Raw genomic sequence first — 54148 nt, forward strand, 5'->3', positions numbered from 1 at the left:
AACACCTTGTGGAGAGGGCAGGCGAAGACCACGGGCAGACGCCAGAGGATCTGCCAGGGACCGCCGTGAGCGTTCTGGATGTCGGAGCCGTCGCCGGCGAGGCAGCGGGGGCAGTAGCGGGCGGTGGTGGCGAACAGCCATCCGTCCGTGTGCATGGAGTAGACCCTCCCGGCCCGGATGTCGTCGAGGCTGCGGGCGGCCGGCGGATAGCGGGAGGCGAGGGGCTGCAGCGTCATCGCGCGCACTTCCCGGGGGTCCAGCCGGGTTGTGCGGGCGCAACGGCTGATCTCGGCTGGGGTCAGCAAGGTCGAAAGTGATGCCCGGGCCCGCCCGAGCCGGTCGTGGTTGGTCAGGCCGGTCAGCCGGGCGAGCTCGTGGGGCGAGACGTGCAGACGGTGGGCCAGGCGCAGGACGAACCCGGCCAGGGACTCGCCCTCCAGCGGGTCGAGGCTGCGGCCGAAGGGCCGCAGCCCAGCGCCTGTGGTCGCGTCAGTCACCCGCGGCCGGCCTGTTCCCGCGGTCGTCGAGGACCGTGTTGCGTCCGCGCCGGCGGCGGGGCTTGGACTTTGTGGGCGGGGCGGTGTTCTGCGGGATGTCGGGGACCTCACCGGCGCCGGGGTCGAGGCCGCCCAGGTTGCCGAGGTGGATCGTGGTCTTTCCGAGCAGCTCGGGGGTGAGGCGTTCTTCGCCGGTGAGGATCGCTTCGGTGCAGCCGTCCTCGATCAGCCGCCGCAGCAGGCCGACGACGCCGCGGGTGCGGCCGAAGAGGTACTCGGGCATCTCGCCGGTGGTCAGCATGCCCTCGAAGGGCCGCAGGAGCCGCAGCTGGTCCTCGATGCCGGCCAGGTGGTCGAGGAAGGCGGTGATGCCAGCCGGGGTGGAGTAGTCGAACGGATCGAGCTCGACCATGTCGAACCGGCGGCCCGTCTGCGTGGCCGCCGCGGCGTTGTGCCGCCCGCCCCGCTCGTTGTCGGGGAAGACCCACTGTCCGGTGCGCTGGTCGACGTAGGCGCCGCGCAGGAGTCCGGAGCCGGGGATGTCCACGCCGATCAGGATGAGGGTGACGTTGAGGTCCATCAGTTCGCGGATCAGGTCGAGGGTGTCCTGGTCGTCCTCGCGGTGGAGCCGGAGCCGGGTGATGTCGTCGATCAGCAGGGCAGTGGTGTGATGGTCCCGGATCGCGTCCCGCACCGCTCTGACCAGGTCGTCCAGCGTTCCGGGGTGCGGGTTGCCGTAGACGTTCAAGATCGCCTTGCAGAGGCCCTTGGGGGTCGCGCGGACCGGCAGGCGGCAGTAGGCCACGGGCACGAACACGTCCCGGGTGCCGGGGGTGGGGCCGGGCAGCAGCTGGTGGTGGACCTCACGCCAGACGTCCTCGAAGGACGCGGCCGCGTCGCAGGCGGTCTCGGTCTTGCCCTGGAACCCGCCGCCGTTGATCATCAGGCCGTCGCGGGTGCCGGGCATGAACTTCACCGCGTTGTTCTGCAGCCGGCCGCGCATCAGGTTCGCGACCCGCGCGCTCATCGGCGTCTCCTGCAGCCGCATGTTCACGTGCGTCGCGGTGCGATGCAGGTCGTGCAGGGCCCGCCGCCGGGGGCTCAGGCTCTGGTATTCGGCCAGGCTCAGACGCAATGCGGGCGCGAACGCGCCGCGGATCTTCCGCCACTGCTGCCAGCCCTCCCAACGGGTGCGGTCGGGCGGCGGGCCGGCCCGCAGGAACGGGACGACCGCGTGCTCATCGGGCGACGTCTGGTCCACCACGGTCCTCCTCCAGGTCGTCCTCGGGCAGGACGAACACGCTTCGGGCCCGGAAGCTGTGGCCCAGCTCGGGCGGCGGGACGGGCGCGGGTCGTGCCGCCTCCCGCCGCCGGCGTCGTTCACCGGCGACCGTGTCCTGCGTCTGGCGGGCCCGGCCCGGCCAGCTCAGCACAGCCGCCGTCTCCTCCCCAGCAGGAGCGGAGGCGGGCTGTGGGATCGGTGCGGGCGGGCTCGGCGACCGGTCGGCCTGCGCGGCCCTGGCCTGGTACGTCTCGCGGGCGTGCTCGGTGCGCTGGGACTTCGTCATCTGGGTCGGCCACTTGCTGACCGGGATGTTCGAGCCGATTAGCTCCAGCAGCACGGGCAGCAGTTCGGCGTCCGACTTCGGCTTCAGCCCGGCCGCGTCGGCCTTCGTGAGCAGGGTGCTGGCCCGCGCGTCTCCGAAGGCCGGCATCTGCCCGGCCCGCGGCATGCCCGTCCAGGGCAGCGGGTGCCAGGCATGGCTGATCGGGTCCTGGAAGAACACCTGGCGCCGGTCACGCGGGTCGCGGCGGATGAGCCACTTGCCCTTGTGCTTGCCGCCCCGTGTCGACAGTTCTCCGCGGTAGTCCCGCAGGACGTCGGCGTCGTCGTACCAAAGTCCGCGGATCTTCACCCCGCGGCGCTTGTCGATGCGGACGTAGTGGGCGGGCAGCAGCTCGTAGAACAGCTCCGGGGAGGGGATGTCCATCGCGAAGCCGGTCTGTGCGAACGACGCCGCGAACAGTGAGTTCGGGCTGTGCGAGCCGTCCGGATCCCAGGCCGGGGCGTACTCGCCCAGCTTGCGCTTTTGCCAGACGGCGACGATCCAGGTGGCGATCAGGTGCTCGAGCTGGTCGGCCGTCAGCACTGTGTCCGCGGCCGGGTCGGCCCCGCGGTCGGCGACGTCGACGCCGGTGTAGCCGACCAGGTGCTCGAACAGCAGCTGCCGGATCACGCCGAAAGCCCGCTCGACGGCGGCCTTGTCGGTCGGCCGCAGCACCCGCGCGGGCAGGACCTGGCAGCCGAGCACCCGCTCGACCTCGACCAGGTGGTGGTTGCGATAGACCGATCCGTGGTCGGTGGTCACCGTCTCCGGGGTGAAGAACGGCAGGCCCGCCACCGCGTGCCCGGCGAACTCGGCAACCACTGCGGCCGGCAGCCCGGGGTAGGGCCATTCCAGGTCCTCGCCCCAGTCCGCCCGCATCGGCAGCGGCATCGTCACGTCCCGCAGCACCATCGCGACGTCGACCGAGGTGTCGGAGACCAGCGTCAGCCGGAAGGCGACCAGCGAGTGCGTGCAGACGTCCAGGGCCAGGGTGAGGTGCATCTTCACCGGGTCGCCGAAGACGTGCTCGCGGACCATGACCGGCAGCACCGTGGTGTCCAGCGCGACGACCTGGCCCGGCCGGTGCACCAGGACGTGCCCCTCCGACTCCGGCAGATCGGCCGATCGCGCGTAGCGCTGCCGGGCGCCGCCGGGGCCGAACCACTCCTGCCAGAGCCGGCGCAGGGTGTCGTAGCTGGGCACCTTCGTCTCGGGCCCGAACTCCTCGCGGACGTACTGGCGGATCATGCGGTCCTTGGTCCGCATCGACACCTTCGCCATCCGCTTCGTCTCCTCGCGGACCGCCAGGACGCCCTCCCTCACGGGCTCGGAAACCGTCCGTGTCCCGCCGCTGCGGCGCAGCCAGCGGTCGTCCGCGCAGCCGACCAGCCCGAACCGGCGTCGGGCGTTCTCCCACCGGATCAGCGTGCGGTAGCCGACCGAGCCCAGCCCCAGCAGCTTCGCGTGCTGCGGATCCAGGGCCGCGAGCTCTGCCACCTTCGCGTGCCGGCGCTCGGTGAGCGTCGTCGTCGCCGGGTCGTACTCCGGTCTCGGCTCACCCGGGCCCGGGTGGAACGGGTCACCGGAGCGGAACCCGGTCGCCACTTCCAGCAGGTGAGCCATCCGCAGCTCGGTCAGCTCCAGCCGGCCCGCTCTCAGGTCCTCGGACGCCTTGCGCTGGCGGCCCCGATCGGCCCCCGCCGCCGACGTCCGCGACGAGGACCGGCACTGCGGATGGTTGGCCAGGAACCGGAAGGTCACCCGCTCGCGGGTGCCGTCGTCCTTCACCAACTGCACCCGGCCCAGGTGCGGTTCGCGCCGCTCGACCGTCCACTCCGTCCCGTCCAGCACCAGCCCGGCGCCGGGGGAAAGGTCCAGCACCGCCGCCGCGGTCACCGGCCCGCCTCCCGAGCGGGCATCACGAGCGAGCGGTCCTGGAGCGGGCCGGCCAGGTCGATGCCCAGTTGCCGGGACCACAGCAGGTGCAGCAGCTGGGCCCGGGCGACCGGTTCGCAGCCCGTCGCCGCCGCGAGCTCGCCGAACCTCCGTCTGCCCCCGGCCTCGGCGAGCAGCACCGGCCGTAGCCCCAGCGGATCGGACTTCAGCCGGCGCCGCGACGCCATCGCGTCCAGGCCGGCGAAGGCGTGCTCGCGCCAGCGGGCGGCCACCGCGTAGTGCCAGCCGCAGGCGACGGCGACCTCGGCGGCCGCGGCGAACGACTCCCGGTCCGACTCCTTGATCAAAGGCTCGGGGCGTACGTCGATTAGCCAGACGCCGTGGCGGGTCACCGCGAGGTAGTCAGGGGTGTGGGAGCGGCGTTTCCCGCAGGTTGTGAAGGAGATCTTCAGCGGCTGTGAGACGACGTCGACCACGTCGCCGGCGAAGTCCAGGGCCAGCAGCACCCGGCTCTCCTCCAGGCTCTCCGCGCCGTGGTGACGGCCGGTGCTGGTCAGGAACTGCAGGCCAGGACGGTGCCGCTGGTCCCGGCGCCAGGTGAAGTGCCGCATCGGGTCGCTCGTGAGCACCGGCTCCTGTACGAGATCGTGCACCGAGCACGACGCGTCGTCACCATCCGCCCGCCACGAGACCGCCCACCGCCTCGTCCAGCCGTCACCCAGATCCAGGCCAGGCCTGCCCGCATCGACGTCCGTCGACACGAAAGGTCCTCCCAGCTGCACCGATGCGACCAGACGGACCCGGCGTCAGCGGTTTCTACGAACCTTCCCGACCCAGCACGTGTAGCCGCCATGAGCTCATGGAAGCGTCACGGAGAACCTCAGGCTCCCGATCTTCGTTTCTGGTGACAGAAAGACTGCTGAATGAGCGTCTGTGACAAGTCGGATGCCTCGTTTGTGACAACCAGGCTGCCTCGACCGTCCCCATTCACCAGCTCAGCCGGTCCCGCTGGTGACAACTCCTGAGCTTCGGCTCAGGGCCCTGGCGTGATGGTGGGTGGGGCTGTTCGGGCTGGTGGTGGGGCAGTGTCCAGCATGTAGATCATCTGGCAGGGCGGTTCGCCTGTTCCGGTCCGCTGCCTCGCCCTCTTCCCTACGATCCGGCGCATGGTGGATCCCGAGGTGACCGAGCGGATCTCAGTACGCCGCGCGGAGTTGGACGATCTGGAAGAACATCTGGTCAAGCAATTGGCGGAGGTGCGGGCCGAGCGCGATGACCTCGCCGCGGCCGAGCGGGTGCTGACCCGGATGGGCGAGCAGATCGCCGCCGAACGAGCCGTAACGGCGCCGACTGTCGCGCAGGTGGGTGGGAAAGGGGTGCTGCTGATCCCGCACCGCGCGCCGGAGGTCACCGAGACCGTGCTCCCACCGGAGTACCAGCGCATTCTCGCCGCAGTGCGTGACGCGGGCGGGCCCGTCACGGTCCGCCAGGTCGGTGAGGCGATCGGGCTGGATACCGGGGTGCGGGGCAAACTGGAGCCGCTGCGCGGGAAGCTGACCAAGTTGGCCGATCGCGGCTGGCTGCACAAGCGTCCCGACGGGCGGTTCGCCGTCCGCCCGTGAGGCGCGAGCCAGCAAAGAGGGCCGTAACTACGGTGTCCCCGGGGCTCGTTGGGAATGTGTGACCAAAACCGAAGAGCGCGCCGGGGACACCGTGTCCCTTGTCTACCAGTGCCGTCTGCCGCTGTCCACGCACACCGTCAACCACCTCGCCCGCCTGCTGCGGCGCCACCTGAAATCGATAGGCTCGCGCTGGCGGTCGCTGCCGCCGGGGAAGATCGCGGTGATTGTCCTGGCCGTGCTCCGCCACGACCAGCGCCTGGCCGACATGGCCGGCGGCAACAACGTCGCCGAGTCCACCGTCCGCCGCTGGCGCGACGAGATGATCCACCTGCTCGCCGCCCGCGCTCCGCGCCTGAACCGGGCCCTGAAGAAGATCGCGAAGCGGGGCGGGAAAGTCGTCCTGGTCGACGGCACCCTCATCCCCACCCAGCGCCGCACCGGGCGCGACAACCGGAAGAACTTCTCCGGCAAGCACCACCGCCACGGCCTGCACTTCCTCGCCCTGACCGACGAGAAGGGACGGTTGATCTGGACCTCCGCCGCCCGGCCCGGCCGAACCCACGACGCCACCGCCGCCCGCCACGACCAACTCGTCAACCACCTGAAAGCAGCCGGCCTCGGCGCCCTCGCCGACCTGGGCTTCCTCGGCGTGGACAAACCCGACGACCCCGACGACCTGGTCATCGTCACCGGCTTCAAGGCCACCCGCTACCGCAAACTCACCCCCGGACAGCAGACGGCGAACCACGTGCTGGCCGCCGGACGCGCCCCAGTCGAGCACGGTTTCGCTCACCTCAAGAACTGGCGCGTGTTGACCAAACTCCGCACCGATCCCGCCCGCGCCACCCAACTCCTGCGCGCCCTGCTCGTCCTGACGAACCTCGAAGTCAGCCGCTGAGACAACGCCGCATGCAATGCCCGACGTTCGTCCGGAGCATTCCCCCTCTGGCCAAAGACCCCGGGCACGGCATTGACTTGCCAGAACACGGCACCGGTCAAGCGAAAAGGGGCAAGGGCGTGCGCGCACGGGGCATCAACTACGACACCGGATTCCTTCCTGGGGAAGAACTCTCCCGCAAGAGCTTCACCCCTGAAACGGTCCAGCACGACATGGCGGTGATCTCCAGGGAGCTCCACTGCGACGTCGTTCGTATCTCCGGGCGAGAGCCCGAACGGCTGAGCATCGCTGCCCGGCATGCTGCAGACACGGGCCTTGAGGTCTGGTTCGCTCCCTTTCCCGTGGACCTCCCTCACGGCCAGTTACTCCCGTTCTTCGCCGACTGCGCCCAACGCGCCGAAGCTGTGCGGGAGGCCGGCGCCGACGTGGTGTTCGTCGCCGGCTGCGAGATCAGCGCGTTCTGCGGGGGCTTCATCCCGGGCGACACCTACGGCGACCGCCTGCGGGCCATGGCCAGCGCCGACATGGAGTGGTGGTCCTCCCTCGGACCGGTGCAAGAACGCCTCAATGAGTTCCTCTCCGAAGCCGCCGCGACCGCCCGCACGCACTTCGGCGGGCGGATCACCTACGCCTCGGCGCCCTGGGAGTTCGTCGACTGGCATCCGTTCGACTTCGTCGGCATCGATGCCTACCGGGCTGCCTACAACGCCGACAGCTTCCGGGACGAACTGCGCGGCCACCTCGCCCACGGAAAGCCCGTCGCGGTAACCGAGTACGGAACCTGCGCCTACCAGGGCGCGGGCGAACGTGGCGGCATGGCCTGGCAAGTGCCGCACGGCGCGGTGCCGGACGAGGACGAACAGGCACGCTACTTCACCGAGCTACTGGACATCTTCGAAGAGGAAGGCGTGGACACCGCGCTCTGGTTCACCTTCGCCGGCTACAGCAGGCCCAGGCAGCACGACCTTGGCTCGTACGGCGTCGTCCGGGTGCTCGACGAGGCCCGCTGGGAACCGAAGAAGATATTCCACACGATGGCCGTCAGGCACCAACACGGCTGAAGCGTCACGGCCTCCGTTCAGAAAGGGCTGTCGGCGTCGGCCGTAACTGGACGCCGAGCGTCACAGAACGATGGTTCTGCCGCAGCCCGGCAGACGATCTTCTCAGCAGACTGCCGCCCGCGACCAGCACGAGCATCCCGAGAGACCGCCACACCAGCCCTTTTACCTGCGACTTCGAGTTGGCGGAGGCTCACTGAATCCAGACCCTTTAGGCGAGCACCAATTGCCTGTGACTGAGCATGCCAGTTGGTTCTGACCGCCCTTCCGTGATGGCTACGCCGAGTAGCGGATCCGGCCGGAGTCACCTTGCTGAGGTAGCCATGCGGCTCAGCCTCCATAGCCATACCCGGAACCCTCCACGGCGGCGCTGGCGATCTGGTGCGCATGCTGGACGTGCGCCACGCTAGTCACCAGGAGAAGGCAAGCCGTGAATGAAACATCGCTTCCTCACGGCACTGAGCCTGCGGTCGTCTTCGACTTCGTGGTCTCTGACGGGGGCCTCGGGTGGAGGGAGGGAGCTTGACTGCGACTGTGAGGAATTCGGGCGGGTCTCCGCGCGGTGTCATGCGCTGGCCATTGGGCCTGCACATCGCCGTAGTGTTGGTGCTGGCCGCGGTTGCAGCGATTACAGTCCTAGGACTGCTATGGCTGGGGCTGGGGGCACCTCGAGTGCAGGTACCCGGACCGCTCAGGCCCAGCGACACATACGATGCCATCAAGATTGCGTTGGCGATCGTGGCCGGAGGCGGCGGCGTGGTAGCACTCGTGGTCGCTTACCGACGCCAGCACCTCAATGAAACCACCGACGCCCGGGAGCACGACAAGGCGCTGATCGAACGATTCGGCGCCGCTGCCGAGCAACTCGGAGCGGAACAGCCAGCCGTACGCATGGCGGGCGCCTACGCGATGGCGCGACTCGCCGATGAATGGCCACAGGAACGGCAGATGTGCATCGACGTGCTGTGCGGCTACCTGCGAATGCCTCACGCTCTCGATCCACCCAGCGACAACCAGGCGCTGACGACCTGGCAGCGAGAGCGGAAGGTCCGCGAGACCGTCCTGCAACTCATTGGCGCCCACTTACGCGACGGTGCACCTGAATCCTGGCAGGGATACGACCTGAACTTCGCCGGCGCCGTCATCGATGCGGCCGACTTCCGCGGTGCGCGCTTCACCGGCGGCGACATCGTCTTCGTCGAGACAGTCTTCGTCGCTCACGGCCGGGACCAGATCATCTTCGACGATGTCGACTTCGCCAAAGGCAGCCACGTGTACTTCCGGCTCGCCGAATTCCGCAGCGGCTCCGTTCGCTTCAACCGTGCCACATTCAGCGGCGGCTGGGTTACGTTCGACTCTGCCAGCTTCACGGGCGCGCAAGTAAACTTCCGGGAAGCCAACTTCACGGCGGGCGAGATCCTCTTCGAGGACGCTGAGTTCTCCGACGGCTGCATCGACTTCAGCGGCGCTTCCTTCACCGGCAGCACGGTGAACTTCGGTGAGCACCATCTCCCTTCCATCTACCGCACAGTGCCGCCCGCCCACTTCAGCGGCGGAACCGTCGACTTCTCTCAAGCAGCCGACTTCACCCAGCCTCCGCACTTCGGCCTGCAGACGCTTCCTCCCGGGCTCCGGCTTCCGTCGGGCACCAACATCTCCGACCTCCCTTGAGGAGGCCAGGTCGGAGACGGCCCATGACGGCCGGGCGGAGCTGCCCGCCTGACCCCGCCGCCCCTCTCGTCCAGCAGCCCGTACACCGATCAACCATCGATGAGTGTGACTTGACGGAAAGTCACTGGCTCGGGCGACTGTCGATAGCGCATCGGTCGTAGCCGTCACGGAAGCGCGGTCACAACCTGCCAGTTGGCCGCTGAGAGCTTCAGTTGGCCACGTGGGCGCTCACCGACGAGTCCGCCTCTACCGCCACGTCGGAATCACGAGTTCATCTGTCGATCGGTGAGCCATCGCGCCTGGGCTACATTGCCGCTGCCCACGGTCAAGCTGGCCCTGGCAGCGGCGTAGAAGCGGTCCCGGCCTTCGTCCGTGCGTCGTACGGCAGTTACCCAGTCGAAGCCGTCGGCGGCAACACCACGTGCCGCCCGCTCCAGCTGCAGCACGGCCCAGCGCCACTCGCGCGCGGCGGCCACCGTGTCGGCATCGCCCAGCAGGAGCACCGCCTCCCACGCTTTGGTCCGCTGGGCGTCAGCTTGGGCGATCAGTTCAAGTCCTGTGTCCCGATCGATCGGATGTGCCCGCGATGAGGGTCGTGACGACGCTGTGAGGCGATGCGCAAGTAGGTGGACCTCCTTGAGCGCCCGACCGAACTCGGAGTAAGCGTCCAATCGCCGTTCATCCCACCGCACCGAGAGGGCGCGCTCCCACTGAGCCCTGTCGTTGAGCCGGGCTGTGAGCAGCGTCCCCAGGACACCGACGATGACACCTATGAGGGCAGGCAGCTGGTTCAGAAAGGCAGTCACCTTCAAAGCGTGCCCGTCGCAGCGTCCGGCCAAGTGGCACGCTCAGTGTGGCCAACTGGCGTGCTCGTTCCCGAAACCGGAAAACGAGGCCGGACACGCAGCGAACCGGCAGGTCCGGCGACGGAGTCTTCGACTACGGCGCCGACTGCCACCCATGAGCACGGGAAGGGATCACCGCATGTCAGTCCCCACCGCCATGCACCGCGCGTACGGTGGCGATACGACCCGCTTGGAGGTGCCGATGAGCGCGCAGCCCGAGGAAGCTCCCGCCCCGCCAGCCCCGGCTGCTGCCGCCCAGCTGCGCGACGACCGCGCGCCGACACTTGGGTACCGGCCTTCGAGCGGGACTGGGCCAGGGCCCTGGAGGACTCCCGCGATGCACCCCACCGACCGAGCCGGTGCCGTCGTCGAGACGGGCGCCAACCTCGCCAAGGCTGTCGGCATGTCCCCGACTGAGCTCTCCCGCACCCGGCGCCGGGTCGTAGAGGCCGGTTGGCTCGAGGAATCCGAGCGGCTCGCTCACATCAGTTACTGCCGGCTCAGTGCGAAGAGCACCAGGGAGGACATCGTCGTCCCTCTGCGCCGCGCAACCTGAACGGCTCCGCCGCGTGCACTGATCACGGCCCCTACGAGGTACTGGTCACTCCCGCCCGGCCCGAGCCGTACTCGACCTGGCCACCCTCTACCGCAACCTGGTCAAGGAGCGCCTGCCCTCACCGCCGCGCACTCTCAACGTCATGGTCAAGGGCGGCGACTGGGCCTACGGCTGCCAGCTGGTCGAAGAGGCTTTCGCCGCCCTGCCCGGCCCGGGCGCCCCGCCGCGAAACCTCACCCCGATGGTGCTCACCGACACCGGTGCCAAGCTGTCGAAATCGCTGATCCGCGAGGGCACCGTGTCACCCCCGCCGGGCGCCAGGCCGTGGCTGGGACCGCTTTGCGATCCCCGTCAGCAGAAGCCCTGCGCCGCTTGCCACGATCGTCGTGATTAATCCGAGCCTGCCCAGGTCATGATCTCCCCAGCGGTGCGCCGGATCAGGATTGGTTCCTCTGATCCGGTCCGGACTCGGCCGATGTCGCGCCATGCGGTTTCTCGACTGCCGGTTCTGATCACGCCGCACGAACCCTCCCCCCGGGGCCCTGCATGACAGGACGACGCTAGCGTCCTGCGCCAGCTTCGTGAGTCATGGCGGGTGGGCCCGTAACGTGATCGCAGTCGTGCCTGTACCTCGTTCGCGTTGAATGCCGACGCATGGAAGGCCAAGCGGCCGCGCCGGGAACAGCCGGTCCGGCCGGCAGGGTTACATCGACCGAGGGACCGGCGCCGCACGGGCGGGGAGCACGGAGACCACAAAGTCGTCCGCCCCACCAGGATCCGGGCCCCAGGATCGCGGTACGCCCGCCGCGCGCTTGGATCAAGACGTATGTCTGCAGGAGGACTCTTTCATGGCTGACCGGCCTTTGACGCTCATGGCAGTACACGCCCACCCCGACGACGAGGCCACCGGCACCGGGGGTGTCCTCGCGCGGTACGCGGCGGAAGGCATCCGCACGGTTCTCGTGACGTGTACCGACGGCGGTTGCGGTGACGGACCGGGGGGTGTCAAGCCGGGCGATCCCGGGCACGATCCGGCGGCGGTCGCGTTGATGCGCCGTCAAGAACTTGAGGCGAGCTGTGAGGTTCTGAAGGTCAGCGACCTGGAGATGCTGGACTATGCCGACTCCGGGATGGCGGGCTGGCCGAGCAATGACGCCCCCGGATCCTTCTGGCAGACCCCCGTGCAGGAAGGTGCGGCCCGACTCGCGGAACTCATGCGGCACTACCGACCTGATGTGGTCGTCACCTACGACGAGAACGGCTTCTACGGCCACCCCGACCACATCCAGGCCCACCGCATCACGATGGCGGCGCTGGAGATGACCGAGCTGTCCCCGAAGGTGTACTGGACCACGATGCCCCGCTCGATGATGCAGCGGTTCGGCGAGATCATGCGCGAGTTTCACGAGGACATGCCGGAGCCGGACCCCGCCGAGGCCGCCGCGATGGCCGAGATCGGCCTCCCCGACTATGAGATCACCACGTGGGTGGACACCACCGCGTTCAGCGGCCAGAAGTTCGACGCGCTGGCCGCGCACGCCAGTCAGGGCGAGAACATCTTCTTCCTCAGGATGGGCAAGGAGAGGTTCGGCGAGTTGATGGGCATGGAGACCTTCCTACGTGTCCAGGACCCCACCGGAGCGGCCGTACCCGAGAACGATCTCTTCGCCGGACTGCGCTGATCCGCCCGCCCGACCATCCAGGAACATCCACCGCACGGCGCGTTCGAGCGGGTCTCACGCCCGGAGGTTTGTCCACGTGAGTTCCGCTCCGGCAGCCCCCGTCCAAGGCCCTCGCCGGCGGCGTCGACGCGTGCGTGCCGCGCTTCCGACCCGCCACCGCGCTTGTCCTCAGTCCACCTGGCAACCGCACAGGTGGGAGACCTGCGGGCTGCTGGCTCACAAGGTGCGCGACAGCCCAGGTCAGCCCCGCGGTCTGCTCCGATCAAGACAGACCGTCGAGGAAGCGACACGAAGCTGAGGATCCGATGTCCGACACGCCGTGAGGCCACAGAAGATGAAGCAGGTCACGGGGTGGGATTCGACACGAACCGCGAGGCCCCACACGGTGCCAGGGGGACCGCACGATTCGCGTGCCGACCTGCGCGGTCGCTGACCTGAGGTGTCTCTTTCGGGGACACCCCAGGTCAGCGGCCCGCACCTTGTGTTCGCGGTCCGTCCTGGAGCACCGGGCGTGGGCTAGGAGTTGAGGTTCTGGCGCACGTCCAAGTAGCAGCGCAGCCGTAGGCCGGGCTCGCCGGGGCCCGGGTGCCGGTTCGCCAAAGCCGTTGCCCACCCTCGGCGGCGACCAAGCATGCCGTCTGCCGACGCCACAGGCTGGCACGCGGAGCGTGATCACGCGTGCGCAGCATGGTGTGGCGTACTGCCGGAATAGGTGCCTGGCCGGCTGTGTTGGGAGGAGTGTGGTCGTGAAGGGGACAGTGTCCCCGGGCCTCACCTATTGCCTGCAGGGAAGATCGTTCGGCTGAAGCCCTGCAGTGCCTTTCGCCGCGTAGGCGACCGCCCTTCACGACCGCGCATGCTGATCAGCCCCGCCCGGCGCTGCTTACCGGGCGGGGCTGACTGCTGTGCACCAGCCGGGTGCTTGGCTCGGTGGGTGGGGGAGGGGCAGCCGCAGTCGTTGCGGTGATTTTCCGGGAGCGGGTCTGGTCGTTGAGGTCGTAGCCGCACAGATCGTGGATGGAGCCGCCGCTGCGGGTGAAACACCCATGCCGGCCGCTGTGGTTGCGCTTCTCATACACGAGGGCGGTGCGGTCGGAGTTGTTGCGGATCGAGCTGCCACGGTCACGGAGCGCGGACGGGAGGTCCTTCAGGCTGCCGTCCACGGCACGCCGCACCCACGGCACCGGTAGCCGAGCGGCTGGTTGTCCTCGCGGCTTCCGCTACCACCGGGACACAAACGCCGAGCAAGATTGTTGAACGATGCTACGATCCTGACTGCCAGGTTGCTGCGGCATTCGGACAGTGAGAGGACGCCCGTGACAAGCGACGAGGACTACCGAGCATCCGCCTCCTTGGATGTCGTGCGTGCCTGTGCCATCCGAGCCAAGCAGGGTGGCATCGCTCTCGTGGGTGCCTCGGACGCCGAGATCGACTTGGCGCTGCGTGGCATGGCGGAGCGTCTGGGATCGGCGCAGTCGGCTCTCATGGCCGCCAACGAGAAGGACCTCGCGGCTGCCGTCTCCGCAGGCATGTCGCCCGCACTGCAGGATCGCCTGCGACTGACCTCAACGCGGTTGGAGGCAATGGCGGCGGAGCTGCGCATGCTGGCGGATACCGCGCACGAGCCGAGGGACAGGGTCGTCGAGGTGCGCCCGGACGGCCTCACCCTGCTGGAGCGCAGGCGTCCGGTCGGGGTCATCGGCGCCAATTTCGAGGCTCGTCCGAACGTCACGCTCGACATCGCGTCCCAGCTCCTCAAGTCACGCAACGCGGGTGTGCTGCGCACCGGATCGGCTGCGCTCGGCTCGTCCCGGGCCTTGGTGGATCAAGTGATCGCACCGGCGCTCGCCGAGGCGGGGCTGGATCCGGACGCCATCCAGCTGGTGCCCAGCGAAGACCGCTCGGCGGCTTACGCGCTGGTGGCCCTGCCCGAGTTCATCCCGCTGGTCATCCTGCGCGGGAGCGGCGACAGCACCCGCGACCTCGGCCAGGAAGGCGCACGTCACGGTGTGCGGACCCTCGCCCATGCCGACGGCGGCGGAGTCCTGTACGTGGACTCGGCCGCCGTCGAAAAAACCGCGCACCAGCTGATCATCGACAGCCTCGACCGCCTGGGCGTGTGCAATCGCCTCAATCTGCTGCTCATCGACCGGCCTGTGTACGAAGAGCGGCTGCCCGGCATTCTTCAGCTCCTGCACCGCCTGGGCATCACCGCTTCTCTTCCCCCGCACAGCCATCCGCGCGGATACGAGTGGTCACTCGACTCGGAGCGTGCGGCAACTGTGACGATCGACGCCGCCGACGGCCCGTCGGACGCGGCTCGGATCGCGAACGAGGAGACGTCCGGGCTGGCCGCCGCCATCGTGACCGACGACCCGGCCGCCGCTGCCCGGTTCATTGACGCTTACGGCGGCTCTGGGGTCTTCTGGAATTCCCCCACGCGACTTCTCGACGGCTTCAAGCTGCTGCGACTGCCGGAGACTGGTATCAACATCGACCGGGTTCCCGGTCCGCGTGGGCCGGTGAGCTTCCGCGATCTGTACCTGCGGCAGTACGTGGTCGTGCCCAGCGCGGAGAATCTCGGCTAGAACCCCGACTGGCGGAACGCCGGCGGCTCGAAGGGTGGCAGTCCCCCAAGGTTCGTTGGGTTTGTCCCGGTCATGCCCAGGCGTCCCGCCCAGTGGTGCCCGCGTCCTGGTTCAGGGATGCCGGCCTCTGACGTCGTAGTACCTCGGCCAGCGTCTGGTGTCCGGACTGCTCGGCGTGCACGACTCTGTCGCTTGGCAGGGCGCGCTGCCACCACTCGCCGGCTGCGGTGTCGGCCGAGGCACGCAGTTCGACCAGCGCGGCGCCGAGGCGACGTCGGGAGGCGTTCAGCGCGCTGGGCACGGGATCCGGCTCGGCGACGAGAGCCGCCGTGTGCGCATGGGCGTGCTCGACGGCGGTGAGCGCGTGCTCGAGGCGGTCGCCTGCGCGCCGATTGGTGACCGCGATGGCTGCGACGAGGCCGACGAGCGTGCCGACGAGAGTGTCCATGATCCGTCCACTGATCAGTTGGACGGAGTCCTGGGTCCGGGCGAACTCGGTGATGAGCAGGGCCATCGGGGTGACGCAGACGGTATGGAGCCAGTAGTTGGGGCCGATCAGTGCCGCGGCGGCGAAGCAGAAGGCGAGGAAGCACAGCACGAGGGCCGCCGGATGCAGGTGGGCGAGCGGAACGATCGCGGCGAAGGCGAGGACGCCGATGAGGTTGCCGACGACCCGCTCAACTGCTCGTCGCCGGGTGAGCGTGAGGTTGGCCTGGTACAGGGAGGCGGCGGTGACGAGGGCCCAGTACGGGCGCCCGATCCCGAGGGCGAGGGAGGCGTATCCGGCGAGCGCGCATCCGATCCCAGTGCGCATCGCGAGGGGGGCGAGCAGATTGTGCCGGCTCCACCACGCCGCCCGGGGCGACGCGGTCGTCTCGGCGTCGAGGCCGAGGAGTTCCTCGCCTTCCGGCACCGGGTGGCCGACGTACGGGATCGGGCCCGAGCCGCGCAGGTTGCGCGCCCACGCCTGCAGACGCTCCGGGTCGGCATCCCCAGGAGCGGTGACGGCGGCCTCGGCGCGCGCGACGAGCCGTATGAGGGAGCGGCGTGTGAGGTCGCTTCGGGCGTCGGCGGCCGGCAGGCATTGCCAGGCGGCCTGCACAGCCGCGGCAGCGGCGGCGTGGGCCTTGACCTGGACCTCGGCCGTGCTCACGGCGACGTACGCGGCGACCGTGTCGAGGGCGTGGGCGGTGGCGCGACGCTCGGGTCCGTGGGGGCGCAGCAGGCCGGGCGCCATGCAGACCAGCCAGGCCCAGACACCCCCCAGCAGGGCCAGCCCGATATGGCCGGGGACCTGAGCGGGAGTCTGAGGCAAGAACAGAGCGGTCGAGCTGATGAAAGTGAGGACCACACTCGAGGGCGGTCCGATGCGGGTGGCGTCGCAGACGGCCTTCTGCAGGGCGGCCATGAGAGCGCCGACACCGACCAGGACAGCTGCGTTGGTGGTGAGCGCCGCTGTGAGCAGCGCGACGGCGAGGCCACCGACCATGCCGAGCACCACCCAGGCCAGGGCCCGGTACCGGGCGGCGTACGGGCGGTGGTGGCAGTACAGCGCGGACATGGCACCGGCTATCGGGTACATCGCCAGGTCGAGCCTGCCCAGCACGAGCATGGACAGAGCGGGCAGGGCGGTAGCGGCGAGCACGCTCAGCGCGGGTTTGAACCAGATGTCGGAGGGCCGGGCGCATCGCAGCACCCCGGCGTGGGCCACGCGGCGCAGGGCCGCACTCGTACTCATTGATTCTCTCCGTGAGATGCGCCGTGACCCGTAGCGGGGGCGGTCGGCGTTTGGGGGTGTCGTGCCGCGCGGTGAATGCGAGCCGAGAAGAGGGGGCGAACGCCGCCGACTGAGCCTTCGCGCCGGGGCAAGCACCAAGATCGGAACAATTCTCAGACGGCGGCGCACGAGCACGGCTTGGCGGGACGAGGGCGTCCGCGGCATGCAGGCGTCCCTCGACCGACGGGTCGGTCGTCGAGCAGAGCGTTATCGTCCGGCGGCGGCCAGAGCGCGCTCCGCGATCCGGTTGGCGGCTGCCAGGGTGGTCGTCGCCTCTTCGTCACTCTGCCGCAGGATTTCGGCGGTCGTCGACTGAATCGACTTCAGCCGGTCCCGGGACTGCTCGGGGCTCAGGTGGTGCAGTTCGACGCCAGTCCCGTACATCACTCCGCCGGCGTTGGCCACGAAGTCGGGGGCCCAGACGATTCCTGCCTTGGCGAGATCGGCGGCTACCTCGTCGGTGGCCAACTGATTGTTGGCCGAGCCGACCACTGCGCGGCAGCGCAGCGCGGCCGCCAGCTCACTGGTGAACACTCCGCCCAATGCGCACGGCGCCAGGATCTGCGTCTCCAGTGTGTAGGCGCCGTCGAGTTCCACCCACTGCGCCCCGGCCGTCTCCGCGGCTGGGCGACGGGTGAGGTCGATGTCAGTTGCCCTGACCTTGGCTCCTGCGGCCACCAGGCGTCGGGTGAGTTCCTGCCCCACTGCCCCGAAGCCGACGACCACGACGTCCCGGCCGTGCAGATCGGCGGTACCCCACAGATGCTCGGCAGTGGCCAGCATCGCGTGCTCCACGCCCGCGGCCGTGCCGAACGTCGTCGCCCCCAGTCCGTTCTCGGTGGTCGAGTAGCCGCCGACGTACGGCGTGCGACGGCGGATGCGGAGCATGTCGGCGGTGCTGCTGCCCACGTCGGGCGCCACGTGGTACGCGCCATCGAGTTCGTGCACCACTTCGGCCAGGTCCATCAGCAGCCCGTCGCGCAGCGCCTCGTCCAGTTGCTGCGGGCCGGAGGGAAGCAGCGGTACGACAGCCTTGCCGCCGCCTGTGCCGTTGCCGACGGCGGCGGCCTTGTACGTCATGCCCCGGCTCAGCCGAAGGCAGTCGACGAACGCGTCGGCCGGGGACGCGTAGCGGGCTATGCGTACACCGCCCACCGCGGGCCCAAGGCGGGTCGAGTGGACGGCGATCATCACAGGGAGGCCGGTCCGGCGGCCTGACCGGACCACCACCTGCTCGTGATCGAGAGTTGCTTCCAGCGCTGCAGCTGACATGGAGAACCTCCATAGGCGGGTGAGGTGGCTGACTTAATGTACCTTAAGTCAGCGTCGCCGTAGAGTGGAGTGGTGACGTCATCCCTGATTGGTCTGCTGGCCGACCGCGACAGCTGGCGGTCCGAGCGCTGTTCCGCCGCTCGTGCCCTGGAGGTGCTCGGCACCCCGGCGAACCTGCTGGTGCTGCGCGAGGCGTTCTACGGCACGACGTACTTCCAGGACTTCGTGCGGGAAACCCCGCTCAGCGAGCCCGCGATGGCCAAGCGACTCAGAGAACTCGTGGACGTCGGGCTCCTGACCCGAGTGCCTTACCAGGAAGCCGGCCAGCGCACACGTCACCGCTACGAACTCACCCCGCCCGGCGAAGAGCTCATGGTCGCCTTCTTCGCCCTCATGGAGTGGGGCGACCGGCATGCCGCCCCCGACGGAGGTCCCGTACGCCTGCGGCACCGGGATTGCGGGGCACAGGTTCACCCACGGCTTTCCTGCACCGAGGGCCACATCCTGCCGCCAGGCGAGGTCGAAGTGGTCGCGGCACCCGCCCTGCTGAGCACCGTGGCAGCCGACGACTGACCGATGCCACGAGCATCCAGCCCGCCTGCCGCAAAGGGCGTCACCAGCCTCTCCGGGAACACACCTAGCGGCTCAGTTCGGGCGCGATGACGGAAGCGCTCAGTCCGTCGACTGTCTCGACGTCGTGCCCGGTCAGCTCCGTCCACCGATCGAGGCGGTATCGGGCACTGTTCGGATGGATGTGCAGCCGACGGGCGCAGGCGCGCTCACGGAGTACCGGCATTCCGAGTACGCCCGTACCGTCTCGGCCAGCTGCGGGTGCCGCCGTGCCACCGCCACCGTCGGTTGGAGGGCAGCCTCGAACCGGTGCCTGATGGCTTGAGGCTGGGCATCAGGCAGTCACGTTCGAACTCGACGACCCGATGCTCGTCGGTCGTGCGCGCGACGGCCTCCTGGGTGCCCTGGAGAGCGGCCGCGGCGCCGGCGAGTCCGGTACGCGGGATGCCGACACCAATCCTCGCTGCAGAGCTGATCGCCTCGATGGCGGCACATCTCTGCGACACGTCGAGGCCCTGGGCGGTCACTTGTCTTGTTCAGGAGCTCCACCAGACGCTCGCTGTCAGCACGCTGCGCAAGCCCGGTGACACAGACAACGCTGAAAGCGTCGTCGAGCTGAAAGCCGAGTCCGGTGGCGGTGGCGTCGTTGCGAGGCGCTTTGCCGATGAGTTGGCGGAGCAACTCCCGCTCCAGGGTGAGCCGGCGGCCGCGCCGCTTCTGTGCTTTCGCCGCGTGTGCCTCTGCGACCGCTGCACAGAGGCGGTGAAACCAGCCATAGCGGGCTGACCACGGAGGCGAGGGCGTCGGACAGCGGCGGATCGGAGCGTTGCCCGGTGGCAAGTCAAGCCGGCAGCGGTGGACGCGTTCCGGAGCAGGGTGCGGGAGCACGGCGTGGAGCCTCAAGGCGGTGATGCACACGCGATGAGCAGGGCAGCCTGACCTTCTCCGTAACCAGCAGGCGCTCGCGGAGTCGATCACCCGGCGGATGGACTACGTGGTTTCGCGCAGATGCGCCTATCCTGGAAGGCGGCATCTGGGAGGGACCATCATGACCGACAAAGCGTCCGCGACTGCCGCAACCAGAGCGAGGGCGGGCGACGGGCAGGCTCGGCCGAAGGCGTCGTTCGCCGCGACCCTCGCCGAGATGGACGGTCGGTGCAATTGCACAGCCAGCCGACGGGCGACCCGGTATCTGACTGCCGCCTACGACAAGGCGCTGACCCCGGTTGGGCTACGGACGACGCAGTTCAACATTCTGCACCGACTGGCACTGGAAGGCCGCACGACGATCACGGCACTCTCCCAGCGGATCGCGATGGATCGCACGACCCTCGCGACGAATCTCAAGCCGCTGGAGCGCGATGGCTTGCTCGTCGTCCAGCCTTCGGACACCGACCGACGCGCTCGCGCAGTCGAGATCACAGAGGCAGGTCTGAAGCGCCTGGAGGCGGCGGTGCCACTGTGGAGGGCCGCTCAAGATCAGTTCGAGAGTGCGTTCGGCACGTCCGAAGCCGCTGAACTGCGAGCGGCGCTGCGGGCGGTGCTGGAGACGGGCTTCGACCCCTGGGCCGAGTGACGTCTCGGCGCAGGCGTGCGGCGCTGCCGAGGCGCCAGAGGCGCACATCAACTTCACATGACTCCAGAGGCTGGTAGCGAAGCCAATACGCGTATATGCTCCCTTCCGTTCGAACGAGCATGTGCTCCTTTCTCTGAATGGCCCGACTGCCGGAGACCGAGATGCAAAACGACAAGATCCTGGCGGCGATCAAGACTGCCTTCACCGGTTACGACGCGAACGACCGCGCTCCGCTGGTCGCGTTGCTGGCGGACGATTTCCAATTCGAGATGTCGGACTCGCTGCCGTACGGCGGGGTCTACGTCGGCGCAAACGAGTTCACGGCGTTCTGGAAGGAGGTCGGCAAGGAGTGGCAGTACTTCCGGTACGAGGCCCACGAGATCATCGACGCCGGCGACACGATCGTCGTCCCGGTTCGCACGGACGCCCTGTCGATCCACGGCATCCGCATGTGCAATGAGCACCTGTTTCTGTTCAAGGTCCGGGACGGCAAGGTGATCTTCGGACGGCTCTACGCAGACACAGCGCGCGGCCGGGACGTGATGGCGGGCCGGGAGCCGCGCCGGTACCCGCGGGCGACGCTCGCGTGAGCGGGCGATCTCGCTCTTCACAACCTGACGACTCGTCTCCCATCGTCAGCGATACATAGTCACCGCCGGGAGCCATCACGGTCGTTCGAGGAGAACCGCCATGACCGAACCCTCAGTCGGCATCACCGTCGTGGAAGCGGCATCTGCGATCGCCCGTCGCACAGGCCAGGGCCCTACGGCGCTCGTCGTGCTTCCCGGATTCCTGGACGACGCCACTGTCTGGACCGTGTTCGCCGATCTGATCGCCAGGGCCGGCGTAGATGTGGTGCAGCTCGAGCCCGCCGGAGTCGGTGGTCGTGTCAACGCATCCGGCCCGTTCACCTTGCGGCGCATGGCCGAGGACGCCGGCGCGGTCGTCGACTCGCTCGGCAAACCCTGTGTCGTCCTCGGTCAGAGCATGGGAGCCCAGGTGGCCGAACTGGTGGCCGCGCCGCGCGGTGACGCCGTGCGGGGGCTGATCCTCCTGACGCCTGTGCCTCTCGCCGGCACCCGCCTTCCCGACCCGGACATCGCACCGTTCCGGGCACTCGGTGGGAATCTCGAAGCCCAACGCGCGGTGCGCTCCCAGTTGACGGTGGCCCCGTCGGCCCAAACAGTCGACCTGCAGGTCGCAGCGGGGGCCCGCATCCCGCCCGCAGTTGTCTCCGCGCTCGCCGACGCGTGGAACGACGGCGACTCCGCCGGAGAGGCTCCGAGCCGCTTCCAAGGGCCGGTGCTCATCGTTCGTGGGGCGGGAGACGGCTTCGTTACCGATGACCTTCTCCAGCGAGTCACCCCGCGATTCAACGAACCGGCGAGGGCCGTTATCGATCGCGCCGGGCATTGGCCGCACACCGAGCAGCCGGAGGCCCTCGCCGAGACCGTGCTGCCATTCGTCATACGGTCGGCCGCCAGGGCGACGTCGCGCCTTTGACCCCGGCCAAGGTTCAAGTGGCGCAGTAACGCCCTACCGCTCTACACCTTGCAGCCGCAGTGAAGCCATCGTAGGCGGGTCGTCGGTTCCCACCGATACGAGTGGCGTCAGGCCCCTCAGGCCCCTCAGGCACCTTGGGCCAAGCCACCCGCGGCGCATGCCCGACCGCCTCCTCGTAGCACACCCACATCACGAGCAATTCCCACGCCATGATCGGAGCCGTATGGGCAGCAACAGCAGCACGCAACTCCAGCCCGAATCTGCAGACCTGGGCCCTTTCGCCAGCGCCCTCGTGGACCGCCTGGGCATCAAGCTCGTCAAGGCGACTCCGCAGTGCGTTGTCGGCACGATGCCCGTACAGGGCAACACGCAGCCTTACGGGCTCCTGCACGGCGGTGCCTCCCTCGCCCTCGCAGAGACCCTGGGCTCCGTCGGCGCCATGCTCCACGCTGCCCCCGACCGGATCGCGCTTGGCGTCGACATCAACGCCACCCACCATCGCGCCGTCGGCTCAGGCAGCGTCACCGGCGTCGCCACGCCCGTCCACCTGGGTCGCTCCGCGGCCACGTATGAAATCGTCATCAGCGACGAACAAGATCGCCGCGTATGCTCCGCCCGACTCACATGCATGGTGCGCCCGGCGCCCGACACCGGGGCCACCACCCACTGATCCGTGACGTTTGAGACAGCTCGTTTCCCATGTCCCGGTCGGCCGCACCGAGGAGCGCGTTCATGGCCTGACGACGTCTCGGACATCGCCGACGCCGCTTGGTCCGCTGCGGTGTGATCGTTGATCGCAGAGGGGTTGGTGGCCACGTCCCACCACAGCCCGCCGAGGCGATCCCGCACCCACATCGCCGTCGTGCCGCCCGGATTGCTCGCCCGCGCGACTTGCGCGGTCAGGGGGCGGGACCCGTTCGCCGGTACGGGGACGGACGGACACGGGCCACCGCCCTGCGTGCCTTGGGCCTCTCAAGTACCCCGAGCATGACGGGCAGGCAGTCCTCGCTCCTGCAACAGTCTCTTGCAGATCAACCAGCTACGAGCATATGCTCGTATTGGCGGTGGCCGCCGGCCTGCCGCAGTCGATCGGAGGTTTGCTCATGCCCGTCTTTGAGGCTCACGTCCCAGCCGGACGCTTCTCTGTCGAGAAGAAGCGCGCTTTGGCGGACGCTCTGAACCAGTCCCTTGTTCAGAGCCTGGGGATTCCCGCCGGGGACCGGTTCATAGTGATCACCGAGCACGGTGAAGGGGAGCTGCATCTGGACCCATCCTTCATGGAGATGGAGCGGACAGAGGACGCCATGATCATCTCCGTGCTGTTCGGGGCGCATCGGCCGCTCTCGGATAAGGAGAAGCTTGTGTCGGCTGTCAACAGGCTCGTTGTGGACGCGCTGGGCGTGTCGCCCGACGACATCTTCGTGGCCCTTGTCCCTGTACCGAACGAGAACTTCTCCTTCGGCCGGGGAGAGCTGCAGCTGGCGAACGGGGCACCGCGATGGTGACAGAACCGTCCACTCGCCCCGAGGGTGTGCCGGTCACGGCGGGGATGTGCAACGAGCACCTATTCCTGTTCAAGGCCCATGATGGGCAGAACACGTTCTGTTGGCTCTACGCCGATACCGGCCGGGGGCGCGACGTCATCGTGGGTCGGCACCCACAGCGGTTCCCCCATGATGCGGTACCTTCAGCCACCAGGGCGCAGCCGTGACCCGGCGGCATGAGGTCGAATTCCCTGGGGAGGACGGCAATACGCTGGCCGCCTGGCTGTACCTGCCCGCGCGGCCGGGGCCGAATCCGGCGGTCACCATGGCCCACGGGTTTGCCGCGACCCGCGAGCACGGGCTGGACCGGTTCGCCCGTGTATTTGCCGATGCCGGGTTCGTCGTGCTCGTTCATGACCATCGCGGTTTCGGCGGGAGTAGCGGCGTACCGCGGCATGACGTGGATTCCTGGGCTCAGATCGCCGATTGGCGACGTGCTGTCTCGTTCCTTGAAACACGGCCCGAGGTGGATTCGGAGCGGATTGGAATCTGGGGAACCAGCTATGCGGGCGGACATGCGGTCATCCTCGGGGCGACCGATGGCCGTCTGCGCTGTGTTGTCGCGCAGGTGCCGACGACCAGCGGTTTTGAGCAGAGCAGACGGCGCGTGCCTGCTTCGGCGGTCGCACAGTTGGAGAGTTCCTTCTGTGAGGATGACCGAGGCCGCTTCGGCGGGAAGCTGCCCGCGCGGATCGCTGTGGTGGCCACGGCGCCCGGGATGTCCGCGGCATATGACGACCCCGGGGCAGTCGCCTTTTACACCCAGCCCGCCGCACAACACGCCTGGACCAATGAGCTCACCCTGCGTTCTTCCCGAACGGCGCGGATGTACGAGCCGTCGACGTGGATCGCTCGGGTCTCACCGACGCCGCTACTCATGATCGTCGCCATGCAGGATGTGATCACCAATACCGATCTGCAGCTCGAGGCTTACGGGCGTGCGCTGGAGCCGAAGAGTCTGGTGACCGTGCCAGGAGGGCACTTCGCGCCGTACGACGCTCAATTCTCGGTCGCTTCTCGTGCTGCTGTGGACTGGTTCCTGCGTCATCTCGATGCGCACGGCCATGGCCCCCGAGCTGAGTAGGCCCTGACACGTGACGCCCGCCGCTGGGTGTTGAGGAAGCAGGGTTCCCGTCTGGGCGGACATGTCGACCTCGGCGAGGACCGCCACCCTCCGTAGGGCGTGGTCCATGGCGGCGTGTACACGACTGTTGCCGAAAGAGCCGGCAGTATTGGTGCCAGCCACGCGGTCGTCAAGCGTGGAGGATTTGCGGATGGGGGGTGCACTGCCCACCGGCTTCCTCCTCCGACCAGCCGTCACAGGCCGCGCGTTGGTGGAGACTTAAGCCCTTCATCAACGACGTACGCAGCCGCTGTGGCAGGTTGTTGTCATCGGCGAAGCGAGAGCAAGATCCAGCACCCCGTCGCGGCCAGTGCGAGGCCGAGAACCGACGTGGCCATGGCCAGGGCGGTGCGCTGACCACCGAGTCCGGTCAATGCAGGTGCGAGGGCGCCCATGAGGAACTGGGTGGTGCCCACCAGCGCGGAGGCGCTGCCCGCCGTGTGAGGGGCGCGCTGGAGGCAGAGAGCCGTGGTGGTGGGCAGGATCATGCCGACCGGGCAGGCGGTCAGGAACAGTGCGGCGGCGATCCAGGGCAGGTCCGCGTGCGTGGTGGTGACCAGGAGGATCAGGGCGGTGCCCGCGCAGAGGAGTGCGGTCAGGCCCGTCGCCAGGATGCGGGGGAGGGGAAACGTCCGAGCAGCAGCTTGCCGTTGAGCTGGCCTGTGGCGACCATGCCGATCGAGTTCAGGGCGAACAGCAGGCTGTAGGTCTGGGGCGAGGCGCCGTAGATCCGTTGCAGGGTGAAGGACGAGCCTGCGATGTATGCGAAGAGCGCCGCGAAGCCGAGGCTGCCGGTGAGCAGGTAGCCGGTGAAGGGGCCGTCGCGGAGCAGGCCGCGCAGGGTGCGCAGGGTGATGGCCAGGCCACCGGGGCGGCGCTGTGCGGTGGGCAGCGTCTCCACCAGCAGGGCGGCCGTGGCGGCCAGGACGGCCAGGCCCAGCAGGCTGAGAGCGGCGAAGACGCCGCGCCAGGAGGTGAGGCGGAGCAACTGCGCGCCGAACACCGGGGCGAGGATCGGTGCGGTTCCCGACACCAGCATCAGTGACGACAGCAGCCGGGCGGCGGCCAGTCCGTCGTACAGGTCGCGGACGACGGCCCTGGCGATGACGATGCCTGCGGCTCCGGCCAGTCCGGCCAGCAGAGGACGGCGCCGGCCGAGGGTGTCGCTGAGCGGGCCGATGACCAGTTGGCCGACCGCTGTGCCGATCATGAACGCCGTCAGGGTGAGCTGTGTGACGGCCTGTGAGACGTGGAGGTCTGCACTGACCTGGGGGAGGGCCGGCAGGTAGAGGTCGATGGTGAGGGGGCCGAGCGCTGTCAGGGAGCCCAGGATCAGTACGAGAGGCAGGCGGCGGGGGCGGCGGTCGGCGGACGCGACGCCGGGCGGGTTGTCGGTGGTTGGGCCGGCCGGGGGTCTTTCGGGCATGTCTGTTCCAGGGCTTGCCGGGGGAGGGCGGGCCGGGCGCTTGACGTGCACCGGCGCTGCCCCTGCCCGTTCCGAGTCAGTGGCTGAGGTGGGCCCGCAGCAGGTTGGGGTCCTTGTTCGTGAGGTAGGCGGCGCTGGGCACGTAGACCGTGCTGCCGTGGACGTCGACAGAGGTCGGGGTCTGCAGACCGTCGGCCGCGGCAAGCACGGTGAGGTGGGTGCCGTCGGGGCGGACGAGCACGACCTCGTCGTTGTCGAGGGCGGCGAGGAGGGTGTCGCCGCGCCCGGTGAAGGCGAAGTCGTCGATGGACGGCATGCCGGTGGCCCGGATCTGAATCGGTCCGGCCGCGCCTCGCACGGTGACGGGGATGCGCAGCACGGTTCCCTTGTCGAGGTTGGTGGCCCAGACGGCGCCGTTGTGGAGCTTCAGACCGTTCGCGCCGGCGAAGGTGCTCGGCTTCAGGGCGTCACCCTCCGCCCAGACGGCTGCTTCGCCGCCGCGGGCCGGGACGCGGTAGATCACGCCGTGGACGGAGTCCGTGACGTACAGACGACCGGTGCCGTGGTCCAGGGCGAGGCCGTTGGGCAGGCCGTCGGCGGGGAGCGCGGCGACGCGGTGCGGACGGCCGCCGGGACGAACGGCCCAGACGCCGGTGAGGTCCGGCGTGCCGGTGGCGTAGGTGACATAGACGGTGCCGTCGTCGGCACGTGCGATGCCGCCGACGAACGCCTTGCCCAGGTTGGGGGTGTTCGCCTTCGCCGGGGCCGGGAGCGTGGCCAGGACGCGGACGTTGCCGGAGGGGGTTACGCGGGCGATCTGCCGGGCGAAGGAGAACGTCAGGTAGACGGATCCGGCGTCGTCCACGGTGATGTTCTCGGGCTGCCGGCCGGCCGCCAGCGGGAAGTGGGCCACGAGGCGGGCCTTGGAGACTGGTTCGGTGGCGCCGGTGGCGGTGCCGGCAGAGGTCAGCAGGACCCCGGCGGTCGCGAGTGCGATGAGGGAGGAGCGGGCGTGCACGGGTGGTTCTCCTGGATCGGTGCGTGGGGGCCTGCCGCCGGATCGGGCGGTGGCAGGGCGAAGTCGGTGATGGCGGGGTGCGGGCTCAGGGCGTGATCAGCTTGATGGTGCTCGCCCACCCGTAGCCGCCGTCGCGGATCTGCAAGGCCATGTGCAGCAGCTGGAACCCCTCGAGCTCGCGCGCATGCTTGAGCGCGCCGACGTCGACGGCGTGGAGACCGCCCGACGCCACCAGCTCCGCGACCTGCTCGCGGGCGGCCTCGTCGTCCCCGGCGATGAAGACGTCCAGCGGAGTGTCGTCCACCCTTCCGGCCACCAGGGTCGTGGCGAACGTGGTGTTGAACGCCTTGACCACGTGCGTGCCCGGGGCCGAGGCCCGGGCGATCTCCTCGGCGGCCGAAGTGCCCGGCGCAACGAGGAGGGCGTCGAGCGAGGCGTCGACGGGGTTGCTGATGTCCACGAGGGTCCTGCCGCTCAGCCGTGCCCCGTAGGCGGCGGCGAGTTCCTTCGCCGCGGTGTACGGCACCGCCAGGACGACGATGTCGGCGGTGTCCACCGCGGAGTCGTCGCCGGCACGTACGGCAGCGCCGGCGGGCTGTGCGCGTAGTTCCTCGGCGAGCTGGGACGCCTTGGCCGGGTCCTTGGCGGTGATGTGCACCGTGTGCCCGCCCGCCAGGGCGCGGGTGGCTATGCCCCGGGCCATGTTCCCCGCGCCGATGATGGTGATGTTCATGATGGTTGGTTCCTTTCGCGCGGCGGCACGCAAAGTGCTGCCGCCTGGTCCGCTTCTTGTTCTTGTGCGGCCGGAGCCGCTACCCGGCTCGGACCCGCACCACGTCGAACGGATGTCGGGGATCGGAGGCCTGGAACTGAACGTTCACGATCAGCAGGTCCTCGCCGTCGAGGGCCGCCGTCGAGGGAAGGTCCATGCCCTGGCCGTGGAGGGTGCGCACGAGCGTGGCGTGGGTGAACCCCCGGGAAAACCACAGGACCTTGACCCGGCCCTCGGGGTGGTTGTGCTGACGAGGCCGACGCCCACCTCCGGCGGCTGGTGCACCGGGCCACCGCTCGCCGGCTCGGCAGCGGTGATGTGCCACAGGACCGGGCGGGCCGAGTCGGACAGATGCACGCTCCCGTCACGAGCGAGGGCGACGTCGTTCAGGTGGGCGTCGCCGCGACCGGCGCCGTAGACGTGCAGCAGGGCGCGGGTTCGGATGTCGTGGACGAACGCCTTGCCCGTGGCGCCGCCGCCGACGATGAGTCGGCCCACGTCGTCGGTCTTCAGACCGGTGGCGGAGGTGCGCCCTTCCCGGCCGTCCGGCAGGAACACCTCGGTCGTCGGCTTGCCGACGCCACCGCGGAAGACGGTGCCGTCGTCAGTGCCCACGCAGGAGCAGGGCGGCCCGCGGTGTCGGGCGATGCCCTCGGGGATGGTCCGGCTGCCGGCAATCGTGCATCTGGTGGGCACGGGCCGGGGCTGCTGTGCAGGAGGCGTGCTCAGTGGCCGGCGCCGAACAGGGACCGATTGGCGATGTCGATGATGAACGGGCCGACGTGGGCGGGGTAGCGGTCCACGATCGCCTTCTTGTACGCCTCACCGTCGTCGCCGAGAAGCTCGCGGGCGTCGGCGAGGTAGCGGCGGACCTCCGCGTACACCTCCGGCCCCGTCGGCAGGCCGTGACCTGCCAGGACCGTGTCGTAACCGGACTCGGCGGCCAGCGCGTCGACCGCCTTCTCCCAGCCGGTGATGTCGTTGTTGCCCAGGTAGAGGTGGACGTCGTTGTAGACGAGGTCCTGGGCGATCAGCACCCGCTGGTCGGGCAGCTTGACGAGCAGCTCGTCGGCGGCCTCGCCGCCGGAGACGGCCTCGAAGACGAACGGGACGCCGTCAATGACCTCGGTGCCCGGGACGAGCTCCACGTCGGGTGTGAAGTCGATGACCGGGATGACCTGGCCGGTGGGCAGCTTGCTGTCGCCGCGCGCGATGATCTGCTCGCGCACCTCGGCCAGCGCGTGGACGGGGGCCCCGAAGCGGGCGGCGCCGTTGTAGTGGTCCGGGTGGGCGTGGGTGACGATGAGCCGGTCGAGCGGCTTGCCGAGCCCCTTGGCGTAGGCGATCACCTCGTCCGTGTAGGCGGGGAGCAGCTGGGCGTCGATCGCGATGATCCGTGCCGAGGTCTCGATCAGCTGGGTGGTGGTGTGGAAGGTGTCCGCCGGGGACATGTAGCTGTGGATGCGGACCGCACCCTTGTCGAGGACCGTGACCATGCCGTTCATGGGGAATCTCCTTGAGGCGGAGGCGGCTTCGCGCCGCCTTGACGCCTTCCTACTCTCGCCGGGAAAGCGCAGGCAGACGAGATACGCTGGAGACCCGGTGTGGTAAATCGAGGACATCTGGAGATCGTGATGTGTTCCGCGGCTCCCGGGGGAGCCGATCCTGTCCGGGACGGCGCCATCCTTCGGCTGGGCTTCCATCCGCCCGAGGTGCGGGTCCCCGGCTTCGAGATCATCGATCTGGCCACGCTCCACGAGCGGCGTCGACGGCGGGGCAGGCGGCCCGACCTGGTGCACCGGGTGGACTTCCACACGCTCACCCTCATCACCGAAGGGAGCGGGGAGCACGCGATCGACTTCGTGACCTACCCCTGCCGTCCCGGCACCCTGCTGTGGGTCCGGCCGGGGCAGGTCCAGCGCTTCGTCCGGCCGGGTACGACCAACGGCACACACCTGCTGTTCACGCCGGCCTTCCCGCCCCACAACAGCAGCGCCGACCGGCTGGTGAACGAGTGGTACGGGCCGGGGTGCTGGCAGTTGAGTGCCGGTCCTCAATACGCCGTGCTGTCCACCCTGCTGGGCCAGCTGCGGGCCGAGTACGACCGCCCGCAGACCGTGTCAGCCGAGATCCTCCAACTCCTGCTGGCCACCGTGCTGTTGCAGATCGACCGGCTGCCACACCCTGAAGGCAGCGGCGACCCGCACGCCGGCGGGGAGGTGTACGCCCGGTTCCGCGCCGAGCTGGAACGCGGCTTTGCCACCACCCGACGCGCCGCCGACTACGCCCAACGCCTCGGCTACACCGTCAAGACCCTCACCCGGGCCTGCACGGCCGCCACCGGACAGCCCGTCAAACACGTCATCGACGGCCGCGTCGCCCTGGAGGCCCAGCGTCTGCTCGCCCACACCCACGAACCGGTGGCCACCATCGCGCGGCGCCTCGGCTTCCCCGAGCCCACCAACTTCGGCAAGTTCTTCACCCGTCACGCAGGTGTGACCCCGGGTGCGTTCCGGTTGGCCCACCAGGGCCGATAGCCGAGTCGGCAGAACCGCCGCTCAGCCGGTGCGGCATGATCGGTGGTCGGGTGGAAGCAGGAACGGAAGGGGCGTCAGGACCGTGGACGGGCATGCGGAGATCACGACATCGAGCGACGCCGCGAACAACGCGCTGATCCTGGCCTTCGGGCGCTTGCAGGGGGCCGCGAACCGGCTGGAGTACATCCTGGGGCGGGCTCTGGAGGTGGAGTGCGGCATCAGCCATCTGATGTTCGAGGTGCTGCTCATCCTGGGCAGGGCGGGGGAGCCGGGGCTGTCGATGCGGGCCGTCGCCCAGGAGCAGGTCCTCACGACAGGTGGCGCCACGCGTCTGGTGGACCGCATGGAGGCGGCCGGCCTCGTCGAACGCGTCGAGGATCCCGCTGACCGGCGCGGACGGCTCGTGCGCCTGACGCAGCTCGGGGAGGAGACCACGGTCTCCGCGTCCCGGATCCACGTGGAGAACATCAGGCGCTACTTCCTGGCGCCCCTGCCGGTGGAGGACCGGGACCGGTTCGCCGAAGACCTCCGCATCCTGAGCCACACCGCACGGGACACGCTGCCCCGGCTTCCCTGAGGACTGTGCGTCCCCGTTCCCGGCGGCCGCTTCCACTCGCGCCGCTGGACCGGCGACTGCCCCGACACCGCGGCACTCCATCGACCTGCGCCCCTGCGCCCCTGCGCCCCTGCGTCCGGGCGGACCTCAACCCCGCCGGGGGCGGCCTGACACTCGACCTCAGGAATATCTGACTAGTCAGGTACTGTTGTCCTCGGTGAAACCGCTCGCGCCAGGCGAGCACCCCACCCCTATGCCGAGGTCCTCGATGCAACTCGTCTACGCCTTCGACGCCTACTGCGGCTGGTCGCACGGGTTCTCCCCGACCCTGGGCGAGTTCGTCTCCTGCCACCCGGACCTGCCCGTGGAGGTCATCTCCGGTGGCCTGTTCACCGGCTCGCGCCGTCTCCCGATCCGCGCGTTCGGCTACGTCCAGGGGGCCAACGCCCAGATCGCCGAGCTCACCGGCGCCCAGTTCGGTGGGGGATACGACCGGCTGATCACCGACGGCTCGTTCGTGATGGATTCCGAAGACGCAGCGCGCGGCGTCGCCGCCCTGCGCCGGGCGGCCCCCGACCGCGCGGCGGAACTGGCCGGTGCCCTGCAGCGGGCCTTCTACGTCGACGGCCTCAGCCTGTCCGACGCCGCCACCTACCGGAAGGTCGCCGAAGAGGCCGGCCTGGACGCCGACGCCGTGGTGACCGCTTTCGCGTCCCCCGAGGCGTACGACGCTGCGGCGGACGACTTCCGTCGCTGTGCCGAGCTGGGCGTCACCGGCTTCCCCACCCTGCTCGCCGTCGACGGCGACCGCGTGACCGTCCTGGCCCGCGGCCACGCCACCGCCGACGAGATCGACCGGCGCCTCGCCGCCCTCTCCTGACTGCGCCATCCTCACCCACGCAAGGAGCACCAACCATGAGCACCCTCTCCTTCACGATCTTCGACCTGAACTTCCCGGCCGGGAGCAAGAACAAGACGGCCACCCTCGTCACCGGCGAGAGCGAGGCGCTGCTGGTCGACGCCGCCTTCACCCGCGCCGACGGCCACCGCCTGGCCGCCGAGATCCTCGACTCGGGCAAGAAGCTGACCACCGTCTTCGTCAGCCACGGCGACCCCGACTTCTACTTCGGCGCCGAGGTCCTCGCCGACGCCTTCCCCGAGGCGAAGTTCGTCGCGACCCCGATCGTCATCGAGCACATCCAGCACTCCTACGAGGGCAAGCTCAAGGCCTGGGAGGCCCTCGGCCCGAACCTGCCCACGCGCCTGGTCGACCTCGAGCCCCTGACCGGCGACCTTACCCTCGAAGGACACCGCTTCGAGCTCAGGGGCGGCCCGGCCGGACTGCCCGACCGCCACTACCTGTGGCAGGCAGAGCACAGCGCCCTCCTCGGCGGCGTCCTGCTCTTCCAGCAGGAGCACGTCTGGGTCGCCGACACCCCCACCCCCGACGACCGCGCCGCATGGGTCAAGCTGCTGGACGAGATGGCCGCCCTCCAGCCGGAGCTGGTCGTCCCCGGCCACCGCCTGCCCAACGCCCCGGCGAACGCCTCCGCGATCTCCGCCACCCGCGACTACCTGCTCGCCTTCGAGGAGGAGCTCGGCAGGGCCACCGACGGCGCAGCCCTCACCGAGGCTCTGGTCGCCCGCTACCCCGACAACGGCATGCTCATCGCCGCCCAGATCGGCGCCAAGGTCACCAAGGGCGAGATGAAGTGGGGCTGACCATGACCGACTTCTCAGCGTCCACCGCCCCCGCAGACGTCGTACGCCACCAGTACCTGGCCTCCGCGGCCGGTGACCTGGAAGCCCTGCGCGCCACCCTCGCCCCCGATGTGGAGTGGACCGAGATGGCCGGCTTCCCCCTCGCCGGCACCTACCGCACTCCCGACGGGGTCACCTCCAACGTCATGGAACAGCTGGGCAAGGAATGGGACGGCTGGACCGCCCACGACGACACCTACGTCGTCGACGGCGAGAACGTCGTCGTCCTCGCCCGCTACACGGCGGCCAACAAGGCCACCGGCAAGAACATCGACGTCCGCGTCGCCCACCACTTCGTCGTACGCGGCGGCCTGATCGTCCGCTTCGAACAGTTCGTGGACACCGCTCTCGTCCGCGACGCCATGACCGACTGACCCTCCCGCTACCTGAGGACAGCACAGATGAACGCCACCGTCGTGCTCGTGCACGGAGCGATGCACACCCCGTGGATCTTCGCCCCACTGCGTGAGCGGCTCACCGCCCGCGGCATCACCACCCGTGCCGTGCAACTGCCCAGCAGTAACCCCGACAGCGCCGCCGCCCAGGGGCTGACCGAGGACGTCGAGGTGGTGCGCGCCGCTGTCGCGGCTGTCGACGGACCTGTCGTGCTCGCCGCGCACTCCTACGGCGGAGTACCTGCGACCTGGGCCGCCGCGGAGTCGGACCAGGTAGTGGAGCTCGTCTGCATCGCCGCCTTCGCCCTGGAAGCGGGCACCTCGATGATGGAGTGGATGGGCGGCGACTTCCCGCCCACCTGGGTCCACTCGCCCGACGGCCACGCCGTCAAGGCGGGAGACGCGGAGGAGTCCATTTTCAGCGGAGTCGACCCAGCCCTGACCGCCGAGGCCGTCAAACGCCTCAACTGGCAGGGCCTGCGGGCCTTCACCGAGAAGCTGGGCGCCGCACCGACCGACGTGCCCCTGACGTATGTCGTGGCCACCGAGGATCCGGCGCTGCCGCCCGCCGTGCAGGAACAGTGGGCCGCGCGCGCGGCCCACAGCGTTCGCATCGCCTCCGGGCACTCCCCGCACCTGTCCCACGCCGACGAGGTCGCCGACATCCTCGTGAAGTCCGTCGCGCGGGCGAGATCCGGCAGCTGAATCAGCCGTCCGGACGACCTGTTCCTGGCGTGCACGCACGCCAGGAACACGCGCCAACGCGTCGCCGTCGCCCGCCGCATGTACGACATGCGCTTCCCCGGCGAGGACACCACCAGCCTGACCCTCCAGCAACTCCGTGGCCGCGAGAGCACCCACATCCGCCGGCTCTACACCCAACACGCCGAACGGACCGGGGTGCCCTGGACCAAACGCGACTACAAGCCAGGCGACGCCTTCGCCGCCGGCGACGAATTCCACCGGCTCCTGTCCGCCGCCAACTCGGCCCTCTACGGCATCTGCCACGCAGCCGTCACCGGACTGGGCGCCATCCCTGCCCTCGGCTTCGTCCACACAAGGCAACGCCCTCTCCTTCGTTCTGGACGTCACCGACCTCTACAAGGCCGAGTTCACCCTCCCCCTCGCCTTCGACCTCGCCGCGCAAAGCCTCACCTCGGAACGCGACGCACGTACCGCCGGCTTTGTAGGTCAGTTTTGAGGCAAGTGGTGGGTGGGTTCTGACTCCAGTGGTGTCGGCGGACAGTTGATGTCGGTGAGTTCTGACTCCTCTGGGGGCCTTGCGGTGGGAGTATCGGAGTGCATCAGCTAGCCCTGGGTGGCTCAAGTGCCCCTTTCGAAGGTCGAGTTGTACGAGGCGATCCGCCATGACGCTCGGGTCGAAGGGCTGTCCAGCAGGGCTTTGTCGGCCCAGTACGGGGTGGGCCGGAGGACGGTCGCGATGGCGCTGGAGTCGGTGTGGCCGGCGCCTCGCAAGCAGAATCCACCCCGGATCTCGCGCCTGGATCCGTTCAAGGCGACGATCGACCAGATCTTGCGGGATGACCTGGACGCGCCGCGCAAGCAGCGGCACACCGTCAAACGGGTCTTCGACCGGCTGATCGACGAGCACGACGCCCAGAGCGTGACGTATTCGATGGTCCGCGCCTACATCGCCGGACGCCGTCCGGAGATCCGGGAGGAAGAGGGCCGCGGCCCGCCGCAGGCGTTCGTGCCGCAGACCCACCGCCGCGGCGACGAGGCGGAGGTTGACTTCGGGGACGTGTGGATCCACCTGGACGGCGTGTCCACCAAGGTGTTCCTGTTCTCGCTGCGCCCTTCATTCAGCGGGAAGGCCGTGCACAAGATCTTTGCTTCGTGCGGGCAGGAAGCATTCCTGGAAGGCCACGTTCACGCGCTTCAAGTGCTGGGCGGCGTGCCGCGCATGGTCAAGTTCGTGCGCCAGTAGGCCGCGTCAGCGGCAGGCCGGAGAGGGCACGGAGAGTGGCGGTGCAGGGACTCGGCCGTTCAGCGGCTCCGGTCGACGCGGTCGACGAAGTCGCCGACCGCGGTGGCGAAGGCGGCGGGCGCCTCCTGCGCGACGAAATGCCCGACGTCCGGGATCGTGACCGCGGTGACGTCGCCGGCGACCTGGCGCATCGTCCGCTCGGTGAAGGGGGCGTTGATGCCGTCGACGGCGAGCACGGGAACGGTCAGCGGCCGCGACTCGGTCAGTGCCCGCATCCGGTCGCCGCCGGTCAAGGAGGAACGGTAGAGCCCCTCGGTGCCGCGCCAGCCGCCCGGCCGCGCGTAGGTGCGGGCGAACTCGTCGAGGTCGGCCTCGGTGACCCCGCCCGGCACCATCGTCATCAACGAGACGGCCCAGTCGAGCATCACTCGCTCGCGGCCGGCCAGGAACAGCTCCGGAATTCCCGGGGCGGCCAGGAATCCCACGTGCCAGGAGCCGCCGTTCCTCACGTCGGCCAGCATCTCCCAGCCGTACCCCGGAAGGGTGGTCTCGACGCCTGTGAAGCTGAGGACGTCGCCGGGGTGCGTGGCCGCGAACGCGAAGACCGGCCCGCCGCTGATGTCCTGGCAGGTCACGTGCACGGGCCCGACGCCGAGGTGGGCGACCAGCCGGTGCAGGTCCTCCGCCATGGTGGCCAAGTCGTGGTCGCCGTCGGCGATGCCGGAGTCGCCGAAGCCGCGCAGGTCGACGGCGAACACCTGGTGGGTGGCGGCGAGCAGCGGGATGACGTCGCGGAAGGCCCACCAGGACTCCGGCCACCCGTGCACCAGCAGGATCGGGGAGCCGGTGTCGCCCGCCGAGACGTAGTGCAACGTGGTGCCGTTGACCTCGGCGGTGTGGTGCGTGACGCCCGCCACGGCGGGCGAGGCGGTCACGAAAGAGCTGGTCATGCGATGACTCCCAAGATAGACAACCAGGTTGACTCCAGTGTTGGTCAACCTGGTTGTCCAGGTCAAGGGAAGATCTAGACTGTGGTCATGTCCTCACGATCCGGCGCCGATCTCGCCCTGCTGCTCCTGGGCAGCTATCGCAATCTGGTGGACGAAGTGGTCCGGGAGCTGGCGACCCGGGGATACCCCGACGCCCGGCCGTCGCACGAGTACGCGATCCGGGCCATCCGAGCCGGCGCCGACAGCGCCTCGGACTTGGCCCGCAGACTCGCCATCACCAAGCAGGCCGCGGCGAAGACGATCGCCGCGCTCGTCGAACGCGGGTACGTCACCACCGAGACCGACCCCGCCGACATCCGCCGCAAGAACATCCGGATCACCGATCACGGGATCGGGCTGATCACCGAGAGCACGGCGATCTTCGACGAGGTGCGGGCCCGCTGGGAAGTGCGTCTGGGCGCCGCCGAACTCGCCGAGCTGGAAACGCAGCTCGCCCAATTCGTCGGCGACTCGCCCATCAACCTCGACGCTCCGGGCTGGGCGGCGGGACAGGAACTGCGCTAGCGGTCAGCCGAGGGTCGTGGTCGGCCGGTCGGCGCCGCAACCAGGTGGGGCCAATGCAACCTGGAAATGATCAAGGGTGGGGCCAGAACAACCCGCCGGGTGGGGTCCAAACAAGTGCTTACAAACACACACCTGTTGCACTCACTGCCATCATCATCACCGGCCCCGAGCTGCACGAAGCACCCTCGGCAAACTCTATTTCCAACGCGTTTGCTTCGGCTTCAGTTGCCGATGACCTTGTCGAGGAACAGGAACGCACCGGCGAAGGCCGCTCCGCCCGCAATCACTGCTGCGGCTAACGACCTCGTGCATGGTTGGCCGTGGCACGTCGAAAGCCGCGGATTCGCCGCTGGGTTCACGTTCGCGCACCGCTGTTCATGGTGGCGGTCTGCTGGTGGGAGAGCAGTCCGGCGATGGCCTGGATGATGTCGCTCATGTGCTCGCGTCGGCCGTGGCTCACGATGGTGAATTCCTCGGGTATACGGGCGTCGTCCACCAGGTTTGGTGGCCGCCCGCCGGTGTTGCCGCGTCGCCCGCTCCGGCCAACCGTCATTGACACGCTCCCGCTGACGCAATTCCGCCGCTTTGAGGCCTAATTAGCGAATGCGTCACTTCGAGCCGTAGTACAGCCGGAGGAACTCGTCCATCGCCGCGTCGACGCCGACGCGGTCACCGGTGGCGAGCAGGTCAAGTAGCAGACCGCGGGTGGTGGCGAGCCCCAGCCTCGCGCGGTTCCGGGCTGCGATAGGGTCTGCCCCCGCAGCGATCTCGGCGGCCTCGAGTGGTTCCAGCCAGTCCGCCACGAGCCTTTCCAGGATCGGGACAGCCTCGGGGTGGCCCCGCAGCGCGCGCCCGTATATCTCGAAGAAGAGCCGCTCCTGACCGGCCAGCCGAGGGTCCGTCAGCTGCTGCCAGAGGAGCCGCGCGACAGCAACGGGCGAGAGGCCGGGTGTCAGACGGAGCCGGGACAGGAGATCGCGCTGGCGCCGCTCCGACGCCCTGACGATCTCGACGAGCAGTCGTTCCTTGGAGCCGAAGTAGTGGATCAGCATGCGATGGCTGACACCGATCGCGGCGCCAAGGCGGCGCAGACTCAGGTCCGCGATGCCGTGTGCCGCCACGTAGTCGACGGCCGCGTCCACCAGTTGAGCGCGCCGGTCTCCGTCCGCGCCGTGTGCGGCCTCACCCTCGGGATGCACGTCGTCCGTATTCACCACGTCGTGAGTGTACCAATCGGTACATGACCTATGTACCGTGTGGTACATGAAGCCTGTCACCGTGTCGATCGATGTTCCCCACCTGCCCGAGCAGGTCTACGACTTCCTCGACGTCATGGCTCACCATGAGCGGTTCACGAACCACTATCTGACCGACTGGCGCTACAGCGGACCCGGCCGCGGCACAGGATCGTGTGCCGCGGTCACCGCCGCGCTGGGTGGCACGAAGACCGACGTCACCATCGAGGTCGTAGAGGCCGACGCGCCGCGGCGCATCGTCGAACGGAACGTCAGCGCGGCCGGCCGGCGCATTGCCCACGGCACTTACACCATCGAGCCACTGCGGACCGGTGGGAGCCACGTCTCGTTCACGTACGCCTGGGTGCGCGCCCCTCTCGCCGACCGCCTGCTGGCGCCCGTTGTCCGGGCTACGATGCAGCGCGCCAACCGCACGGTCATGCGCCGTCTGGCCACCGAGTTGATCCGCTACGTGCCCACCGCCGGATCCTGACGTCGATCCATGCGGGCACTACTGCCCGGCCCAGGCCCTGAGATCCCCGGCGTTGCTACTCGCCCGCTATGACATCAGCGAAGACGCGTCCCCGGAGACGGCGATGATCTTCGGCGAGGTCTACCGGCACTGTGGCGAGTGGAGGTTCCGCGCCGTCGGCCCGTCAGGGCTGCGAGGCGTCTCTCCAGACTTCGGTTCAAATTTCGCAAAGCCAGGTACAGCGCGGGGGAGACCCGCACAAAGCGATGGGGTAGCCAGTGCTGCTGAAAACGTTCGGCTGGTCGTTCGCGGTCACCGCGCTCGGCCTGGTCGTGGCGTTGTTCTACGGGGGGTGGACCGGCTTCGGGATCGGCTCCTTCGGCGACGGAAAGTTCTCCGGGGCCATCCGCGCGGACCTCGCCGCAGCCGCCGCCGTCGTTCTGACCAACGATGACCGGGCAGGAAAGATCTACGAACTCGGCGGAACCGCGTTAACCATGTCCGACTTGGCCGCCGAAGTATCCCGGCAGACCGGCAACCCCATCACCTACCAGGACATGCCGGTCGACCAGTACGCCAAAGCCTTGACCGGCGCCGGTCTGCCCGCCGCGTTCGCCGAACTCCTCGCAGACACCAGCCTCGCGGCCACCCGAGGCGACTGGTACACCGACAGCACCGACCTGCCCCAGCTCATCGTCCGCCACTCCACCCCCTGGCCACCGCCGTCGCCGACGCCCTCAAGGCCAGCCCCGCCAACAACACCTTCGACCCGCGCGGCTGACCTCACCCAGGCAGGGTGCCGTCTATCCCGATCAGTCGCCCCCCGGCCAGCGGCTGAGCGCCACCGAGGCCAAGTGAAGTGCTCATTGGCCAACTGTGGGGTTCTGGCTGCGCCTCCGTGAAGGATCGACTCGACGAGGTACGGTCCGCCAATGCATCGACCGTACCGGTCCCGGCCGCACGGTCACAACCAGCTAGTTGGCTGCAGCACTCAGCATCTATGACCTGCCCGCCTGTCGGGCGGCCGGTCAGTGGGCGGCGCCGAGTTCGATGACCAGGACGCCGACGACGATGAGGCCGATGCCCGTGCCCATGACCTTGGTGAGAGGTTCGTGGAACAGGACACGGGAGGCGACGGCGGCCAGGGCCACACCGCTGGCCGCCCAGATCCCGTAGGCGACACCGAGGGCCAGGCCGCCGTCCAGGGCCAGAGTGAGGAAGACGAACGCGGCCAGGAAGCCCGCGACCACGGCGATGAACCACTTCTTGCTGCCACCCTGCGAGGCCATCCGCAGCGACAGTGTGGCGGCGCACTCGAACAGGACGGCGCAGATCAGGAAGACCCAGGTCATGCCGTCGCTCCTTCCTCGTGGGCCTGGCGGGCGTGCGCGGCCTGCGAGCCGAGTTCGACGCACAGCACGCCGGCGATGACCAGAGCGATGCCCACGCCCATGATCGCGGTCAGCGGGTCGCCGAAGATGACGGTCGCCAGGACGGCGGTCAGGGCGACACCGGAGGCGCCCCAGATGCCGTAGGCGACGCCGAGGGCCATGCCCGCGCGGAGCACGAAGGACAGGGCGGTGAAGGAGCCGATGTAGCCGGCGGCGACAACGAGGTACAGCGCCGGGTGGTCGAGGGCTCCGCGCAGGGAGAGGGTGGCGGTGACTTCGAGCAGGATCGCCGCGATGAGCAGCAGCCATTGCCTCATCAGGAGGTCTCGTCTTTCAGGAGGTCTTCGGCGAGTGCCAGGAGTTGGGCGCGGTCGTGATCGGGGATAGGGAAGACGCCGGTGGCTGCCGCCGTCCAGTAGCCGTCGGCGAGCAGCCGGGCGGCAGTGAGCCGGGCGCGTGCAGCGTCCGCCAGCGTGTCGGGGAGGGCTAGCCACGGTTCGAAGCGGCGTACCCAGGTATCGGTGAGGGTGTCGCGGTAGTGGGCATCGGAGTAGATCGCGAAGTCCGCGCGGTCGAACGGCTCGGCCAGGGCGACCTCGACGTAGGCGCGGATCCGCTGATGCGGTGAGGCCGTCTGAAGCGGCCGGGCCAGTCGGTGCAGCAGGAGGGTCTCCCACCGGTCGGCGACATGGTCGACGACAGCAAGCATCAGCGCTTCCTTGGTCGGAAAGTGGTACATCAGCCCCGGCTTGGTCAGCCCAGCCTGCCTGGCCGCCGCATCCAGGGTGATCGCCCCGCCCCCTTCGGTCCGGAGCAGATCAAGCGCACCATCCAGAATCTGACGCTTTGCGTTCCTTGCCATGCTTCTACTTTACCATCCGGAAGGTAAAGTGCGTCGCGGTGACTATGGCCACACGGGACGGAAACGGCGACCCGGACGCCGAACTCTCCGGAACGTCGCGCACCGACCGCAGGCACTGGGTGGGTGCGGATTGCAGGACCGTTCCGCCAGGGGACCACGTCGTCATGAAGGCGGAGACGCTCGAAGAGGTCCTCTTCCCGGGCCTGAACCTCGTGGTGCGCCAGGCCGCGGTTACTGATGACAACTTGATGATCGACGCGGCAGGCTGCGGACCGCCGGGGACATGTCCCCAATGTCAGCACCCCGCCGCACGGATTCACAGCCGGTACTGGCGGCAGGTAGCCGGGCTGCCCGTCGGAGGCCACAGGATGATCGTCCGCCTCCGCGTGCGTCGGTTCTTTTGCGATCAGGGCCAGTGCCGGCGTCGGACATTCGTGGAACAGGTTGCGAGCCTGACCGAACCACGACGTCGTTGTTCGACCGCGGCTCGGGCTGCCATGAAGGCGGTCGCGGTGGGGCTCGGCGGTCGTCCGGGCCAGCGCCTCTGTACGGAGTTACGACTCCATGGCCGACGGACTGCCCTCCTGGGACAGCTGCCGGCACCGGCCGTGCCGACCCGGGCGCCGCGGATACTCGGTATCGACGAGTTCGCGTTCCGCCGGGGACGGACCTACGGAACGGTCCTCGTCGACGTCGAAGCGTCCAGGCCGGTGGACGTACTGCCTGATCGCGAGACCAGCACGGTCGCCTCATGGCTCCTTGAGCACCCCGGTGCCGAGATCGTCTGCCGTGACCGGCTGATGGCCTTCACCAAGGCCACCAGCCAGGCGGCCCCCGACGCGCTGGAGGTGGCAGATCGCTGGCACCTCTCGACTACCACCTCAACGCCACCGTCGCCGAGCACTACACCGGCTCCATCGCCACGGGCGAGAACCTCTTCTCCCTCCAGGACGCCCGCAACCTGATCCGCTACGGCGGCCTGCGCCCCGACCGCGACACCATCCGGGTCGACTCCGCACTCTCCTACGGTCTGGTGGAGTACCTGCGCATCCAGGACATGCTCCGCCAGCACGGCTGGTCATCGAGGCGCTGCATCCCACACGGCGGGCACCAGTTCTCCCTGCACATCGCCGCCGCCCTCAAACTCGGCGGCAACGAGTCCTACCCGGGCGAATTCCAGCCCACCGGCGGCTTCGCCGACGACGCCGTCGTCGAGAAGAGCCGCGTCGGCCTGACCGACACCCCCGGCATCGGCTTCGAGAGCAAGGCCGCCTTCTACAAGGTGCTGCGCGCCCTGCACAGCTGACCGCCACCCCACCGCAGACGCGCCCGCCACCGGGCGGGCGCCCTCGGCCGGCCCCGCCGGACGGGCGCCACACACGAGAGGGGCGCGAGCCGTGTCGCGTCCCCCGCACCCCCCACGGGACAGGGCTACACACGATCGTCGTGCAAGGGAGCACCAACGATGACAAGCACCCACACCGCCGGCCGCCCGCAGCGGTCACGGCTGAGCCGTCTCATACGTGAGCTGTGGTTCCAGGTCGTACTGGCCGCCGTCCTCGGCATCGCCGTCGGCATCCTCGCGCCCGGGCTGGGTGAGGACCTGAAGCCGCTCAACGACTGGTTCATCGCGCTGGTCAAGATGATCGTGATCCCGGTCGTCTTCTGCGTGGTCACCACCGGCATCGCCTGGCGTCCATGCTGATCGGGCTGGTCGTCGCCAACATCTTCCAGCCCGGCTCCGGCCTGCACGTCGATCCCTCGTCACTGAACGCCGACGACGTGCCCAAGACCGCCACCGAGCACGCCACCTTCACCGGCTTCATCTCCTCCCTCATCCCCGTCTCCCTGCTGGGCGCGATCACCGGGGATGCGATCCTGGCCGCGCTGATGGTCTCGATCGTCTTCGGTGTGGCCCTGAACATGGCTGGCGAAGAAGGGGCACCGCTGACCCGCGGCATCAAGGCGCTGTCGGACGTCGTCTTCCGCATCGTGGGCTGGGTGATGCGGCTCGCGCCCTTGGGCACCTTCGGCGCCCTGGCCACCGTGGTCGCCACCTACGGCGCCGAGAGCCTCAAACAGCTCGGCTACCTCATCATCCTGTTCACCGCGACCTGCATCATCTACGTCCTGGTCGTCCTCGGCGCCATCATGCGGGCCTGCCGCCTGAGCCTGTTCGGCCTCATTCGCTTCCTCAAGGCCGAACTGCTTGTCGCCCTCAGCACCTGTTCCAGCGAGGCCGTCCTGCCCCAGCTGGTACGCAAACTGGAGATCCTCGGCATCGGCCGGCCCGTGGTCGGCATCGTCATCCCCTCCGGGTTCTCCTTCAACCTGGACGGCTCCGCGGTCTACCTCACGATGGCCTCCCTCTTCCTGGCCCAGGCCATGGGCATCGACCTGTCCTGGCAGCAGCAGCTGATCATGGTCGGCGTCATGATGCTCACCAGCAAGGGCACCGCCGGGATTGCGGGCGGCGCGTTCATCGTCCTCGCCAGCACCGTCACCGCGGTCGGCCACATCCCGCTCGCCGCCCTCTCCCTGATCGTCGGCATCGACCGCATCCTCAACGAGGGCCGCGTCTTCATCAACGTCCTCGGCAACGCCGTCGCCACCATCGTGATCGGCAAGTGGGAGAACGACTTCGACACCGAGCAGGCCCGCAAGATCCTGCACTCCCGCACCAACACGCCGCCGCAGGCCGAGTTGGACACCACCAAGGTCGGCGCCGACAAGTAGCTGTCCCGGTGCGCGGCGGCCTAAAGGGTGCTGCCGGTGGGTGACGTATACGCAGTCGAGGGGTGACCGCACTCGACGGGTTCGGTCACCGCGCTCGCCGTCGCCAGCCGAGGCCGGTGCCTGGGCCCGGTGCTCATCGGCCGGACGGCGACCCGGGACGTCGTCTCGTGGGACACAGCACCGTGGTGTGCTCGCTGACCAGTTGGAAGGAGTCGCGGTCGCCGGTGACGATCAGCACCTCGAAGCCCTCGGCCCGCATCGCAGTACCAGGGGGAGAACGAAATGGCCGTTGACGCAGCAGGTAGTCGTTCTGGGAGCCGCCGATGCGGGCCCCCAGCGTGCCAGGGCCGGAGCAGCTGGACCACTCCATCAGGCAGAGACCACCGGTCCATGGATCAACCTTCCTCTCCCGCCCCGGCGCGGGCACTCCTACGGTCGAGGTCGCGGGCGCTCACCGGCCCGCCGTAACGAAGGAGCGAGACCCGTATGAAGATGACCGGCAACACGATCCTGATCACCGGCGGAACTTCGGGTATCGGGCTCGGCCTGGCCCTGCGCCTGCACCAGGCCGGCAACAAGGTGGTCGTCGCCGGCCGGCGCAAGGAACTCCTCGACGAGATCACGGCCGAGCACCCGGGCATCGACGCGCTCGTCCTCGATGTCGCGGACCCCGACTCGATCGACCGGGCCCGAGAGACCGTGGCGGCGAGCCACCCGGGGCTGAACGTCCTGGTCAACAACGCCGGCATCATGCTGCGGGAGAACCTCCTCGACCCGGCCGGACTTCCGGCCGCTGAGGACCACGTCACGGTCAACCTGCTCGGCACGATCCGGATGACGTACGCCTTCCTGCCGCTGCTGGTGGGCAAGGACGACGCGGTCGTCATGAACGTCACCTCGGCGCTGGCATTCGTCCCGTTCCCGAGCACCCCGGCCTACAGCGCGACCAAGGCCGCGCTGCACTCCTTCTCCGAGAGCCTGCGCATCCAACTCGCCGGTGCTGACGCCGGCGTCCAGGTGATCGAGATGGTCCCGCCGGGTGTGCGCACGACCCTGCTGGGCCAGCAGGACAACGACCACGCCATCCCGTTGGACGACTTCCTCACCCAGGCTCTCGACCTGCTGCGCGAGAAGCCCGACGCGAAGGAGATTGTTGTCGAGCGCGCCAGATTCATCCGCGACGCGGTGGCCACCGGCTCCTACGACGACGTCCTCGCCATGATCGCCAGCAGCTGACCGACCTGTAGTGGCCGACGCGGAACAACAGCACGCGGGCAGGTCCTGTTGGGCCACATCATGGACGAACGCGAACTGGAACGCCTGGGGGGAGGGCCTCACCGAAGACGCGGACGGTGAGGAAGCGTCTTCAGCGTCGCCACGGTCGTCACACGGGAGGGGCCGGATCCGTCCTGAGTGCCGTCGGGCAGGCGAGCGCCTGGCCGACGCGGCCCACATCGTCGCCTCGGCCAGGCCGGCCGACGAGGCCCGAGGCCGCTCCCAGAGCGTCGGGCGCCGTCGACGGGGGACCGCCGCCGACGGCCGCCTTCCATACCGGCGTCCTGCGGCGCTCCGCCGACGGCCAGCGAATTTCCTAGCGGGTCATGCAGGCCAAGGGCCCGATCGGGTCTTCCTGCCGCGAGCGGCCTCGGCGTCGGCCTCACTCATAGGCGGCTTCGCGCGGGTGGGAGTGGACTGCTCAGCCATGGATCGGCGGTCTCTGGATAGCCGGCCCGGGTACGGCGAGGATGGGGGCATGGACAAGAAGGAACTGGCGGAATTCCTGCGCCACCGGCGTGAGACGCTGCGGCCCCGCGACGTCGGGCTGGTCGAGGGGCCGCGCAGGCGTACCCAAGGACTGCGCCGCGAGGAGGTCGCGCAGCTCGCCGGCATGTCCACCGACTATTACGCCCGGCTGGAACAGCAGCGTGCTCCGCAACCTTCCGTCCAGATCACCACGGCTCTCGCCCGGGCGCTGCGGCTTTCCCTGGACGAGCGCGACCATCTCTTCGTCCTCATCGGCCACAACGCACCGGCCCGCTTCCAGCGCTCCGAACATGTCAGCCCGCCGCTGATGCGGGTCCTGGACCGCCTGGACGACTCCCCGGCCATGGTGCAGACCGATCTGTTCGACACTCTCGCGATGAACCCCTTGGCCGTGGCGCTGCTCGGCGACCAGACCCGCCACACCGGTCTGGCCCGCAGCGGCTACTACCGCTGGTTCATGGACTCGGCCGAACGTCTGATGGTTCCCGAGGAGACCCACGAACGCCACGGCCGTGCACAGGCGGCCCGCTTGCGGGCCGCGCTGACAGCCGGCAGCGACACCCCCCGAGCCGCCCGGATCCTCGCCGAACTCCAGGAACACAGCCCCGAGTTCGTCCGCATGTGGGAACTTCAGGAGGTCGCCCAACGCTACGACGACTGCAAGACCATCCTCCATCCCGAACTCGGCCGCATCGACGTCGACGCACAGGTCCTGTTCACCGAGAACCGCGCCCAGACCCTGGTGGTGCTGACCACTCGCCCCGGCACGGAGAGCTACAGCAAACTCGAACTGCTCTCCGTCATAGGGCACAAGCAGCTCACCCCCTGACATCCTGGGCGGGAGATGGGGACAGGGTTCGGCGCAAAGTGGCCGAACAAGCGGGTCACGGTCCAGGACGCCGGAAGTCGTCGCAACCGGAAGTGCGGCACCGCGCCCACCCAGCTCCGCACGGCTCTTGCCCTGCGCTCTACGGCCAGACATGTCGAGCCCCTGTCTTGTCCGGGCTCCGTGGGCCGGTGATTTGACCGGATGCCGCCTCCGTTTTACTCTCGGATGCATACGGAGGCAGCATCCGTTTTGATGCGGTCGCAGGATCAAGGCAGCAGAAGGAGGGCGCATGAGCGCCGGTGAACAGCGGGGACGCAAGCCCCGCGCGGACGTCCAGCGCAATCGCGTTGCCCTCCTGGAGACCGCGCAGCGTCACTTCCTGCAGCACGGGGTTGGCACCTCCCTGGAGGCGGTGGCCAAGGAGGCGGGCGTCGGGCCCGCCACCCTGTACCGGCACTTCCCCACCCGGGAGGCGCTGTTGGCGGCTGTGCTGCAGACGCGCTCCGAAGAACTGGTGTCCCGCCAGGCGGACATCGAGCAGCTCCACGACCCCGTCGAGGCGCTGGAGCAGTGGCTGCGGGCGATGGAGGACTACTTCAGCGCCTTCAGCGGGCTACCGGACCCGCTCATGGCCGCGGCCAGGGCGCAGGAGCCGGACAACCCGCTCACGATTCCCTGCGACATCCTCATCTCCGCCACCGATCAGTACGTGCGAGCCGCGCAGCTCGCGGGGCGCGTACGCGCGTCGGTACGCGGGCACGACCTGTTCCTCGCGGCCTGTTCCGTTGCCTGGATCAAGGGCAACGGCACCGAGGAGGAGCCGCTCGACCGGCTCCGCACGCTCATCGCGAGCGGCTACCGCGAGCGGGACACACAGGCATAGACGGTCAGACCTCCGACCGGGCCCCGCAACACCAGGTGGCACCACCACCCAGCCGTCACATCGCGCCGCCCTCAGGGGCAGTGCAACCTCCACAAGGACAAATCATGAAAATTACAGTCATAGGCGCTGGCGCCATCGGCGGGAACCTCGCTGCCAAGCTCAGCACGGCCGGTCACGACGTTCAGGCGGCCGACGCCCGCGGCCCCGAGGCCGTCCGGGCAGAGGTGCTGGAGTCCGGGGCCCGCGCGGCGGAGCTCGCCGACGCCGTCCAGGACCGGGACGTCATCGTCCTGGCCATCCCCTTCGGGGTGGCGGGGAAGCTGGCGGACCTGTTCGCCTCGGTCCCCGTCGAGACGGTGATCATCGACACCTCGAACTACTATCCCCACCTCAACGGGCAGATCGAAGCCGTGGACAACGGCCAGGTCGAGAGCGTGTGGAACGCCGAGCAACTGGGGCGCCCCGTGGTCAAGGCGTGGAACGCCGCCCTGGCCGAAACCCAGCGCTCCCGAGGTGTCCCGGCCGGAACGCCCGGCCGCATCGCCATCCCCGTCGCCGGCGACTCCGAGGAGGCGCGGCGTGTGGCCATGCAGCTCGTGGACGACACCGGCTTCGACCCCTACGACGCCGGCCCGCTGGCCGACTCCTGGCGTCAGCAGCCGAACAGCCCCGCCTACTGCACCGAGCTGACCCTCGACGAGCTGCCGGTGGCCCTGGCCGCGGCCGACCGCGTCAAGGACGCCCGCATCCGCGACAGCGTGCCCGAACGCCTCGCCACCCTCCCGGCCACGGCCACCCTGGAGGATGTCGTCGAGATGAACCGCGCCGCCCACCGCTGAGTCACCCGACAGGGCTCTCGTGCACGCAACGGCACGAGGGCGGCAGCACCGGCATGCCACGAACGAACAAGACGAACACGAAGAGCGCACAGTCCCCCGCGATGCGGCCTGCAGTCCCGGCACGCCGCTGCCTGCGAGCATCCGCAAGCCTGCCGGTCCCCGCAAGGGTGCGTCCGCACTCGGCCCTTACGTCGGCTGCCTCCTTGCGTGGCCTGCCGTACTGCGCTGCGCGGCGGCCGCCGTGGCGGCGACTGCGCACCATGGAGAGGAACCGCCTTGCCCGGCACCGCATCACCCTTCACCGACATCGCACGCTCCCGGCGCTCCCCCCGGCGGTTCCTGCCCACCGCCCTGTCCCCTTCGGACATCCGCGGCGTGCTGGAAGACGCACAGACGGCCCCCTCGAACAGCAACACCCAGCCGTGGACGGTGCACGTCGTCTCAGGTGCGGCGCGGGACGCCCTGGGCAAAGAGCTGCTCCGGGCAGAGGAGGAGGGACGGACCTCCCCGGATTTCACCGATGGCTATGGCGAGGGCATCTACCTCGAGCGGTCGAAAGCCTTGGGCGCGAGTGTCTACCGGTCCCGGGGCGTCGAGCGCTCGGACCGGCACGGTAGGAGGGCGGCGGTCCGCGAGAACCTGGAGTTCTACGGCGCCCCCCATGTCGCCTTCCTCTTCATGCCAGAGCTCGGCGACGGGGTGCGGACGGCCGGCGACATCGGCATGTACGCGCAGAACTTCCTGCTCTCGCTGGCGGCCCGCGGGCTGGCCGGCATCCCGCAGACCGTGCTCGGCGTCTACGCCGACACCGTCCGCGAGTTCCTGGGGGTCCCCGCGGAGCTCAAGCTGCTGTTCGGCATCTCCTTCGGCATGGCTGACCCGGCGGCACCGGTGAACACGCTCCGCACGGAGCGGGTTCCGCTGCAGCGGAGCGTGGTCCTGCATGACACCCCGGGGATCCTCGACAGGCCGTAGCTCCTTCGCCCGCAGGAGCGATCCGGCACCGGGTCCCGGGCTGCCACTCGGCCAGCCCGGGATCAGCGCCTGCACGGCTCTTGACCATTCGGAGGATGCCTCCGTGTTCTCGAGAACGTAAACGGAGGTAATCTCCGTTTCTCATGGCCCGGTCTGGAGAAGTAACCATGACAAGCCGACAGATGATCCACACCGGAAGGCCTGCCCGTGGCGGGCAAGCCAAAGGGGCCTTCCTGGGTGCCCACTTCGAAAGGCACTCAGGAATCCCCTTTGGTGCCCGGCACCCGGGGCCGTAGGAAGACCCCTTGTCAGAGCGGTGATCGGCGCGAAAACTGCGCCGTCACAACCCTCTTCTCTTCTCCTCTGGTTGTCTGTAGTGGGGGTGAGCATCGGGTTCCGGGGGGCCTGGACGCTCTCCCAGGCCGGGCGCGGCCAGCGGCGGTCGGCCGGCGGCCGGTCGCGAGCAACGAGGGAGCAGAGCTGATGGCGGGGAAGAGGAAGAAGAACCCGGCGGGGTCGACGAACAGCTACCGCGGCGACGTGCTGCGCGTGCTCGGGGCGCTGAAGGTGGCCGCGGCTGATCAGATCCAGCGGATCGGCGCTCCCCACCTGACCTTCCGGCACGCCGACAAGGAGACCCCGTCGAAGCGGAAGCAGGCCCGCACCGCCTCGCACACCGGCGCACTCTCCGACATGCGCAAGCACGGCCTGTCCGAGAACGGCGGCTCCACCGAGACAGGGGACTCCCTGCGGCACCTGACCACCAAGGGCCTGCAAGCCGCCTCCTACGAGCTGCGGTGTCCGGTGACGGAGATGGGCTCCACCGCGCGCGGCGCGGGTTCCAGCGGGGCCTCCCACCCGATGGCCGTCAACGAGACCGTGATCGCGATGCTGCGTCCGAAGCCGAACATGGCCGTCGCCGTCGACCCGCCGCATGTCCAGGCCGCCGTCGACGCACCGGACAGCATCGGCACCATCGCCTCGTACTGGACCGAGGTATCGCTGCCCGCCACCGGCACGTGGAACGCACCCGGCAAGGGCGGCGCCCAGGCCGACATCGTCCTGACCGCCCCGCAGGATTAGGTGCCGCTGCTGTTCATTGAGGTCGACAACTGCCATGAGAGTGCTGAGGAGCTTGCCGACAAGCTGGAGAAGTACGCCCGGTTCTTCCGGCGGAAGGTGAAGGACACCGACGGCAAGGAGCGCCCGATGTGGCGCACCCGCTGGAGCGCTCCGGACACCTGGTCCGGCGACGGGACGCACTCGCCCGTCCTGCTGGTGTTCAACCGCCTCGGCGAGCGCAACCCCGACCGCACCGTCCCGCGCCTGGCAGAACTCACCCGGCACCTGTGGCAGGGGGAGCGGCAGAAGGGCGGTTACCACCACTACGACGGCAGGATCCCGATCATTGCGACCGGCCTGGGGAACCTGAGCAAGCACGGCCCGGCCGGACCGGTGCTCCTCCGCTTCGGCCGCGACCACATGCAGCCTCTGAGGGAAGCGATCGGCAATCCCCGGCGTAGGGCGGCCGATGCCCGTGCCCGGGAAGAGGCCACAGCCCGTCAGGAGGAGTACCAGGCACAGGTGCGGAGGGCGGCCCAGGAGCAGGCGGCGAAGCAGGCAGCCGAGCGCGAGGCACGCCGTCCCGTCTGCACCGGCTGCGGGGCGAAGTTCACCGACGAACGCTGGGAGGCGGCTCAGGCGACGGACTGGGGAGCCCCGAAGGACTCCCACCCGCGCCTGTGCGACGACTGCAAGCAAAGGGCCATCGCCGCCGAACGCCACGCTGCTGGCGCGCAGGAGCACCAGGAGCCGGTGCGTCGTGGGGCAGAGCAGCAGGGCTTCCAGCGCTCGCCTCACCGTCCCGTCTGCACCGAGTGCGGTGCCGCGTTCACCGACGAACGGTGGAAGGCGACCGAGCGCGTCGGCTGGGTCGCTACCTCAGAGCCCCGCCCGTCTCTGTGCGGGGAATGCGACCGGCGGTTCGTCACCGACCTTCAGCAAGCCTGGCCGGACGAGCACCGGCATTAAGAGCAGGGCCAGGCCGTGCCCGAGCAGAAGGCCGGCGGAACCTGGCTCTCCCGCTTCCGCAGGTGACGCGACCGGACCCGGCCGTCAGTGGCGGCTGCAAGGCTGAGCGGATGGACCATGATGACGAGCAGCTGCTGCGCGGCCGGGTCTACGGCACCGACCACGACCCTGAACCAGGCCGACCCGCAGGGCTGAAGTGAATCGCCCGAGTTCGGATGGAGATTTCGCTGGGCGATGGCGTTGCAGAGGTGCCGGCACTCATCAAGATCAGGGTGCGGCCGTCCGCGTCTTAAAGAATTGCTGTCACGACAGGTTCCGCCGGGACATCGCCCAGCGAGACGTATGCATGATTGCTGGCAGAAAACGAATACGCCGACCAGAGTGTTACCTGTGCGCGTAAAAGATCAAATGGTGATTACCAGTACCGTGGCCAGCACGGTGAGTACGGTCACGGCCCCGATGACGGCCTGCCTTAGCCGGACTCGGCGCCGCGAGTGATGGCTGAGGCTGAGCAGGATGTAGTCGCGCTCGTCGACGGAGAGGTCTCCAAGATCCGATGCCATCCGGCGATAGGCCTGGGCCATGTCGGCTCCGTGCAGCAAGCGGTCGGGGTCGCGGCCCTGAGCGTCCCAGCGTTTCAGATCAGCCCGTAGTGTTTCCTGCCAGAGACGGGAATCCCGGGAATCGATAAGCCAATGCCGCAGGCGCGGCCAGAGCCTGGTCAGCGCCTCGTGCGGCAAGTCGATGATCTCCTCTTGCCCGGTGCCGCCCGGGGCGTGGGACAGGACAATGAGCCTGTCGTGGGCCAGCGTCTTGGCCAAACTCCTGACTTCGGGTGCCAGCTCAGTTGCTCCTGCGGATCTGCGGATGAAGGTGTCACCGTCGCCGGGGCGGGCGAGCTGTACGAACAGCCTTCGGGCACACTCCTGTTGATCCTGGGTCAGCTCGGCGAGCACGCGCTCCGCGTGGATGACCAGAGCACCTGGGAGGCCGCCCAAGGAGTCGTAGGCGGCGTGGGTGAGCATCGAGTCGGTTCGGCGCTGCCATAGCTCAGCGAGAACGACCTGGACGAGCGGCATCCGCCCGGGCTCATCGCCCGCGTCCGCGACTATGCGTTCTGGCAGCCACGGCTCGAACATCACCGCTGGCACGGCGTCGACGGGCGCGGTAATCGCTCGCTTCAGGTCATCGCCGGCCAGCGGGGCGAGGATCTGCACGGCGTTGCTTATGAGGTCTGATGTGCGGGGCGTCGCCAGCACGTGGAGCGAGTCGGGTCGCGCGGTGACGACGATGCGCAGTGCGGCCGGGCTGTCCTGGCCCGGCAGGGCGGCGATCAGGTTGAACAAGCTGCGTGCGGCGTCTGGTTCGGCGTCGACGTACTGCTCGAGCTGGTCGACGAAGAGGACGTGCCTGGAACCTTCGGGGAGGATGAGACCCTTCCGTCGCAGCTGTGACGGCTCGTCGTCGGCCGTCTCCAGCCAGCGCATCAGGTCCTTTGCCTTGGCGAGCCGCTCGACCTCGCCAAGCTCTGGCTCCAGGATGCCGGCCAGCACCCAAGCGAGAGCGAAGGCCGGCGGTTCGCCGGGCTGGGGCCGCAGTTTGGACACGCTCATCCCTTCGGCCCGCAGGCGGGGCAGTACCCCGGCCGACACGAGGGACGACTTCCCGCACCCTGAAGGCCCCGTCAGCAGGGTCACCGGCTGCCTGCATACGGTCCCGTGCACGCGGTCGGTGTCGGCCTCGCGGCCGTAGAAGAACTCCGCGTCGTCCTCTGCGAACGCCGTGAGCCCTGGGAACGGGCAGCCCGTCGCACTGGGCCGGAACCACTCCGGTAGAGACGCGATCAGGTCTGCATATGGCAACAGGTAGGCGGTTGGCTCCCCGCGGTGCGCGGCGACCACCATCCCGGCGACGCCACGTTGCGCTTCGTCCCAGGCTGGTGATCCGCTGAACCCGGCCGTGATGCGATTCGTCTGTGGCGGTGTCTCCACCTGCAGCCATCCGTCTGCCGTCCGTGCCTGTAGTGCTCCCGTCACCCATACGCCGCCCTCCAAGTGGCGCGGGAAGCCGAGCACCCGGACCGTGTGCCCCCAGACGCTGGTCCCGTTCGCAAGCGGAGCCGGCCGAGTGCCCTCGACTGCCGTATCGAGCTGTAGCAGTGCCACGTCCTCATCGTGTCGCCAGTAAATTACTCTTGCCTCTGCTCTGGGACGGCCGCTGAGCAGTGGAAAGTCGAGTTCCAGGGGCTGGTCGGCCGCCGGATCCGTGGTATCCGGCACTCTGAGTGCCTGAGTGACGACATGCGCGCAGGTACACACCACATCGGCGGCGATGAGGAACCCGGAACCGGTCACGTCACCATCGGCTGAGTAGATCCGCACTTGTGACGGTTCCAGCCTCAGGCCATCTACCGACGGCGGCAAAGGTCTTGGGCGTTCAGCAGGCGAGGAAGGCGATGCCTGGGCAGGGGCGAGGTTGCGGGCGATGCAGATCCGCCCCGCCGTATTGCGGTTCCGCATCTGCGGCTCAGGAAGTCGCCGGGCTTCGAGTTCAGGAATTCGCCGGACTTCGAGTTTGGATTTGATCGTGTCGTACAGGGTCGTCATGTCGAGATATGCGCCAGCACCCGGCACCCCCATCTCGAGGGTGTCGAGAAGCGCGCCGGTGAACGCGGTGAACCTCTCTCGCGGCGGTGCGACAGACCGAGCCGTCTCCGAAGCGGAGGTGATGACGCAGACGCCCTCCACGATGGCGTGGTCGGCTGCGTGTGTGGCGCCGTCGCCACCCATCGCACCCGACAGCGCCAGGCCGCTGTAGCAGCAGTCGAGCAACAACACCTTCTTGTCCGCGCCGCTGCTGCCGATGACCCGCCTCAGAAGCTCGAAGCGAAGCGCTCGTTCAACGTACAGCTCCTCCTCGCGCGATTCCGTGAGGGCCAGATACAGCTCATCGGTAAACGGGTCGATCAGGCCGTGCCCCGCGTAATACACGACGAGAGTGTCACGGGCGCTGCGCGCGGCGCGCTTCACCGCGCTTAAGACTTCGCGATCATCCGACGGTTGTTGCACCATCTCGATCCTGCCTCCCACCCCCCAGACGCGGGGGTTGGTCAGCATGTCCCGGAGGCTGGTGAGATTGCGCTCGACAGCGGGCAATTCCTCCAGTGCGGTGTAGCGGTGGCAGCCGATGAGTACAACGTTTGAGGCATTGGCTACGGAGAGGGGGTCGCGCATACCTCAGGTGCCTGTGGTCGAACCGCTGTCGGAGGTGTCCGGTCCGGAGTCGGAGCCCAAGTCCGCGCTGCGGAGCGCCTCGATGAGGGAACGGATGACCTCAGGGTCGTCGGTGTCCATGGTCACCGGCACTCCGTTAACCTCGATGCGCACCGCTGGCGGCGGTGACGGGCGGCTGGAGCGCCAGGCCACCAACGTCGTCACCAGGCTGCCAAGGGCGATCGAGTTAGAAAGTACGACGTTCACGACCTCCAGAGGGACGCCCATGCTGCCCGGAGGCGGAGGCTGAGTCCCTCCCATGAACATCCGCGCGCGCCCACGGAGGTCTCGCTCCGCATGGAGCCAACGGAGCAGAGCCTTTGACTCGCCACCGACCACCTCATCAACCTTCAAGGCAAGCTCCATGGGCGTAGGTTATCGCGGTTGCTGAGGCGAGCAGCGATTTGGTTGAACGTGGGGATCCCCAGGAAGACCGGGGAGTCCCTCCGTTCTTGTTGTGCGTCAAGTTGGTCGAGCTTTTCCTCGACGGCGGCGAGGCTGACGGAGAGTCCTTCGACTTCGCCCAGCCATCCCTCACGTTGGGCTTCGGCGATCCGGTCGGCGAGGTTGTCGCGGATCTCGGCCAGGCGCGGTTTCTCTGCGGGGGGCGACGAGGACCCGTACGCCGCTGGAGGCGTGGCAGGCCG

62 protein-coding genes and 2 pseudogenes (1 of these 64 cut by a window edge) are annotated in these 54148 nt (G+C 68.9%); 39 read left to right on the top strand and 25 right to left on the bottom strand.

Annotated features, from left to right (window positions below; genetic code table 11):
* The 4 genes in view from OHU35_RS41165 to OHU35_RS41180 are tightly spaced (each overlapping or abutting the next) and all read right to left on the bottom strand, a layout consistent with a single transcriptional unit that may run on beyond the window.
* Nucleotides 1–497: the beginning of a TniQ family protein gene (locus tag OHU35_RS41165; protein WP_405509087.1), read on the bottom strand. Its footprint begins 1357 nt before the window's first position; only the first 497 of its 1854 coding nucleotides appear in the window; it begins with the start codon at nucleotides 495–497; the stop codon falls past the left edge of the window.
* A complete protein-coding gene (locus tag OHU35_RS41170) occupies nucleotides 490–1758 on the bottom strand; it encodes an AAA family ATPase (protein WP_405509089.1) in 1269 nt (422 codons plus the stop codon). The genes OHU35_RS41165 and OHU35_RS41170 overlap by 8 nt, the downstream gene beginning before the upstream one ends.
* A complete protein-coding gene (locus tag OHU35_RS41175; RefSeq protein ID WP_405509090.1) occupies nucleotides 1736–4000 on the bottom strand; it encodes a transposase in 2265 nt (754 codons plus the stop codon). Before OHU35_RS41175 ends, OHU35_RS41170 begins: the two co-directional genes overlap by 23 nt.
* Entirely contained in the window at nucleotides 3997–4761 is a 765-nt protein-coding gene (locus tag OHU35_RS41180; protein ID WP_405509092.1) for a TnsA-like heteromeric transposase endonuclease subunit, read from the bottom strand. Before OHU35_RS41180 ends, OHU35_RS41175 begins: the two co-directional genes overlap by 4 nt.
* Nucleotides 4762–5166: 405 nt before the next feature.
* Here OHU35_RS41180 and OHU35_RS41185 point away from each other — a divergent pair, with 405 nt between their 5' ends.
* The 4 genes from OHU35_RS41185 (at nucleotide 5167) to OHU35_RS41200 (ending at nucleotide 9249) form a co-directional block, all read left to right on the top strand.
* Entirely contained in the window at nucleotides 5167–5622 is a 456-nt protein-coding gene (locus OHU35_RS41185; protein WP_189730065.1) for a hypothetical protein, read from the top strand.
* A gap of 58 nt (nucleotides 5623–5680) precedes the next feature.
* Nucleotides 5681–6520: a transposase family protein gene (locus OHU35_RS41190; protein WP_189730062.1), complete on the top strand. Its 840-nt coding sequence runs from the start codon at nucleotides 5681–5683 to the stop codon at nucleotides 6518–6520.
* 11 nt (nucleotides 6521–6531) lie between these two features.
* Nucleotides 6532–7581 carry a hypothetical protein gene (locus OHU35_RS41195; RefSeq protein ID WP_229873459.1) on the top strand — a complete coding sequence of 350 codons (1050 nt, stop codon included), beginning with the start codon at nucleotides 6532–6534 and terminating at the stop codon, nucleotides 7579–7581.
* Between the two features lie 726 nt (nucleotides 7582–8307).
* Nucleotides 8308–9249, top strand: a complete 942-nt coding sequence (locus OHU35_RS41200; RefSeq protein ID WP_189730058.1) for a pentapeptide repeat-containing protein — start codon at nucleotides 8308–8310, stop codon at nucleotides 9247–9249.
* A 263-nt stretch (nucleotides 9250–9512) separates the two neighbouring features.
* On the opposite strand, the gene OHU35_RS41205 is transcribed toward OHU35_RS41200, so the two are convergent.
* Nucleotides 9513–10055 carry a hypothetical protein gene (locus OHU35_RS41205; protein WP_359895809.1) on the bottom strand — a complete coding sequence of 181 codons (543 nt, stop codon included), beginning with the start codon at nucleotides 10053–10055 and terminating at the stop codon, nucleotides 9513–9515.
* A 376-nt stretch (nucleotides 10056–10431) separates the two neighbouring features.
* Between OHU35_RS41205 and OHU35_RS41210 the strand changes: the two genes are divergently transcribed.
* From OHU35_RS41210 to OHU35_RS41220, 3 genes are all read left to right on the top strand, one after another.
* Complete coding sequence (locus OHU35_RS41210; RefSeq protein WP_359895808.1) at nucleotides 10432–10650, top strand: replication initiation protein, RepL2; 219 nt, start codon at nucleotides 10432–10434, stop codon at nucleotides 10648–10650.
* 142 nt (nucleotides 10651–10792) lie between these two features.
* On the top strand, nucleotides 10793–11044 hold the full coding sequence (locus tag OHU35_RS41215) for a hypothetical protein (RefSeq protein WP_189730052.1): 252 nt from the start codon (nucleotides 10793–10795) through the stop codon (nucleotides 11042–11044).
* Between the two features lie 454 nt (nucleotides 11045–11498).
* The gene (locus OHU35_RS41220) at nucleotides 11499–12332 is read left to right on the top strand and encodes a PIG-L family deacetylase (RefSeq protein ID WP_405509094.1); all 834 of its coding nucleotides are present in this window, start codon (nucleotides 11499–11501) and stop codon (nucleotides 12330–12332) included.
* Nucleotides 12333–12848: 516 nt separating this feature from the next.
* Here the strand turns inward: OHU35_RS41220 and OHU35_RS41225 are convergent.
* Together OHU35_RS41225 and OHU35_RS41230 are read right to left on the bottom strand one after the other, a co-directional pair.
* Complete coding sequence (locus tag OHU35_RS41225; protein ID WP_229873458.1) at nucleotides 12849–12965, bottom strand: DUF6207 family protein; 117 nt, start codon at nucleotides 12963–12965, stop codon at nucleotides 12849–12851.
* A 230-nt stretch (nucleotides 12966–13195) separates the two neighbouring features.
* Nucleotides 13196–13495, bottom strand: a complete 300-nt coding sequence (locus OHU35_RS41230) for a peptidase inhibitor family I36 protein (RefSeq protein ID WP_229873455.1) — start codon at nucleotides 13493–13495, stop codon at nucleotides 13196–13198.
* A 153-nt stretch (nucleotides 13496–13648) separates the two neighbouring features.
* Between OHU35_RS41230 and OHU35_RS41235 the strand changes: the two genes are divergently transcribed.
* The gene (locus OHU35_RS41235; RefSeq protein ID WP_189730048.1) at nucleotides 13649–14920 is read left to right on the top strand and encodes an aldehyde dehydrogenase family protein; all 1272 of its coding nucleotides are present in this window, start codon (nucleotides 13649–13651) and stop codon (nucleotides 14918–14920) included.
* Nucleotides 14921–14990: 70 nt separating this feature from the next.
* Here the strand turns inward: OHU35_RS41235 and OHU35_RS41240 are convergent, their stop codons facing one another.
* Nucleotides 14991–16658 carry an FUSC family protein gene (locus tag OHU35_RS41240; RefSeq protein ID WP_405509097.1) on the bottom strand — a complete coding sequence of 556 codons (1668 nt, stop codon included), beginning with the start codon at nucleotides 16656–16658 and terminating at the stop codon, nucleotides 14991–14993.
* Between the two features lie 246 nt (nucleotides 16659–16904).
* Nucleotides 16905–17969, bottom strand: a complete 1065-nt coding sequence (locus OHU35_RS41245) for a Glu/Leu/Phe/Val dehydrogenase dimerization domain-containing protein (protein WP_405509099.1) — start codon at nucleotides 17967–17969, stop codon at nucleotides 16905–16907.
* A 72-nt stretch (nucleotides 17970–18041) separates the two neighbouring features.
* Here OHU35_RS41245 and OHU35_RS41250 point away from each other — a divergent pair, with 72 nt between their 5' ends.
* Nucleotides 18042–18542, top strand: coding sequence for a helix-turn-helix domain-containing protein (locus tag OHU35_RS41250; RefSeq protein WP_043207182.1), 501 nt, complete (start codon nucleotides 18042–18044; stop codon nucleotides 18540–18542).
* Between the two features lie 64 nt (nucleotides 18543–18606).
* Here OHU35_RS41250 and OHU35_RS41255 read toward each other — a convergent pair whose 3' ends face one another.
* A complete protein-coding gene (locus tag OHU35_RS41255) occupies nucleotides 18607–18765 on the bottom strand; it encodes a helix-turn-helix domain-containing protein (protein WP_189730044.1) in 159 nt (52 codons plus the stop codon).
* A gap of 218 nt (nucleotides 18766–18983) precedes the next feature.
* Between OHU35_RS41255 and OHU35_RS41260 the strand changes: the two genes are divergently transcribed.
* The 7 genes from OHU35_RS41260 (at nucleotide 18984) to OHU35_RS41290 (ending at nucleotide 24246) form a co-directional block, all read left to right on the top strand.
* Nucleotides 18984–19325: a hypothetical protein gene (locus tag OHU35_RS41260; RefSeq protein WP_359895800.1), complete on the top strand. Its 342-nt coding sequence runs from the start codon at nucleotides 18984–18986 to the stop codon at nucleotides 19323–19325.
* A gap of 262 nt (nucleotides 19326–19587) precedes the next feature.
* Entirely contained in the window at nucleotides 19588–20115 is a 528-nt protein-coding gene (locus OHU35_RS41265; protein ID WP_229873450.1) for a MarR family winged helix-turn-helix transcriptional regulator, read from the top strand.
* 137 nt (nucleotides 20116–20252) lie between these two features.
* A complete protein-coding gene (locus tag OHU35_RS41270; protein ID WP_229873447.1) occupies nucleotides 20253–20705 on the top strand; it encodes a nuclear transport factor 2 family protein in 453 nt (150 codons plus the stop codon).
* 100 nt (nucleotides 20706–20805) lie between these two features.
* Nucleotides 20806–21618 (top strand): alpha/beta fold hydrolase, encoded by an 813-nt coding sequence (locus tag OHU35_RS41275; protein WP_189730042.1) that lies wholly within the window; start codon nucleotides 20806–20808, stop codon nucleotides 21616–21618.
* Nucleotides 21619–21841: 223 nt separating this feature from the next.
* Complete coding sequence (locus OHU35_RS41280; protein WP_405509102.1) at nucleotides 21842–22288, top strand: hotdog fold thioesterase; 447 nt, start codon at nucleotides 21842–21844, stop codon at nucleotides 22286–22288.
* A gap of 394 nt (nucleotides 22289–22682) precedes the next feature.
* The gene (locus OHU35_RS41285; RefSeq protein WP_229873445.1) at nucleotides 22683–23123 is read left to right on the top strand and encodes a tautomerase family protein; all 441 of its coding nucleotides are present in this window, start codon (nucleotides 22683–22685) and stop codon (nucleotides 23121–23123) included.
* Between the two features lie 202 nt (nucleotides 23124–23325).
* Nucleotides 23326–24246 (top strand): alpha/beta hydrolase, encoded by a 921-nt coding sequence (locus OHU35_RS41290; RefSeq protein ID WP_189730038.1) that lies wholly within the window; start codon nucleotides 23326–23328, stop codon nucleotides 24244–24246.
* Between the two features lie 305 nt (nucleotides 24247–24551).
* Here the strand turns inward: OHU35_RS41290 and OHU35_RS41295 are convergent, their stop codons facing one another.
* The 6 genes from OHU35_RS41295 to OHU35_RS41320 form a co-directional block, all read right to left on the bottom strand.
* Nucleotides 24552–24773 (bottom strand): hypothetical protein, encoded by a 222-nt coding sequence (locus OHU35_RS41295; RefSeq protein WP_405509105.1) that lies wholly within the window; start codon nucleotides 24771–24773, stop codon nucleotides 24552–24554.
* Between the two features lie 107 nt (nucleotides 24774–24880).
* A complete protein-coding gene (locus OHU35_RS41300; RefSeq protein WP_405509107.1) occupies nucleotides 24881–25711 on the bottom strand; it encodes an MFS transporter in 831 nt (276 codons plus the stop codon).
* Nucleotides 25712–25787: 76 nt separating this feature from the next.
* Nucleotides 25788–26729: an SMP-30/gluconolactonase/LRE family protein gene (locus OHU35_RS41305; RefSeq protein WP_405509109.1), complete on the bottom strand. Its 942-nt coding sequence runs from the start codon at nucleotides 26727–26729 to the stop codon at nucleotides 25788–25790.
* 85 nt (nucleotides 26730–26814) lie between these two features.
* Nucleotides 26815–27462 carry an NADPH-dependent F420 reductase gene (locus tag OHU35_RS41310; RefSeq protein ID WP_189730032.1) on the bottom strand — a complete coding sequence of 216 codons (648 nt, stop codon included), beginning with the start codon at nucleotides 27460–27462 and terminating at the stop codon, nucleotides 26815–26817.
* 150 nt (nucleotides 27463–27612) lie between these two features.
* Nucleotides 27613–28116, bottom strand: coding sequence for a hypothetical protein (locus OHU35_RS41315; RefSeq protein ID WP_405509111.1), 504 nt, complete (start codon nucleotides 28114–28116; stop codon nucleotides 27613–27615).
* 110 nt (nucleotides 28117–28226) lie between these two features.
* Nucleotides 28227–29006 carry an MBL fold metallo-hydrolase gene (locus tag OHU35_RS41320; protein ID WP_405509112.1) on the bottom strand — a complete coding sequence of 260 codons (780 nt, stop codon included), beginning with the start codon at nucleotides 29004–29006 and terminating at the stop codon, nucleotides 28227–28229.
* A 129-nt stretch (nucleotides 29007–29135) separates the two neighbouring features.
* Here OHU35_RS41320 and OHU35_RS41325 point away from each other — a divergent pair, with 129 nt between their 5' ends.
* From OHU35_RS41325 to OHU35_RS41360, 8 genes and pseudogenes are all read left to right on the top strand, one after another.
* On the top strand, nucleotides 29136–30038 hold the full coding sequence (locus OHU35_RS41325; RefSeq protein WP_189730026.1) for an AraC family transcriptional regulator: 903 nt from the start codon (nucleotides 29136–29138) through the stop codon (nucleotides 30036–30038).
* An 82-nt stretch (nucleotides 30039–30120) separates the two neighbouring features.
* Nucleotides 30121–30615 (top strand): MarR family winged helix-turn-helix transcriptional regulator, encoded by a 495-nt coding sequence (locus OHU35_RS41330; protein WP_189730024.1) that lies wholly within the window; start codon nucleotides 30121–30123, stop codon nucleotides 30613–30615.
* A 247-nt stretch (nucleotides 30616–30862) separates the two neighbouring features.
* Nucleotides 30863–31474, top strand: coding sequence for a DsbA family protein (locus OHU35_RS41335; RefSeq protein WP_405509427.1), 612 nt, complete (start codon nucleotides 30863–30865; stop codon nucleotides 31472–31474).
* A 35-nt stretch (nucleotides 31475–31509) separates the two neighbouring features.
* Nucleotides 31510–32316, top strand: a complete 807-nt coding sequence (locus OHU35_RS41340) for an MBL fold metallo-hydrolase (protein ID WP_189730022.1) — start codon at nucleotides 31510–31512, stop codon at nucleotides 32314–32316.
* Between the two features lie 2 nt (nucleotides 32317–32318).
* On the top strand, nucleotides 32319–32729 hold the full coding sequence (locus tag OHU35_RS41345) for a nuclear transport factor 2 family protein (RefSeq protein WP_189730020.1): 411 nt from the start codon (nucleotides 32319–32321) through the stop codon (nucleotides 32727–32729).
* 27 nt (nucleotides 32730–32756) lie between these two features.
* Nucleotides 32757–33455, top strand: a complete 699-nt coding sequence (locus OHU35_RS41350; RefSeq protein WP_405509115.1) for an alpha/beta fold hydrolase — start codon at nucleotides 32757–32759, stop codon at nucleotides 33453–33455.
* Nucleotides 33456–33506: 51 nt separating this feature from the next.
* Nucleotides 33507–33924, top strand: a pseudogene (locus OHU35_RS41355) (CRISPR-associated endonuclease Cas1); the annotation flags it as partial.
* A gap of 153 nt (nucleotides 33925–34077) precedes the next feature.
* Complete coding sequence (locus OHU35_RS41360) at nucleotides 34078–34698, top strand: hypothetical protein (RefSeq protein WP_405509117.1); 621 nt, start codon at nucleotides 34078–34080, stop codon at nucleotides 34696–34698.
* Between the two features lie 59 nt (nucleotides 34699–34757).
* Here the strand turns inward: OHU35_RS41360 and OHU35_RS41365 are convergent, their stop codons facing one another.
* Nucleotides 34758–35648 carry an alpha/beta fold hydrolase gene (locus tag OHU35_RS41365; protein ID WP_405509119.1) on the bottom strand — a complete coding sequence of 297 codons (891 nt, stop codon included), beginning with the start codon at nucleotides 35646–35648 and terminating at the stop codon, nucleotides 34758–34760.
* Nucleotides 35649–35735: 87 nt separating this feature from the next.
* Between OHU35_RS41365 and OHU35_RS41370 the strand changes: the two genes are divergently transcribed.
* Nucleotides 35736–36212, top strand: coding sequence for a MarR family winged helix-turn-helix transcriptional regulator (locus OHU35_RS41370; protein WP_033532175.1), 477 nt, complete (start codon nucleotides 35736–35738; stop codon nucleotides 36210–36212).
* Between the two features lie 355 nt (nucleotides 36213–36567).
* Here the strand turns inward: OHU35_RS41370 and OHU35_RS41375 are convergent, their stop codons facing one another.
* Both OHU35_RS41375 and OHU35_RS41380 read right to left on the bottom strand, forming a co-directional pair.
* Nucleotides 36568–36765 carry a hypothetical protein gene (locus tag OHU35_RS41375; RefSeq protein ID WP_359895789.1) on the bottom strand — a complete coding sequence of 66 codons (198 nt, stop codon included), beginning with the start codon at nucleotides 36763–36765 and terminating at the stop codon, nucleotides 36568–36570.
* Nucleotides 36766–36820: 55 nt separating this feature from the next.
* Nucleotides 36821–37429 (bottom strand): TetR/AcrR family transcriptional regulator, encoded by a 609-nt coding sequence (locus OHU35_RS41380; protein WP_229873441.1) that lies wholly within the window; start codon nucleotides 37427–37429, stop codon nucleotides 36821–36823.
* Nucleotides 37430–37475: 46 nt separating this feature from the next.
* Here OHU35_RS41380 and OHU35_RS41385 point away from each other — a divergent pair, with 46 nt between their 5' ends.
* The 3 genes and pseudogenes from OHU35_RS41385 to OHU35_RS41395 all read left to right on the top strand — a co-directional run bounded on the left by OHU35_RS41385 (nucleotide 37476) and on the right by OHU35_RS41395 (nucleotide 38821).
* Nucleotides 37476–37940 carry an SRPBCC family protein gene (locus OHU35_RS41385; RefSeq protein ID WP_189730012.1) on the top strand — a complete coding sequence of 155 codons (465 nt, stop codon included), beginning with the start codon at nucleotides 37476–37478 and terminating at the stop codon, nucleotides 37938–37940.
* A 58-nt stretch (nucleotides 37941–37998) separates the two neighbouring features.
* Nucleotides 37999–38142: pseudogene (locus OHU35_RS41390) on the top strand (TerD family protein); the annotation flags it as partial.
* A gap of 55 nt (nucleotides 38143–38197) precedes the next feature.
* On the top strand, nucleotides 38198–38821 hold the full coding sequence (locus tag OHU35_RS41395; RefSeq protein WP_405509445.1) for a hypothetical protein: 624 nt from the start codon (nucleotides 38198–38200) through the stop codon (nucleotides 38819–38821).
* A gap of 126 nt (nucleotides 38822–38947) precedes the next feature.
* Here the strand turns inward: OHU35_RS41395 and OHU35_RS41400 are convergent, their stop codons facing one another.
* From OHU35_RS41400 to OHU35_RS41410, 3 genes are read right to left on the bottom strand one after another with little or no spacing between them, the layout of a single operon-like run.
* Nucleotides 38948–39271 (bottom strand): multidrug efflux SMR transporter, encoded by a 324-nt coding sequence (locus OHU35_RS41400; RefSeq protein ID WP_189730010.1) that lies wholly within the window; start codon nucleotides 39269–39271, stop codon nucleotides 38948–38950.
* Entirely contained in the window at nucleotides 39268–39627 is a 360-nt protein-coding gene (locus OHU35_RS41405; RefSeq protein ID WP_189730008.1) for a multidrug efflux SMR transporter, read from the bottom strand. Before OHU35_RS41405 ends, OHU35_RS41400 begins: the two co-directional genes overlap by 4 nt.
* Nucleotides 39627–40172, bottom strand: a complete 546-nt coding sequence (locus OHU35_RS41410; protein ID WP_189730003.1) for a TetR/AcrR family transcriptional regulator — start codon at nucleotides 40170–40172, stop codon at nucleotides 39627–39629. The genes OHU35_RS41405 and OHU35_RS41410 overlap by 1 nt, the downstream gene beginning before the upstream one ends.
* 248 nt (nucleotides 40173–40420) lie before the next feature.
* On the opposite strand from OHU35_RS41410, the gene OHU35_RS41415 reads away from it, so the two are divergent.
* The 4 genes from OHU35_RS41415 to OHU35_RS41430 all read left to right on the top strand — a co-directional run bounded on the left by OHU35_RS41415 (nucleotide 40421) and on the right by OHU35_RS41430 (nucleotide 42908).
* Nucleotides 40421–41137 carry an ISL3 family transposase gene (locus OHU35_RS41415; protein ID WP_405509429.1) on the top strand — a complete coding sequence of 239 codons (717 nt, stop codon included), beginning with the start codon at nucleotides 40421–40423 and terminating at the stop codon, nucleotides 41135–41137.
* A complete protein-coding gene (locus OHU35_RS41420; RefSeq protein WP_405509431.1) occupies nucleotides 41032–41478 on the top strand; it encodes an enolase C-terminal domain-like protein in 447 nt (148 codons plus the stop codon). The genes OHU35_RS41415 and OHU35_RS41420 overlap by 106 nt, the downstream gene beginning before the upstream one ends.
* Nucleotides 41479–41637: 159 nt before the next feature.
* Nucleotides 41638–41877 carry a cation:dicarboxylate symporter family transporter gene (locus tag OHU35_RS41425; RefSeq protein WP_405509123.1) on the top strand — a complete coding sequence of 80 codons (240 nt, stop codon included), beginning with the start codon at nucleotides 41638–41640 and terminating at the stop codon, nucleotides 41875–41877.
* A complete protein-coding gene (locus OHU35_RS41430) occupies nucleotides 41871–42908 on the top strand; it encodes a cation:dicarboxylate symporter family transporter (RefSeq protein ID WP_405509125.1) in 1038 nt (345 codons plus the stop codon). Before OHU35_RS41425 ends, OHU35_RS41430 begins: the two co-directional genes overlap by 7 nt.
* Nucleotides 42909–43041: 133 nt before the next feature.
* On the opposite strand, the gene OHU35_RS41435 is transcribed toward OHU35_RS41430, so the two are convergent.
* The gene (locus OHU35_RS41435; protein ID WP_359895783.1) at nucleotides 43042–43167 is read right to left on the bottom strand and encodes a hypothetical protein; all 126 of its coding nucleotides are present in this window, start codon (nucleotides 43165–43167) and stop codon (nucleotides 43042–43044) included.
* Between the two features lie 227 nt (nucleotides 43168–43394).
* Between OHU35_RS41435 and OHU35_RS41440 the strand changes: the two genes are divergently transcribed.
* The 7 genes from OHU35_RS41440 (at nucleotide 43395) to OHU35_RS41470 (ending at nucleotide 50229) form a co-directional block, all read left to right on the top strand.
* Nucleotides 43395–44144: an SDR family oxidoreductase gene (locus OHU35_RS41440; RefSeq protein WP_189729992.1), complete on the top strand. Its 750-nt coding sequence runs from the start codon at nucleotides 43395–43397 to the stop codon at nucleotides 44142–44144.
* 517 nt (nucleotides 44145–44661) lie between these two features.
* Nucleotides 44662–45501, top strand: a complete 840-nt coding sequence (locus tag OHU35_RS41445) for a helix-turn-helix transcriptional regulator (RefSeq protein ID WP_405509127.1) — start codon at nucleotides 44662–44664, stop codon at nucleotides 45499–45501.
* Nucleotides 45502–45790: 289 nt separating this feature from the next.
* A complete protein-coding gene (locus tag OHU35_RS41450) occupies nucleotides 45791–46384 on the top strand; it encodes a TetR/AcrR family transcriptional regulator (protein ID WP_189729988.1) in 594 nt (197 codons plus the stop codon).
* 104 nt (nucleotides 46385–46488) lie between these two features.
* Entirely contained in the window at nucleotides 46489–47223 is a 735-nt protein-coding gene (locus OHU35_RS41455; RefSeq protein ID WP_359895780.1) for an NAD(P)-binding domain-containing protein, read from the top strand.
* A gap of 276 nt (nucleotides 47224–47499) precedes the next feature.
* Nucleotides 47500–48198, top strand: a complete 699-nt coding sequence (locus tag OHU35_RS41460) for a nitroreductase (RefSeq protein ID WP_189729984.1) — start codon at nucleotides 47500–47502, stop codon at nucleotides 48196–48198.
* Between the two features lie 483 nt (nucleotides 48199–48681).
* The gene (locus OHU35_RS41465; protein ID WP_405509130.1) at nucleotides 48682–49281 is read left to right on the top strand and encodes a hypothetical protein; all 600 of its coding nucleotides are present in this window, start codon (nucleotides 48682–48684) and stop codon (nucleotides 49279–49281) included.
* Nucleotides 49282–50229 carry a hypothetical protein gene (locus OHU35_RS41470; RefSeq protein ID WP_405509131.1) on the top strand — a complete coding sequence of 316 codons (948 nt, stop codon included), beginning with the start codon at nucleotides 49282–49284 and terminating at the stop codon, nucleotides 50227–50229.
* A 404-nt stretch (nucleotides 50230–50633) separates the two neighbouring features.
* Here the strand turns inward: OHU35_RS41470 and OHU35_RS41475 are convergent, their stop codons facing one another.
* Complete coding sequence (locus OHU35_RS41475) at nucleotides 50634–53462, bottom strand: trypsin-like peptidase domain-containing protein (protein WP_405509133.1); 2829 nt, start codon at nucleotides 53460–53462, stop codon at nucleotides 50634–50636.
* Nucleotides 53463–53465: 3 nt separating this feature from the next.
* On the bottom strand, nucleotides 53466–53867 hold the full coding sequence (locus tag OHU35_RS41480; protein WP_189729981.1) for an effector-associated constant component EACC1: 402 nt from the start codon (nucleotides 53865–53867) through the stop codon (nucleotides 53466–53468).
* Nucleotides 53868–54148: the final 281 nt, after the last annotated feature.

The organism is Streptomyces purpurascens, assembly GCF_045040895.1.
Lineage (GTDB): Bacteria > Actinomycetota > Actinomycetes > Streptomycetales > Streptomycetaceae > Streptomyces > Streptomyces purpurascens.

Bases quoted from the DNA above. Each gene is read 5' to 3' on its own strand.
- OHU35_RS41445 (WP_405509127.1), top strand. From the start codon at position 44,662: ATGGACAAGAAGGAACTGGCGGAATTCCTGCGCCACCGGCGTGAGACG.
- OHU35_RS41435 (WP_359895783.1), bottom strand. From the start codon at position 43,167: ATGCGGGCCGAGGGCTTCGAGGTGCTGATCGTCACCGGCGACCGCGAC.
- OHU35_RS41475 (WP_405509133.1), bottom strand. From the start codon at position 53,462: ATGCGCGACCCCCTCTCCGTAGCCAATGCCTCAAACGTTGTACTCATC.
- OHU35_RS41370 (WP_033532175.1), top strand. From the start codon at position 35,736: ATGTCCTCACGATCCGGCGCCGATCTCGCCCTGCTGCTCCTGGGCAGC.
- OHU35_RS41300 (WP_405509107.1), bottom strand. From the start codon at position 25,711: ATGCCCGAAAGACCCCCGGCCGGCCCAACCACCGACAACCCGCCCGGC.
- OHU35_RS41410 (WP_189730003.1), bottom strand. From the start codon at position 40,172: ATGGCAAGGAACGCAAAGCGTCAGATTCTGGATGGTGCGCTTGATCTG.
- OHU35_RS41275 (WP_189730042.1), top strand. From the start codon at position 20,806: ATGACCGAACCCTCAGTCGGCATCACCGTCGTGGAAGCGGCATCTGCG.
- OHU35_RS41245 (WP_405509099.1), bottom strand. From the start codon at position 17,969: ATGTCAGCTGCAGCGCTGGAAGCAACTCTCGATCACGAGCAGGTGGTG.
- OHU35_RS41310 (WP_189730032.1), bottom strand. From the start codon at position 27,462: ATGAACATCACCATCATCGGCGCGGGGAACATGGCCCGGGGCATAGCC.
- OHU35_RS41255 (WP_189730044.1), bottom strand. From the start codon at position 18,765: ATGCCGGTACTCCGTGAGCGCGCCTGCGCCCGTCGGCTGCACATCCAT.
- OHU35_RS41195 (WP_229873459.1), top strand. From the start codon at position 6,532: ATGCAATGCCCGACGTTCGTCCGGAGCATTCCCCCTCTGGCCAAAGAC.
- OHU35_RS41335 (WP_405509427.1), top strand. From the start codon at position 30,863: ATGCAACTCGTCTACGCCTTCGACGCCTACTGCGGCTGGTCGCACGGG.
- OHU35_RS41295 (WP_405509105.1), bottom strand. From the start codon at position 24,773: ATGATCCTGCCCACCACCACGGCTCTCTGCCTCCAGCGCGCCCCTCAC.
- OHU35_RS41320 (WP_405509112.1), bottom strand. From the start codon at position 29,006: ATGAACGGCATGGTCACGGTCCTCGACAAGGGTGCGGTCCGCATCCAC.
- OHU35_RS41265 (WP_229873450.1), top strand. From the start codon at position 19,588: ATGACCGACAAAGCGTCCGCGACTGCCGCAACCAGAGCGAGGGCGGGC.
- OHU35_RS41450 (WP_189729988.1), top strand. From the start codon at position 45,791: ATGAGCGCCGGTGAACAGCGGGGACGCAAGCCCCGCGCGGACGTCCAG.
- OHU35_RS41385 (WP_189730012.1), top strand. From the start codon at position 37,476: ATGAAGCCTGTCACCGTGTCGATCGATGTTCCCCACCTGCCCGAGCAG.
- OHU35_RS41425 (WP_405509123.1), top strand. From the start codon at position 41,638: ATGACAAGCACCCACACCGCCGGCCGCCCGCAGCGGTCACGGCTGAGC.
- OHU35_RS41350 (WP_405509115.1), top strand. From the start codon at position 32,757: ATGAACGCCACCGTCGTGCTCGTGCACGGAGCGATGCACACCCCGTGG.
- OHU35_RS41455 (WP_359895780.1), top strand. From the start codon at position 46,489: ATGAAAATTACAGTCATAGGCGCTGGCGCCATCGGCGGGAACCTCGCT.
- OHU35_RS41400 (WP_189730010.1), bottom strand. From the start codon at position 39,271: ATGACCTGGGTCTTCCTGATCTGCGCCGTCCTGTTCGAGTGCGCCGCC.
- OHU35_RS41210 (WP_359895808.1), top strand. From the start codon at position 10,432: ATGCACCCCACCGACCGAGCCGGTGCCGTCGTCGAGACGGGCGCCAAC.
- OHU35_RS41340 (WP_189730022.1), top strand. From the start codon at position 31,510: ATGAGCACCCTCTCCTTCACGATCTTCGACCTGAACTTCCCGGCCGGG.
- OHU35_RS41280 (WP_405509102.1), top strand. From the start codon at position 21,842: ATGGGCAGCAACAGCAGCACGCAACTCCAGCCCGAATCTGCAGACCTG.
- OHU35_RS41185 (WP_189730065.1), top strand. From the start codon at position 5,167: ATGGTGGATCCCGAGGTGACCGAGCGGATCTCAGTACGCCGCGCGGAG.
- OHU35_RS41220 (WP_405509094.1), top strand. From the start codon at position 11,499: ATGGCTGACCGGCCTTTGACGCTCATGGCAGTACACGCCCACCCCGAC.
- OHU35_RS41480 (WP_189729981.1), bottom strand. From the start codon at position 53,867: ATGGAGCTTGCCTTGAAGGTTGATGAGGTGGTCGGTGGCGAGTCAAAG.
- OHU35_RS41365 (WP_405509119.1), bottom strand. From the start codon at position 35,648: ATGACCAGCTCTTTCGTGACCGCCTCGCCCGCCGTGGCGGGCGTCACG.
- OHU35_RS41375 (WP_359895789.1), bottom strand. From the start codon at position 36,765: ATGACGGTTGGCCGGAGCGGGCGACGCGGCAACACCGGCGGGCGGCCA.
- OHU35_RS41240 (WP_405509097.1), bottom strand. From the start codon at position 16,658: ATGAGTACGAGTGCGGCCCTGCGCCGCGTGGCCCACGCCGGGGTGCTG.
- OHU35_RS41440 (WP_189729992.1), top strand. From the start codon at position 43,395: ATGAAGATGACCGGCAACACGATCCTGATCACCGGCGGAACTTCGGGT.
- OHU35_RS41270 (WP_229873447.1), top strand. From the start codon at position 20,253: ATGGCCCGACTGCCGGAGACCGAGATGCAAAACGACAAGATCCTGGCG.
- OHU35_RS41260 (WP_359895800.1), top strand. From the start codon at position 18,984: ATGCCGACACCAATCCTCGCTGCAGAGCTGATCGCCTCGATGGCGGCA.
- OHU35_RS41415 (WP_405509429.1), top strand. From the start codon at position 40,421: ATGATCGACGCGGCAGGCTGCGGACCGCCGGGGACATGTCCCCAATGT.
- OHU35_RS41225 (WP_229873458.1), bottom strand. From the start codon at position 12,965: ATGCTTGGTCGCCGCCGAGGGTGGGCAACGGCTTTGGCGAACCGGCAC.
- OHU35_RS41430 (WP_405509125.1), top strand. From the start codon at position 41,871: ATGCTGATCGGGCTGGTCGTCGCCAACATCTTCCAGCCCGGCTCCGGC.
- OHU35_RS41465 (WP_405509130.1), top strand. From the start codon at position 48,682: ATGGCGGGGAAGAGGAAGAAGAACCCGGCGGGGTCGACGAACAGCTAC.
- OHU35_RS41405 (WP_189730008.1), bottom strand. From the start codon at position 39,627: ATGAGGCAATGGCTGCTGCTCATCGCGGCGATCCTGCTCGAAGTCACC.
- OHU35_RS41345 (WP_189730020.1), top strand. From the start codon at position 32,319: ATGACCGACTTCTCAGCGTCCACCGCCCCCGCAGACGTCGTACGCCAC.
- OHU35_RS41325 (WP_189730026.1), top strand. From the start codon at position 29,136: ATGTGTTCCGCGGCTCCCGGGGGAGCCGATCCTGTCCGGGACGGCGCC.
- OHU35_RS41215 (WP_189730052.1), top strand. From the start codon at position 10,793: ATGGTCAAGGGCGGCGACTGGGCCTACGGCTGCCAGCTGGTCGAAGAG.